The 56,959-nt window shown below is 68.5% G+C and carries 51 protein-coding genes and 1 pseudogene (1 of these 52 cut by a window edge); 21 read left to right on the top strand and 31 right to left on the bottom strand.

From position 1 onward, the window contains the following. Positions 1-290: the start of an ArsR/SmtB family transcription factor gene (locus ACFYRH_RS22645; RefSeq protein ID WP_387778495.1), read on the bottom strand. It extends 682 nt beyond the left edge of the window; only the first 290 of its 972 coding nucleotides appear in the window; it begins with the start codon at positions 288-290; its stop codon lies beyond the left edge, outside the window. A 59-nt stretch (positions 291-349) separates the two neighbouring features. Here ACFYRH_RS22645 and ACFYRH_RS22640 point away from each other — a divergent pair, with 59 nt between their 5' ends. The 3 genes from ACFYRH_RS22640 to ACFYRH_RS22630 are packed head-to-tail and all read left to right on the top strand — an operon-like array spanning position 350 to position 3,001. After that, complete coding sequence (locus tag ACFYRH_RS22640) at positions 350-1,597, top strand: MFS transporter (protein ID WP_387778492.1); 1,248 nt, start codon at positions 350-352, stop codon at positions 1,595-1,597. Then, positions 1,536-2,351 carry an ATP-binding cassette domain-containing protein gene (locus tag ACFYRH_RS22635; RefSeq protein ID WP_387778489.1) on the top strand — a complete coding sequence of 272 codons (816 nt, stop codon included), beginning with the start codon at positions 1,536-1,538 and terminating at the stop codon, positions 2,349-2,351. The genes ACFYRH_RS22640 and ACFYRH_RS22635 overlap by 62 nt, the downstream gene beginning before the upstream one ends. Next, complete coding sequence (locus ACFYRH_RS22630) at positions 2,348-3,001, top strand: hypothetical protein (protein ID WP_387778486.1); 654 nt, start codon at positions 2,348-2,350, stop codon at positions 2,999-3,001. The genes ACFYRH_RS22635 and ACFYRH_RS22630 overlap by 4 nt, the downstream gene beginning before the upstream one ends. Here the strand turns inward: ACFYRH_RS22630 and ACFYRH_RS22625 are convergent, their stop codons facing one another. Both ACFYRH_RS22625 and ACFYRH_RS22620 read right to left on the bottom strand, forming a co-directional pair. Next, entirely contained in the window at positions 3,002-4,048 is a 1,047-nt protein-coding gene (locus ACFYRH_RS22625) for a LacI family DNA-binding transcriptional regulator (protein WP_387778484.1), read from the bottom strand. 22 nt (positions 4,049-4,070) lie between these two features. Then, the gene (locus tag ACFYRH_RS22620; RefSeq protein WP_387778481.1) at positions 4,071-6,452 is read right to left on the bottom strand and encodes a glycoside hydrolase family 3 N-terminal domain-containing protein; all 2,382 of its coding nucleotides are present in this window, start codon (positions 6,450-6,452) and stop codon (positions 4,071-4,073) included. Positions 6,453-6,719: 267 nt separating this feature from the next. Between ACFYRH_RS22620 and ACFYRH_RS22615 the strand changes: the two genes are divergently transcribed. The 3 genes from ACFYRH_RS22615 to ACFYRH_RS22605 all read left to right on the top strand — a co-directional run bounded on the left by ACFYRH_RS22615 (position 6,720) and on the right by ACFYRH_RS22605 (position 10,083). Further along, a complete protein-coding gene (locus ACFYRH_RS22615; RefSeq protein ID WP_387778478.1) occupies positions 6,720-8,075 on the top strand; it encodes an extracellular solute-binding protein in 1,356 nt (451 codons plus the stop codon). A 162-nt stretch (positions 8,076-8,237) separates the two neighbouring features. After that, positions 8,238-9,176 carry a carbohydrate ABC transporter permease gene (locus ACFYRH_RS22610; RefSeq protein ID WP_387778475.1) on the top strand — a complete coding sequence of 313 codons (939 nt, stop codon included), beginning with the start codon at positions 8,238-8,240 and terminating at the stop codon, positions 9,174-9,176. A gap of 1 nt (position 9,177) precedes the next feature. Then, positions 9,178-10,083, top strand: a complete 906-nt coding sequence (locus tag ACFYRH_RS22605; RefSeq protein WP_387778472.1) for a carbohydrate ABC transporter permease — start codon at positions 9,178-9,180, stop codon at positions 10,081-10,083. Here ACFYRH_RS22605 and ACFYRH_RS22600 read toward each other — a convergent pair. Continuing rightward, positions 10,073-10,432 (bottom strand): DoxX family protein, encoded by a 360-nt coding sequence (locus tag ACFYRH_RS22600; RefSeq protein WP_387778469.1) that lies wholly within the window; start codon positions 10,430-10,432, stop codon positions 10,073-10,075. The genes ACFYRH_RS22605 and ACFYRH_RS22600 overlap by 11 nt on opposite strands. A 75-nt stretch (positions 10,433-10,507) precedes the next feature. Between ACFYRH_RS22600 and ACFYRH_RS22595 the strand changes: the two genes are divergently transcribed. Then, positions 10,508-11,062 carry a TetR/AcrR family transcriptional regulator gene (locus tag ACFYRH_RS22595; RefSeq protein ID WP_387778466.1) on the top strand — a complete coding sequence of 185 codons (555 nt, stop codon included), beginning with the start codon at positions 10,508-10,510 and terminating at the stop codon, positions 11,060-11,062. On the opposite strand, the gene ACFYRH_RS22590 is transcribed toward ACFYRH_RS22595, so the two are convergent. Genes ACFYRH_RS22590 through ACFYRH_RS22580 form a run of 3 tightly spaced genes read right to left on the bottom strand, consistent with a single transcriptional unit; the run spans position 10,978 to position 13,663 of the window. Further along, positions 10,978-11,781, bottom strand: coding sequence for an FAD:protein FMN transferase (locus tag ACFYRH_RS22590; RefSeq protein ID WP_387778463.1), 804 nt, complete (start codon positions 11,779-11,781; stop codon positions 10,978-10,980). The genes ACFYRH_RS22595 and ACFYRH_RS22590 overlap by 85 nt on opposite strands. Beyond that, positions 11,778-12,275: an FMN-binding protein gene (locus ACFYRH_RS22585; RefSeq protein ID WP_387778460.1), complete on the bottom strand. Its 498-nt coding sequence runs from the start codon at positions 12,273-12,275 to the stop codon at positions 11,778-11,780. The genes ACFYRH_RS22590 and ACFYRH_RS22585 overlap by 4 nt, the downstream gene beginning before the upstream one ends. Before the next feature lie 5 nt (positions 12,276-12,280). Further along, entirely contained in the window at positions 12,281-13,663 is a 1,383-nt protein-coding gene (locus ACFYRH_RS22580) for a ferric reductase-like transmembrane domain-containing protein (protein WP_387778457.1), read from the bottom strand. Between the two features lie 212 nt (positions 13,664-13,875). Between ACFYRH_RS22580 and ACFYRH_RS22575 the strand changes: the two genes are divergently transcribed. Continuing rightward, a complete protein-coding gene (locus ACFYRH_RS22575) occupies positions 13,876-16,167 on the top strand; it encodes a HelD family protein (protein ID WP_387778454.1) in 2,292 nt (763 codons plus the stop codon). Here ACFYRH_RS22575 and ACFYRH_RS22570 read toward each other — a convergent pair. Together ACFYRH_RS22570 and ACFYRH_RS22565 are read right to left on the bottom strand one after the other, a co-directional pair. Then, positions 16,136-16,537, bottom strand: coding sequence for a cupin domain-containing protein (locus ACFYRH_RS22570; protein WP_387778451.1), 402 nt, complete (start codon positions 16,535-16,537; stop codon positions 16,136-16,138). The two genes, ACFYRH_RS22575 and ACFYRH_RS22570, sit on opposite strands and share 32 nt — an antisense overlap. Positions 16,538-16,541: 4 nt before the next feature. Beyond that, entirely contained in the window at positions 16,542-17,408 is an 867-nt protein-coding gene (locus ACFYRH_RS22565; RefSeq protein WP_387778448.1) for a helix-turn-helix transcriptional regulator, read from the bottom strand. A 101-nt stretch (positions 17,409-17,509) separates the two neighbouring features. On the opposite strand from ACFYRH_RS22565, the gene ACFYRH_RS22560 reads away from it, so the two are divergent. The 4 genes from ACFYRH_RS22560 (at position 17,510) to ACFYRH_RS22545 (ending at position 24,904) form a co-directional block, all read left to right on the top strand. Next, complete coding sequence (locus ACFYRH_RS22560) at positions 17,510-18,547, top strand: zinc-dependent alcohol dehydrogenase family protein (protein WP_387778445.1); 1,038 nt, start codon at positions 17,510-17,512, stop codon at positions 18,545-18,547. A gap of 115 nt (positions 18,548-18,662) precedes the next feature. Beyond that, entirely contained in the window at positions 18,663-21,095 is a 2,433-nt protein-coding gene (locus tag ACFYRH_RS22555; protein ID WP_387778442.1) for a transglycosylase domain-containing protein, read from the top strand. An 89-nt stretch (positions 21,096-21,184) separates the two neighbouring features. After that, complete coding sequence (locus ACFYRH_RS22550; RefSeq protein WP_387778439.1) at positions 21,185-23,578, top strand: WD40/YVTN/BNR-like repeat-containing protein; 2,394 nt, start codon at positions 21,185-21,187, stop codon at positions 23,576-23,578. A gap of 63 nt (positions 23,579-23,641) precedes the next feature. Then, on the top strand, positions 23,642-24,904 hold the full coding sequence (locus ACFYRH_RS22545) for an aminotransferase class I/II-fold pyridoxal phosphate-dependent enzyme (RefSeq protein WP_387778436.1): 1,263 nt from the start codon (positions 23,642-23,644) through the stop codon (positions 24,902-24,904). Here ACFYRH_RS22545 and ACFYRH_RS22540 read toward each other — a convergent pair. Further along, complete coding sequence (locus ACFYRH_RS22540) at positions 24,895-25,407, bottom strand: PaaI family thioesterase (RefSeq protein WP_387778433.1); 513 nt, start codon at positions 25,405-25,407, stop codon at positions 24,895-24,897. The two genes, ACFYRH_RS22545 and ACFYRH_RS22540, sit on opposite strands and share 10 nt — an antisense overlap. Before the next feature lie 65 nt (positions 25,408-25,472). Between ACFYRH_RS22540 and ACFYRH_RS22535 the strand changes: the two genes are divergently transcribed. Continuing rightward, positions 25,473-25,961: a winged helix-turn-helix transcriptional regulator gene (locus ACFYRH_RS22535; protein ID WP_387778430.1), complete on the top strand. Its 489-nt coding sequence runs from the start codon at positions 25,473-25,475 to the stop codon at positions 25,959-25,961. A 47-nt stretch (positions 25,962-26,008) separates the two neighbouring features. Here ACFYRH_RS22535 and ACFYRH_RS22530 read toward each other — a convergent pair whose 3' ends face one another. Further along, positions 26,009-26,584 carry a hypothetical protein gene (locus ACFYRH_RS22530; RefSeq protein ID WP_387780687.1) on the bottom strand — a complete coding sequence of 192 codons (576 nt, stop codon included), beginning with the start codon at positions 26,582-26,584 and terminating at the stop codon, positions 26,009-26,011. On the opposite strand from ACFYRH_RS22530, the gene ACFYRH_RS22525 reads away from it, so the two are divergent. Next, the gene (locus tag ACFYRH_RS22525; protein ID WP_387780651.1) at positions 26,511-26,717 is read left to right on the top strand and encodes an excalibur calcium-binding domain-containing protein; all 207 of its coding nucleotides are present in this window, start codon (positions 26,511-26,513) and stop codon (positions 26,715-26,717) included. The genes ACFYRH_RS22530 and ACFYRH_RS22525 overlap by 74 nt on opposite strands. Here the strand turns inward: ACFYRH_RS22525 and ACFYRH_RS22520 are convergent. Continuing rightward, entirely contained in the window at positions 26,672-27,553 is an 882-nt protein-coding gene (locus ACFYRH_RS22520) for a hypothetical protein (RefSeq protein ID WP_387778427.1), read from the bottom strand. The two genes, ACFYRH_RS22525 and ACFYRH_RS22520, sit on opposite strands and share 46 nt — an antisense overlap. Positions 27,554-27,618: 65 nt before the next feature. After that, positions 27,619-28,980, bottom strand: coding sequence for an NAD-dependent succinate-semialdehyde dehydrogenase (locus ACFYRH_RS22515; protein WP_387778424.1), 1,362 nt, complete (start codon positions 28,978-28,980; stop codon positions 27,619-27,621). Positions 28,981-29,144: 164 nt separating this feature from the next. Here ACFYRH_RS22515 and ACFYRH_RS22510 point away from each other — a divergent pair, with 164 nt between their 5' ends. Continuing rightward, positions 29,145-31,208 carry a M6 family metalloprotease domain-containing protein gene (locus ACFYRH_RS22510; RefSeq protein ID WP_387778422.1) on the top strand — a complete coding sequence of 688 codons (2,064 nt, stop codon included), beginning with the start codon at positions 29,145-29,147 and terminating at the stop codon, positions 31,206-31,208. Here the strand turns inward: ACFYRH_RS22510 and ACFYRH_RS22505 are convergent. Then, the gene (locus tag ACFYRH_RS22505; RefSeq protein WP_387778419.1) at positions 31,173-31,814 is read right to left on the bottom strand and encodes a histone deacetylase; all 642 of its coding nucleotides are present in this window, start codon (positions 31,812-31,814) and stop codon (positions 31,173-31,175) included. The two genes, ACFYRH_RS22510 and ACFYRH_RS22505, sit on opposite strands and share 36 nt — an antisense overlap. Positions 31,815-31,959: 145 nt before the next feature. On the opposite strand from ACFYRH_RS22505, the gene ACFYRH_RS22500 reads away from it, so the two are divergent. Further along, complete coding sequence (locus tag ACFYRH_RS22500; RefSeq protein WP_387778416.1) at positions 31,960-33,993, top strand: phosphocholine-specific phospholipase C; 2,034 nt, start codon at positions 31,960-31,962, stop codon at positions 33,991-33,993. On the opposite strand, the gene ACFYRH_RS22495 is transcribed toward ACFYRH_RS22500, so the two are convergent. The 6 genes from ACFYRH_RS22495 to ACFYRH_RS22470 all read right to left on the bottom strand — a co-directional run bounded on the left by ACFYRH_RS22495 (position 33,986) and on the right by ACFYRH_RS22470 (position 42,730). After that, positions 33,986-34,873 (bottom strand): ABC transporter ATP-binding protein, encoded by an 888-nt coding sequence (locus ACFYRH_RS22495; RefSeq protein WP_387778413.1) that lies wholly within the window; start codon positions 34,871-34,873, stop codon positions 33,986-33,988. The two genes, ACFYRH_RS22500 and ACFYRH_RS22495, sit on opposite strands and share 8 nt — an antisense overlap. Continuing rightward, positions 34,870-35,679: an ABC transporter ATP-binding protein gene (locus ACFYRH_RS22490; RefSeq protein ID WP_387778411.1), complete on the bottom strand. Its 810-nt coding sequence runs from the start codon at positions 35,677-35,679 to the stop codon at positions 34,870-34,872. Before ACFYRH_RS22490 ends, ACFYRH_RS22495 begins: the two co-directional genes overlap by 4 nt. Continuing rightward, positions 35,672-36,547, bottom strand: coding sequence for an ABC transporter permease (locus ACFYRH_RS22485; RefSeq protein ID WP_387778408.1), 876 nt, complete (start codon positions 36,545-36,547; stop codon positions 35,672-35,674). Before ACFYRH_RS22485 ends, ACFYRH_RS22490 begins: the two co-directional genes overlap by 8 nt. 5 nt (positions 36,548-36,552) lie before the next feature. After that, on the bottom strand, positions 36,553-37,647 hold the full coding sequence (locus tag ACFYRH_RS22480; protein ID WP_387778405.1) for an ABC transporter permease: 1,095 nt from the start codon (positions 37,645-37,647) through the stop codon (positions 36,553-36,555). Next, positions 37,644-39,485 carry an ABC transporter substrate-binding protein gene (locus tag ACFYRH_RS22475; protein WP_387778402.1) on the bottom strand — a complete coding sequence of 614 codons (1,842 nt, stop codon included), beginning with the start codon at positions 39,483-39,485 and terminating at the stop codon, positions 37,644-37,646. Before ACFYRH_RS22475 ends, ACFYRH_RS22480 begins: the two co-directional genes overlap by 4 nt. Positions 39,486-39,745: 260 nt before the next feature. Beyond that, positions 39,746-42,730: a sacsin N-terminal ATP-binding-like domain-containing protein gene (locus ACFYRH_RS22470; RefSeq protein WP_387778399.1), complete on the bottom strand. Its 2,985-nt coding sequence runs from the start codon at positions 42,728-42,730 to the stop codon at positions 39,746-39,748. Between the two features lie 34 nt (positions 42,731-42,764). On the opposite strand from ACFYRH_RS22470, the gene ACFYRH_RS22465 reads away from it, so the two are divergent. Next, positions 42,765-43,559: an SGNH/GDSL hydrolase family protein gene (locus tag ACFYRH_RS22465; RefSeq protein WP_387778396.1), complete on the top strand. Its 795-nt coding sequence runs from the start codon at positions 42,765-42,767 to the stop codon at positions 43,557-43,559. Then, complete coding sequence (locus tag ACFYRH_RS22460; RefSeq protein WP_387778393.1) at positions 43,556-44,134, top strand: GNAT family N-acetyltransferase; 579 nt, start codon at positions 43,556-43,558, stop codon at positions 44,132-44,134. The genes ACFYRH_RS22465 and ACFYRH_RS22460 overlap by 4 nt, the downstream gene beginning before the upstream one ends. On the opposite strand, the gene ACFYRH_RS22455 is transcribed toward ACFYRH_RS22460, so the two are convergent. Then, positions 44,116-44,916, bottom strand: a complete 801-nt coding sequence (locus ACFYRH_RS22455) for a GNAT family N-acetyltransferase (protein WP_387778390.1) — start codon at positions 44,914-44,916, stop codon at positions 44,116-44,118. The genes ACFYRH_RS22460 and ACFYRH_RS22455 overlap by 19 nt on opposite strands. A 42-nt stretch (positions 44,917-44,958) precedes the next feature. Between ACFYRH_RS22455 and ACFYRH_RS22450 the strand changes: the two genes are divergently transcribed. Continuing rightward, entirely contained in the window at positions 44,959-45,738 is a 780-nt protein-coding gene (locus tag ACFYRH_RS22450; protein ID WP_387778387.1) for a GNAT family N-acetyltransferase, read from the top strand. Between the two features lie 168 nt (positions 45,739-45,906). Here ACFYRH_RS22450 and ACFYRH_RS22445 read toward each other — a convergent pair whose 3' ends face one another. Continuing rightward, positions 45,907-46,401 (bottom strand): MarR family winged helix-turn-helix transcriptional regulator, encoded by a 495-nt coding sequence (locus tag ACFYRH_RS22445; protein WP_387778384.1) that lies wholly within the window; start codon positions 46,399-46,401, stop codon positions 45,907-45,909. A 66-nt stretch (positions 46,402-46,467) separates the two neighbouring features. Between ACFYRH_RS22445 and ACFYRH_RS22440 the strand changes: the two genes are divergently transcribed. Continuing rightward, entirely contained in the window at positions 46,468-47,211 is a 744-nt protein-coding gene (locus ACFYRH_RS22440) for a hypothetical protein (RefSeq protein WP_387778381.1), read from the top strand. On the opposite strand, the gene ACFYRH_RS22435 is transcribed toward ACFYRH_RS22440, so the two are convergent. The 7 genes from ACFYRH_RS22435 to ACFYRH_RS22405 form a co-directional block, all read right to left on the bottom strand. Next, positions 47,201-47,917 (bottom strand): YqjF family protein, encoded by a 717-nt coding sequence (locus ACFYRH_RS22435; protein WP_387778378.1) that lies wholly within the window; start codon positions 47,915-47,917, stop codon positions 47,201-47,203. The genes ACFYRH_RS22440 and ACFYRH_RS22435 overlap by 11 nt on opposite strands. A gap of 2 nt (positions 47,918-47,919) precedes the next feature. Next, positions 47,920-48,240, bottom strand: a complete 321-nt coding sequence (locus tag ACFYRH_RS22430; RefSeq protein WP_387778375.1) for a hypothetical protein — start codon at positions 48,238-48,240, stop codon at positions 47,920-47,922. A gap of 56 nt (positions 48,241-48,296) precedes the next feature. Beyond that, positions 48,297-49,457 carry a xylose isomerase gene (gene xylA, locus ACFYRH_RS22425; RefSeq protein ID WP_387778372.1) on the bottom strand — a complete coding sequence of 387 codons (1,161 nt, stop codon included), beginning with the start codon at positions 49,455-49,457 and terminating at the stop codon, positions 48,297-48,299. Continuing rightward, on the bottom strand, positions 49,454-50,617 hold the full coding sequence (locus ACFYRH_RS22420) for a Gfo/Idh/MocA family protein (RefSeq protein WP_387778369.1): 1,164 nt from the start codon (positions 50,615-50,617) through the stop codon (positions 49,454-49,456). The genes xylA and ACFYRH_RS22420 overlap by 4 nt, the downstream gene beginning before the upstream one ends. Beyond that, a complete protein-coding gene (locus ACFYRH_RS22415; protein ID WP_387778366.1) occupies positions 50,614-51,879 on the bottom strand; it encodes an ROK family protein in 1,266 nt (421 codons plus the stop codon). Before ACFYRH_RS22415 ends, ACFYRH_RS22420 begins: the two co-directional genes overlap by 4 nt. A gap of 87 nt (positions 51,880-51,966) precedes the next feature. Then, positions 51,967-52,677, bottom strand: coding sequence for a hypothetical protein (locus ACFYRH_RS22410; RefSeq protein ID WP_387778363.1), 711 nt, complete (start codon positions 52,675-52,677; stop codon positions 51,967-51,969). Positions 52,678-52,804: 127 nt separating this feature from the next. Then, entirely contained in the window at positions 52,805-53,602 is a 798-nt protein-coding gene (locus ACFYRH_RS22405; protein ID WP_387778360.1) for a dienelactone hydrolase family protein, read from the bottom strand. Positions 53,603-53,772: 170 nt separating this feature from the next. On the opposite strand from ACFYRH_RS22405, the gene ACFYRH_RS22400 reads away from it, so the two are divergent. Next, complete coding sequence (locus ACFYRH_RS22400; RefSeq protein WP_387778357.1) at positions 53,773-54,504, top strand: hypothetical protein; 732 nt, start codon at positions 53,773-53,775, stop codon at positions 54,502-54,504. Between the two features lies 1 nt (position 54,505). Here the strand turns inward: ACFYRH_RS22400 and ACFYRH_RS22395 are convergent, their stop codons facing one another. Then, positions 54,506-55,882 carry an amidohydrolase gene (locus tag ACFYRH_RS22395; protein ID WP_387778354.1) on the bottom strand — a complete coding sequence of 459 codons (1,377 nt, stop codon included), beginning with the start codon at positions 55,880-55,882 and terminating at the stop codon, positions 54,506-54,508. Next, a pseudogene (locus tag ACFYRH_RS22390) lies at positions 55,876-56,959 on the bottom strand (hypothetical protein); the annotation flags it as partial. The gene ACFYRH_RS22395 and the pseudogene ACFYRH_RS22390, both read right to left, overlap by 7 nt.

The following is a 56,959-nucleotide window of genomic DNA, read 5'->3' as shown; positions in this document are numbered from 1 at the left end:
GAGGTCAGGTACTCCAGCTCCGCATCCAGCGTGAGGTCCGGCTCGAGTGGCGGCACGGTGAGGAAGTCCGCGATCCAGCTCCGCCCGAAGGCGCTGTCCAGCAACGCGGTCCACAGCGGGTTCGCCGCCACCGCGGTCCGGAACGCCGGGACGTGCGTGTCCTTCCACGGCCGGAACCATGGCTCGACCGGTGCACGCAGGAGCTTGAGCGCCGACACGGTCTCGGTGAGTTGCGACGTACCGAACCTGGCGTTCACCAGGGTGTCGGCGTCGACCAGGAACTCGGACAATGTTTCGCCTCCACCCGAAACTGTAGGCGGCCGACGGGCCGCGGTCGATGCTGCTCGGCATGAGTACCTATGGGGCGATCTTCGCCAACCGAGAGTTCCGCAGTCTGTGGATCGGCAGTGCGCTCGGGAACGCGTCGTCGACGATGACGAGCCTGACCCTGGCGATCCTGGTGGATGCGACGACCGGCTCGGCGTTGCTCGCGGCGGCGATCATGTTCGGCCCGTCACTCGCGCAGGTGCTCGGCGTCTCCACGCTGATGTCGGCCGCCGACACCGCGCGGCCCCGGCAGATCCTGACCCTGCTCGCCGTCCTGTCGACCGTTGCGGTCGGCATCCAAGCAGCCGTGGACCTGTCGCCGGGGCTCCGGCTGGTGCTGTCACTCGCGCTCGCCTATGGCCTGTCGATCGGCGGCGGGGTCCGGTGGGGGCTGCTCGGTGAGGTGGTGCACGAGGACCAGTTCGTCCTCGGCCGCTCGGCGATGAACCTGTCCGTCGGCGCGATGCAGATCGCCGGTTTCGGCCTCGCCGGCATCCTGCTCCAGGCGGTCGGCCCGTCGACCGTGCTCTGGATCGCCACCGGCTGCGCGGCCCTCGCCGTGCCGGTTGTCCGCTTCGGTCTGCGGGACCGCGCGCCGCGCCGGGTCGCACGGACCGGAATCGCCGAGACCTGGCGTGGGAACCGCACACTCCTCGCGCAACGCCGCACCCGCCCGCTGCTGGTGGCGCTCACCCTTCCCAACGCCCTGATCGTCGGCTGCGAAGCCCTCTTCGTCCCGTACGCCGGGTCGCGCGCCGGCTGGCTGCTCGCGGCCGGAGCCGCCGGCATGATGACCGGCGATCTCGTCGTCGGGCGTTTCCTCACCCGCAACGGTCGCCGGGTCGCGGCCCGCTGGCTGCGGCTCCTGCTCGCCGTACCGTTCCTCGCCTTCGCCTTCGACCTGCCGCTGGCTGTGCTCTGCGTGCTCGTCGCCGTCGGCTCCAGCGGGTACTCCGCTTCGCTCGCACAGCAGGAGGTGCTCGTCGAACTCACGCCGGTCGAGCTGCGTGGGCAGGTGCTGGGTCTGGAGTCGGCGCTGCGAATGACTCTGTTCGGGATCACCGCCATCGCGGCCGGCGCGGTCGCCGATCTGACCGCGGCGGCTCCGGCGATGACCGGATTCGCCGCGGTCTCGCTGCTGGTGTCGATCGTTCTCACCCGCCCGCTCGCGCGCGTGATGAACCCCGAGGTCTGGATAGGCTCGGCGCATGGAAGTGGTCCGGCTGCAGAGCGTCTCCAAACGGTACGGACGACAGGAGATCCTGAGTGACGTCGACCTGCAGGTGAACGCGGGTGAGCTGCTCGCCTTGGTCGGCGCCAACGGTTCCGGTAAGTCCACGGTGCTCCGGCTGATGGTCGGTCTGTCCCGGCCCTCGGAGGGCACGGTGGAGCGGCACGCGCGCGTGGTCGGCTACGTGCCGGATGTCTTCGCGTCCCACGATCGCCTGTCCGCTTCGGCGTACTTGCGGCACATGGGGCGGATCCGTGGACTCACCACGATGGCGGCCCGAGCACGTACGGACGAACTGCTGGAGCGGCTCGTGTTGTCGGGTGGTGCCGACACCCCGATGCGCAAGCTGTCCAAGGGCAACGCCCAGAAGGTCGCCGTCGCGCAGGCGCTGCTCACGCCACCCGAGCTGCTAGTCCTCGACGAACCGTGGGCCGGTCTGGACACCACTGCCCACGCGACCCTTCGCGAGCTGCTCACCGAGGCCGCCGACCGAGGCGCCGCCGTCGCGTTCACCGAGCACTCCGCCGAGACTGTCCGCTCGACCGCGACCCGAGTCTGCGCGATCGAGCACGGCACGCTCACAACGACCGCCCAGCAACTCGCCCTCACCGAGGTCTCGCTCGTTCCCGGCGCCGAGATCGACTGGACCCGACACCCCGACGTCCTCGAGGTACGGCGGGACGCGGGCAACGTCACGCTCACGCTGCCGACCGGACGCCATGACGAGGCGCTGCTGGTGGCACTCAACCACGGCTGGTCGGTCACCACGGTCCGGCAGGTGAGATCCCGATGACGGCGCACTACCGCTACCTGCTGCACAGTGTCCTGCTCTCGCAGCGCTACCTCCCACCGATGCTGATCTTCTTCGGCGTCATCGCAGTCGGTACGACGTCCGACAACGGGCCGCTGCAGTCGTCGTACGGCTTCTGTGTGCTCGTCATGCTCGTCTGCGCGACGTGGATGACGGTCGCGATCGTCAACCACGAGGACCCGACGCAACGGCAGATCACCGTCGTCACGATCGGCAGCTCACTGCGCGTCCTGGCGATCACGGTCGCCGTCGTCCTCACCTGGTGCCTGCCGCTGCTCGTGTTCGGCCTCGTCTGTCCACTCGTCACCGGGGATCACCACGCCCGGCCCGGCGACGTGCTCGTAGGCGCGGGTGCGCAGCTCGCGGCGGCGATGATCGGGATCGCGATCGGCCTGCTGTGCTCGCGGCTGGTGATCCGGCGGATCGGGGTCGCGATGCTGGCCGCGGCAACGCTGGTGCTGTTCATGCTGGTCCGCTGGGTGTCCCCGATCCGCGCACTGATGAAGGTGCTGTCGAACGAGAAGTCCGCCGGGGTCAACGCCGTACCGACGACGTTGTGGGCCGTGCTGTGCCTGGCTGTCCTGGTCGCGGCCGTGCTGGTGACCCGGAGGGTCGCGGACCGCAGGGAGTGATCAGGAGGCCGCGACCGACCTCAGCTCGTGGGGAGCGGCCGAGCCGCGGACGATCAGTGTCGTCGCCAGCTCGACGTGATGGGACGCGACCGGCTCCCCCGCCGCCAGTTGCAGCGCGGTCCGGAGCGCGACCGCGCCCATCTCGCGCAACGGCTGCCGGACCGTGGTGAGCGGCGGCGACGCCAGCCGGGCGACCTCGGTGTCGTCGAAGCCGACCAGGCTCAGATCCTCCGGCACCCGCAACCCGCGGGCCCGCGCTGCCTCCAGGACGCCGACCGCGACCTCGTCGCTGCCCGCGAAGATCGCGGTCGGACGGTCCGCGAGGTCGAGCATCTTCGACCCGCCGGCCAGCCCGTCGTCGTACAGGAAGTCGCTCAGCCAGACGTACTCCGACGGCACCTCGGCACCGACCGAGTCCATCGCGCTGCGGAAGCCGCTCAACCGGGCCTGGTTGCAGCCTGAGGTGGGCTGACCACCGACGTACCCGATCCGGCGGTGCCCCAGGGACAGCAGGTGCTGGGTGGCGGCCATGCCGCCGGCGAAGTTGGTCGAGCCGACGCTGGTCAGGTCCGGCTCCGGGATGTTCGCCGGGTCGACCACCACCAGCGGCAGCCGGGCGCGGGCGAGCGCGGCCAGGTCGGCGTCGGCGAGCTGGCTGGTCAGGCCGATCGCGGCGTGCCGGCCGTTGCCGATCAGGTCGCGGATCCATCGGGCGGCGCGGCCGCTGCTCGAGGTCTGCGGGTGCGGCGGGTGCGCGTTCAGCACCACGTCGACACCGGCCTGCTGACCAGCCTCGACGACACCTTGGATGACCTGCACCGAGTACGCGTTCAGCACGCCCTGGTAGAACAGCTCGACCGTCTCCCGGGTGACCGGGTCGGGGCGACGTCCGACGTACCCGTGCTTCTCGAGAGTGTCCTGGACCCGCGCCCGGGTCGCCGGCGAGACGTCGCTGCGGCCGTTGAGCACCTTGGAGACCGTGGCGACCGAAACACCGGCCGACCCGGCCACCGTGGCCAGGGTGACACGACCCTTCAACCGCGACATCTCATCACCCTCCTCCGCCGTGCTATCTGATCGAGACCGCGTTGCTGACAGTGTTGCTGACAGTAACCGGCGTGGTGAGCACCCGGTCGTGCCCCACCACCCTCACATCCCCCTTGATCCGCAGCATGGCACGACACGGCAGGTCGAGCGACGACGTGCCCACCATCACTTCGAAGTCCCCGGGCTCGACGATCCGGCGCAGGTCCGGACCGGTGTACGCCGTGCGATCGGCGTGCACCACGAACGTGACGTCAGCCACCTCACCCGGCTCGAGCGGCACCCGTGCGAACCCGGTCAGCAACTTCAACGGCCGCGCGACCTGGGCGACCAGATCGCGCAGGTACAACTGCACGACCTCGGCACCCGCCCGGTCGCCCGTGTTCGTCACCCGCACCGTGGCGGTGAACTCGCCGTCGCTGCCGATCTCCGGCGCGCTCAGCCGGAGATCGGCGACCGTGAAGTCCGTGTACGACGCTCCGTACCCGAACGGATACAACGGCCGCGTCTCGAGCCCGCTGATCCCAGCGCTCTCCACACTCCCGAGCGCCGGCTGCAGATACGTCCCGGGTTGCCCGCCGACGTGCCTCGGGATCTGCACCGGCAGCTTCCCGCTCGGCACGATCCGTCCACTCAGTACGCCGGCGATCGCGCCGGCCCCTTCCTGGCCCGGGAGGAACGCCTGCACCAGCCCGGCCGCCCGATATGCGAACAATCCGAGCGCGTACGGACGCCCGGACACCACCACGACGACGACCGGCTTGCCGGTGTTGAGCAGCGCGTCCAGCAGCTCGCCCTGGACGCCGGGCAGCCGCAGGTCCTCGGCGTCGCAGCCCTCCCCTGACGTCCCGTGACCGAACAGTCCCGAGAGGTCACCGACGAACGCCACACACACGTCCGCGTCCTCGGCGGCCGCGACGGCGTCGGCGAACCCGGACCGGTCGTCGCCCATCACCTCGCAACCCTTCACGTACGAGAGCTCGGCACCGGTCAGTTCGTTGCGTAGGGCATCGAGCGGCGAGGCGATCTCGATCCCCAGGCCGCGGTCGGGATAGCGCGGCAGCACATGGTTCGGGAACGCGTAACAACCCATCAGTGTCCGTGGGTCGTCCGCACACGGCCCGACCACAGCGACCTTCCCGCTGTTCGCCAGCGGCAGCACGGTGCCGGCATCCAGCAGTACGACGGACTTCTCCGCCAACTCGCGCGCGAGATCCCGGTTCGCCGCGGAATCCAGGTCGACGCCGGGGGTGACCGAGCCCGCAGGTGTCCAGTCCTCGTCGAGCAGGCCAAGCTCCACCTTCTGCAGCAGGACCCGTCGCGCCGCGCGGTCGACCAGCTCCTCCGACACCTCGCCGGCCTTCACCTTGTCCAGCAGAGCGGCGTACCCGATCGTGTCCGGTAGCTCGACGTCGGTGCCTGCGGTCAGGGCGAGGGCACCCGCGTCCGCGGTGTCCGCCGCAACGCGGTGCATCGACGCGAGGAACGGCACCGCCCAGTAGTCCGAGACGACCGTGCCCTCGAAACCCCATTGTTCCCGCAGTACTTCGGTGAACAGCCACGGATCCGCACTCGCGGGCAGTCCGTCGAGGTCGGCGTACGAGCTCATCACCGAACCGGCGCCGGCCGTCGCGATCGCGGTCTCGAACGTGGGCAGGATGACGTCCAGCAGTTCGCGCTTGCCCATCGACACCGGACCGTGGTTGCGCCCGGCGCGCGAAGCGGAGTACCCGGCGAAATGTTTCAGCGTCGCCAGCACGCCCGCGCTCTGCAGCCCACGCACGTACGCCGATCCCAAGATCCCCACCAGATAAGGGTCTTCGCCGATCGTCTCCTCCACGCGACCCCACCGGTAGTCACGGACGACGTCGAGGACGGGCGACAGTCCCTGGTGCACGCCGACGGCCGCCATGTCCCGCCCGATCGCCGCCGCCATCCGCTCGACCAGCTCCGGGTCGAACGTCGCACCCCACGCGATCGACGCCGGGTAAACGGTTGCGCCGTACGTCGTGAAGCCGGTCAGGCACTCCTCGTGCACCAGCGCGGGTACACCCAGCCGGGAGTCCTTCAGCACCACCTCGTGCTGCCGGACCACCTCGGCGATGCCCTGCTCGACCGTCTGCGGATAGCTGCCCCAGACCCGGGTCAGGTGCCCCAGACCCTCGCGACTGGCGTCCTCGAGCGACACCGCGTCGCCGGCCGAGAAGACGTCCTCCATCGGCGCGACGTTGATCGTCTCGTCCGGCGACTGCTCGGCCACCTCGGTGTCGGCCATGTCGTTGCCGGCCCAGCGACTGCCGAGCTGGGCGATCTTCTCCTCCAGCGTCATCGCCAGCAGCAGCAGCGTGACCCGCTCCGCGGCCGGCAGCTCGGGATCGCGCCAGGGCCGGTCAGTCGAGATGGACAAGAAAATCTCCCTTTGATCCGCATTCGTTTCGGCGATCAATTATCGAAAAGTTTTCGAAACTCTCCGGCCGGACCCGCCGATCGTGTCGGCTGCCGTTATTCGCCTGTAACAGCAGGGATTACGAGACCCAACTGTGACCCGGAAGTGGGCTTAGTTCAAGTCTTGACAGCACAATCACCGAAATCTATGTTTCGAAAACAAGTCATATCGGCGGGTGCTTCCGCAACCTGCGGGGCAGCACGGAGTACGGAGATCACAGTGGATCCGATGACGACATCCCGACGTAGCTTCCTCGGCCTGGTAGGCGGCGGCGCGCTCGCGGCCGGGCTCGCCGCGTGCGGCAGTTCCGGGCCGACCAGCACGCCGGGTTCCACGGCCGGCGGATCGGCGGCGGCCGGCAGCGGTACGACGTACTGGTTCCTCACCGGTCAGCCGCAGCAGGGCATCCGGGAAGCGCAGGTCAAGCGGTTCAACGACGCGAACCCGAACACCAAGATCAAGACGACCGAGTTCCAGAACGACGCCTTCAAGGCCAAGATCAAGACCGCGATCGGGGCAGGCCAGGGCCCGACGCTGATCTGGGGCTGGGGCGGCGGTGGCCTGAAGTCCTACGTCGAGGCCAACCAGGTCGAGGACCTGACCGACTGGCTCAACAAGGAGCACGCCGACCTGAAGAACTCGATCTTCCCGTCCGCCTTCACGGCCGCGACCGTGAACGGCAAGATCTACGCGGTGCCGGGCGAGACCGTGACGCCGATCGTGCTGTTCTACGACAAGCGCTCGTTCGAGAAGGTCGGTGTCGAGCCGCCGAAGTCGTGGCAGGACATCATGGACCTGGTGCCGAAGTTCAACGAGAAGGGCATCGCGCCGTTCTCGCTCGGCGGGCAGTCGCGCTGGACCAACATGATGTGGCTGGAGTTCCTGTTCGACCGGATCGGCGGCAGCGAGGTCTTCCAGAACATCTACGACGGCAAGAAGGACGGCTGGTCCGACCCGTCGGCGCTGAAGGCGCTCGAGGAGATGCAGAACCTGATCAAGGCGAACGGCTTCATCAAGGGCTTCTCGTCGATCACCGCCGACTCCAACGCCGACCAGGCGCTGCTGTTCACCGGCAAGGCCGCGATGATGCTGCACGGCGCCTGGACCTACGGCAACATGAAGTCCTCCGGTGGCGACTTCGTGACCGGCGGGCACCTCGGCTACATGAACTTCCCGGTGTACGAGGGCGGCAAGGGCGACCCGACCGACACCGTCGGCAACCCCGGCCAGTACATGTCGATCTCCTCCAAGGCGAGCCAGGGCGACAAGGACACCGCGAAGAAGTTCATCGCGAACAACACCCTCGACGACGCCACGGTGGACGCCTGGGTGAAGTCCGGCAACATCCCGGTCGTGAAGAGCGCCAAGGACAAGCTCTCGTCGATCACCGACAAGAACGACTCCGAGTGGCTGAACTTCGTCTACGACACGGCGGCGAACGCGAAGAACTTCGCGCAGTCCTGGGACCAGGCGCTCAGCCCGACCCAGGCCGAGACGCTGCTCGACAACATCGCCAAGCTGTTCCAGCTGTCGATCTCCCCGCAGCAGTTCGCCACCAACATGAACGCGGTGATCGGCCAGTGACGAAGGTTTCACCGAAGCACCGCCACCAAGGCGGGGAGGCCCCATGACCGCGTTGAATGCCGCGACTCCGTCGCGGCGGTCATGGGGCTGTAACTCCCGGCCTTCCCTCGTCGCTCCAGTCGCTGCGCTCCCTGCGCTCCTCAGTCCAGGCCGGGAGGCCCCATGACCGCGACCGCTCCGCCCACCACGCGTTCGCCGGTGCTGCCGACCCGCGAAAGGCCGACGTCCGGTGTCGGGCGGAGCGGTCGAGTCACCTGGATGGTGCTGCCCGCGCTGGCGATGTTCGTCCTGTTCGGGGTCATCCCGCTGATCGGTGTGCTCGTCCTGAGCTTCACCCAGTGGGACGGTCTCGGCCCGATCCATCCGGCCGGGATCGGCAACTGGCGCACGGTGCTGTCCGATCCGCAGTTGCCGCACAGCATCCTGGTGACCTTCGAGATCATGATCCTCTCGTGGGCGGTGCAGACCCCGATCAGCCTGCTGCTCGGCACGTTCCTGGCCGGGCGGCAGCGCTACCGCGCGTTCCTCGCGGTGCTGTACTTCATCCCGCTGCTGCTCAGCTCGGCCGCGATCGCGATCACCTACAAGGCGCTGCTCGACCCGAACTTCGGACTCGGGCCCGGGCTGCACATCGGCTTCCTCACCCAGGACTGGCTCGGTAACAGCACCCTCGCGGTCGGCGTGGTGATCTTCATCGTCTCCTGGCAGTTCATCCCGTTCCACTCGCTGATCTACCAGGGCGGCGTCCGGCAGATCCCGACCACGATGTACGAGGCGGCCTCGATCGACGGGGCCGGCCGGATCCGGCAGTTCTTCAGCATCACCGTGCCGCAGCTGAAGTACACGATCATCACGTCGTCGACACTGATGGTCGTCGGTTCGCTGACGTTCTTCGATCTGATCTTCGTCCTCACCGCGGGCGGTCCCGGCGACGCCACCCGGGTGCTCGCCCTCGATATGTACAAGCGGGGCTTCATGTCCAACCAGATGGGGCCGGCGAGTGTGATCGCCACCATCATCGTGCTGATCGGTCTGGCGCTCGCGCTGCTGCTGCGCCGGCTCGGTGGCAGTACGACCGCCAGCCAGCAGGAAGGTGCCTGACATGGCCACAGGTTCGAACACGGTGGCCACCAGCGGCGCCGGTACGGCGACCCGCCGGCGCAGCGGCGGTCCGGTCCAGGCCCACAAACTCCTGCAGCTGAACTGGTTCGGCGGTCTGGCCGGCTGGATCTGGCTGGGCGTCGTGCTGATCCCGCTGTACTGGATCGTCGTCACCAGCTTCAAGGACCAGAGCGCGTACTTCAGTCAGAACCCGTTCGCGCTCCCGTCCGCGCCGACGACGGCGAACTACAAGCTGGTCATCGAGTCCGACTTCCCGCGGTACTTCGTGAACAGCGTGATCGTCACGATCGGCACGATCATCCCGGCCGTGGCGATCTCGTTCATGGCGGCGTACGCGATCATCCGCGGCGCCGGCAGCAAGTTCCTGGCCGGCGTGAACGGGATGTTCCTGATGGGGCTCGCGATCCCGCTGCAGGCCACGATCATCCCGGTCTACCTGCTGATCATCCGGATGCGCCTGTACGACAGTCTGCTGGCCCTGATCCTGCCGTCGGTCGCGTTCTCGATCCCGCTGTCCGTGCTGGTGCTGTCGAACTTCGTCCGCGACGTACCGAAGGAACTCTTCGAGTCGATGCGGGTGGACGGCGCCACCGAGTGGGACATGCTCCGCAAACTGGCGCTGCCGTTGACCCGGCCCGCGCTGGTGACGGTCAGCATCTACAACGGCCTCGCGGTGTGGAACGGGTTCCTGCTGCCACTGATCCTGACCCAGAGCCCGGACAAGCGCACGCTGCCGCTGGCGCTCTGGACCTTCCAGGGCCAGTACAGCGTGAACGTCCCGGCGGTCCTCGCGTCCGTCGTCCTCACCACGCTGCCGATCGTCATCCTGTACGCCGTGGGTCGCCGGCAACTGCTGAGCGGTCTGACCGCGGGGTTCAGCCGCTGAGCCTTCGACTTCGGGGACGGATCGCCCACGACGCGAGCGCCAGCGCGGCGAACGCGAGCGGGGCGATCATCCCGGAGTACCGGTGCGCGGCGGCGTTCGACGCCGCCGCGCCGATCATGTTGATCAGCACCCCGGCGTACGCCCACTCCTTCAGCCGCGGCAGCCCCGGCGCGATCACGATCACCGCCGCGATCAGCTTCGCGGTCCCGAGGATCGTGGCCAGGTAGCTCGGATACCCGAGGTCGATCAGCATCGGGTAGAACGGCGGCATCCGGAACAGGTCCATCGTGCCGCCGACGGCACACTCCCCGACCACGATCGCGGTCGTCGTCCAGTACGTCGTTCTCATCTGACTCACCAGCTATCGAAACGGTCCCGTACTCTTCCGCTAACGGTACGATAGCGTTTCGATGGAGGTGGATCAATGGTCTCTCGTGGCGACGGCGCGCGGCAGCGGATGCTGACCGCCGCCCTCGACGTCCTCGACGACGCCGGCCTGGCCGGCTTCACGATGGAGGCAGTCGCGCGCCGAGCCGGCGCCAGCAAAGCAACCCTCTACCGCCGCTGGCCCACCACCGGTGCCCTCCTGGTGGACGCGATGGACGCGACCTACCAACCGCTTCCGATCCCCGACACCGGCTCGGTCACCAAGGACGCCACCGCGATCCTGACCGCGTTCGTCACGCTCCTCGAACGAACGCGTTTCCCCCGGCTACTGGCCGCCTTCATCGACGCCGCCGAACGCGACCCCGCACTCGCGAAACTCCACCAGGACCTGACGAAACGCCGCCGCGAGCCGATGCTGATCGCCCTAGAACGTGGCCGGGATCGCGGCGAACTACCACCCGACACCGATCCGGAACTCACCACCGACCTCCTGACCAGCCCCTTCTTCTACCGCCACTTCGTCGCCCACCGCCCCATTCCGCGCACCATGGTCGACGAGGTCATCGCGCGGGTCCTGTCCCCGAAGACCTGACGCGTCCTGTCGGCCAGGATGACCAGGCCGGCGCGGTTGGGGCGTGACCGGAGCCATGCCGGCCCGTCGGGGCCCAGGGCGAAGGCTGCGGTGGCGTCCATGTCGGCCTGGGTCAGGGAGTGGTGGAGGACGGTGACCGAGGCCAGGGCGGTTGGGGTCGTGCCGGTGCGCGCATCGGTCAGGTGGGCACCGCGGCGGTAGAGGCCGGAGGTTGCGATCGCGCCGTTGCGGATCGGTACGACGGCCGCCACCTGCTGCGGGTCGAACGGATCCTCGATGCCGACCCGCCAGGCCGGCCCGTCCGGCGTGGACACTCGGCAGGTCATGTCGCCGCCGGCCGACACGCAGTAGTCCGTGGCGACGAGTTCGTCGAGGGGTTGTGCAGCGCGTTCGACCGCCCAGCCCTTCACCACGCCACTCGGGTCGAGAACCGCGGAGCGACGTACGTCGAAGGCGCCGTCGGACTCGATGCGGGCCCGCTCGCCGAGCGCGAGTACCTCGGCGACCTCGGGTGGGCAGTCGGCGACGGTCAGCTCGCCGCGGTTCAGGCGGGAGATGCAGGAGTCCGGACGATAGGTGCTGAACACGCGATCCGCCGTACGCAGGATGTCGAGGGCCGCGGCCCAGGCGCGTACCGCGGCCTCGTCGTCGGTGTGGCGGCCGCGCAGCGCCAGGCTGATCGGCATACCCATGACGTGTTCGACGTATCGGGTGGTCATTTCGACTGGTCCAGGGCGCTCTGCAGTGAGCGGATGTAGCCGTCGCTGGTGACGGTCGCGCCGCTGACCATGTCGATCTGGGCACTCTGCGCCTGCATGGTCTCGTCGATCAGGATCGGCAGCGCGTAGTCGTTGATCTCGGCGTCGCGGCGGTTCCCGTTCGGGTACTGCACGACGTCGACCGCGGTGATCTTGCCAGCCTGCACGGTGAGCTGCACCTGGACCGGTCCCCACTGAGTCTGCGCCACCTGACCCGTAACGGTCGCGGATGACTTCGCCGACGACGGGGCGGACGAGGGAGCCGACGAGGGCACGGTGGACGGTGTCGTCGATGGTCTGGTGGATGGTGTGGTGGATGGCGTGGGCACGGGGTTGGTGCCCATGGTGCCGCCGGACAGCGGTGTTCCTTCGGGGCCTGAGGTCGAGGTGTGGTACCCGAACATGAGGACGACGGCCGACGCCGTACCGAGGAACCAGAGGACGATACGTTTCACAGCGGTCACCACTTGAAGGATTCGAGATGGAGCCGTTCGGTCGGCAGACCGGCGGCAGTGAGGGTGGCCCGGACCAGTTGGGTCCACGCCCCGGGTCCGCACAGGTAGACGTCGCGGTCGGCGATGTCCGGGATCCAGTGCAGCAATGCGTGCAGGTCGTCGAGTTCGCCGACGCCGGCGCCGAACCACGAGTCCGGGCTGCGCCGCGGACCGGGCAACGTCAGCAAAGACAGGCCACGGTCCCGCCACAATGCCTGGAACTCGTCGTGGAACAACGGCTTGTCGGCGTACCGCTGGACGAGCACCGCGTCACCCGGCTCGTAGCTGAGCCCCTCGGCAAGCGCGCGCAGCGGAGTGACGCCGACCCCGGCTCCGATCAAGGCGATCTTGTGCCGAGTACGAGCCCGCGGACTCATCCGTCCGAACGGTCCCTCGACGAGCACGCGCGTACCGGGCCGTACCGAGCCGAGGGCCGCGCTCCCGTCACCGGCGTACTGCACGGTGATCCTCAGGCCGCGACCGTCCGGTGCGGCCGACAGCGAGTACGGGTTGGCCCGGGTCCACCCTGGCCGACCGAGGAAGCGCCACGAGAAGAACTGACCCGCCTCGGCCCGCAGGCTTTCCAGTCGCCGACCAGCGACGTACACCGACACGATCTGGTCACTCTCCGGTACGACGGCTGTGACGCGAAGCCGGTGTCGCGCGTTGCGCCAGACCGGCAGCCCGATCCGGTAGACCAGGACGGTCGCGGCGGCGACCGCCCACGCCGTCCACCAGAACACCGTCCGGCCGGTCGACGACAGGAACTCCTGTCCGGTCCAGAGCTGATGCGGCAGCGCGAGCCCGACGCCGAGGTAGGCGTACAGGTGCAGCAGGTGCCACGACTCGTAGCGGATCCGCCGGCGGGCGGCGCGGATGCTGGTCAGCACACTCAGGCAGAGACCGATGGTGCCACCAACGGCCAGCAGCATGCCCGGGTAATTGACAGTCAGGTCCCACAGCGTCGCGGGCGTCTTGCGCAACTCCCCCGCCGCGTAACCCCAGGTGATCGTGACGAGGTGCGCGAGCATCAGGTTGAACGAGGTGAACCCGGTGACGCGGTGGATCCGCGCCAGGTAATCCTGGCCGAACGCCGCTTCCAGCAGCGGTACACGGGCCATCAGCACGACCTGCGCCAGCAACAGCACCGCCGCGGCCAGGCCGGTCAGGCGCCCGAGCGACGTGAGGCCCGTGGCCCAGCCGCCGAGCTCCTGGACGCCGCCGTCGACGACCCACCAGAAGGTGACGAGCAGCAGGCTCAGCCAGAGGACCGCCATGGCCCCGAGCCGTACGGCGCTGTCGTTGCGGGCCTGTCGGCCTGACAGCACGGCAACGGGCGAACCGGTCATGGGCGACTCCTCACTGGGGTGGGCTCACCTCAGTGTCGAGTCGCGCGCTGAGCGGATCCTTCGGCTTTCCTGGCAGCCTGCTGTGAAGCGGGTGTTTGCGGAGAAGCCATTGCCGCCGAACCCCGGAAAAGGTACCGTGGGGTATTTGTGCGGGAAATGAAAAGAAGCCCTCTCCGGGGCCTCTGAATTCAGAATATCAAATCATTCGGGGTTTGTGCAAGAACGGGATCGGGGGCAGCGTGCTGGAACAGGAGATCGCCGCGGAACAAGGCGATGTGACGGCGATGTACGAGCGGCTGGACGTGCTGCGGGACAGGGCCCGCGGGGAACTCGGCCGCGTGCAGCTGGAGGAAACCACCGGGACGGACCAGGCCCGGACCGAACGCGAATCGTTCACGGATCTGTTTTCCGGACGGTTCTCACAACTGTCGTCGGTGGAACGCGGATTGTGTTTCGGGCGGATCGACGAGACCGCCGGCGAGCGGTTCCACATCGGCCGGATCGGATTGTTCGACGACGACTACAACCCTTTGCTGATCGACTGGCGGACGCCGGTCGCGCAGGTCTTCTACCGCGCCACCGCGGCCGAGCCGCTCGGCGTCAAACGCAGGCGGCACATCCGCTTGCACGGCCGGACGGTCGTCGGCGTGGACGACGACGTACTCGATCTCGATGCGCTGGGCGACGGCGAACGCAGCACGCTGATCGGCGAGGCCGCGCTGCTGTCGTCGCTCGGCGCGAGCCGCACCGGCCGGATGAACGAGATCGTCGCGACGATCCAGACCGAGCAGGACGAAATCATCCGGTCCGGCCTGCCTGGCGTGCTCGTCGTCCAGGGCGGTCCGGGGACCGGAAAGACCGTGGTCGCGCTGCACAGGGCGGCGTACCTGCTCTACACGTACCGCGAGCAGCTCGGGCGGAGCGGCGTACTGGTCGTCGGGCCGAACACCACGTTCCTGCGCTACATCGACCAGGTGCTCCCCTCGCTCGGTGAGAACGACGTAGTGCTCGCGACGGTCGGCGAGCTCTTCCCCGGCGTTTCCGGGACCGCGCCGGAGTCGGCCGCGGCGGCACGGATCAAGGGCGAGTCCGCGATGGCGGGCGTGATCGAGCGGGCGATCGCCGGCTTCCGGGTGATTCCGAACGAGCCGATCCGGCTCAAGGTCAACCAGGAGGAGCTGGTCCTACGACCAGACGCGATCCGCAAGGCGCAGCAGGACGCGCTCGCGACGCGGAGCCGGCACAACCGCGCGCGGCCGTTGTTCGTCCGGCGGATCCTCAAGACGCTGACCAACCAGATCGTCGACCGGATCGGCCGGCAGTACGTCGGGGACGCGGACATCGAGGACATCCAGCAGGAGCTGTTCGAGGACGACCGGGTCCTGGAGCTGCTCGACCGGTTGTGGCCCGAGCTCACGCCGCAGTTGCTGGTCTCGCTGCTGCTGTCGTCAGACGATCGGCTCGCCGCGGCCGCGCCGTACCTGACCGTTGCCGAGCGTTCCGCGGTACTGCGATCTGTGTCGGCCGAGTGGACCCAGCCGGACGTGGCGCTGCTCGACGAAGCAGCCGAACTGCTCGGCGAGACCTCGGAAGTCGTTGCCGGACGCAAACGCCGCGCCGCGGAGGAGGACGCGGCCGCGGAGGCCGGGCGGGAGTACGCGCGCGGCGTCGTGGACATCGAGCTGACCGCCGAGCGGATCACGATCGAGCCGTGGGAGATCGAGCAGTTCAAGGACCTGATCGCCCAGCGCACCCGGCAGTTCGAGCGGCCGTCGATTCCGTCCGAGCGCGCGGCGTACGACCGCGACTGGGTGTTCGGGCACGTCATCGTCGACGAGGCCCAGGAACTGTCCGCGATGGATTGGCGGATGCTGATGCGCCGCTGCCCGCGCCGGTCGATGACGCTGGTCGGCGACATCGCGCAGACCGGCTCGGCCGCCGGCGTCCGCTCGTGGGCCGAGCTCCTCGACCACTACGCACCCCGCCGCTGGCGGACCGCCGAACTCACCGTCAACTACCGCACCCCGGCAGAGATCATGACCGTCGCCGCGGGCGTCCTCGCCGCGATCGACCCCACCCTGCAACCACCGACGTCGGTCCGCGAGACCGGCGCCCAGCCCTACATCGACCCGGTCCCCGCCGCCGCGCTCGCCGACGCCGTCCGCACCGCGATCAAATCCGAACAGGACGCACTCGGCGACGGCCGCCTCGCCGTCATCGTCCCCGCCTCCCGGTACGACGAGTTCGCCGCCGTACTCCCCGACGTCACCCGCACCCACGACCCATCCGTCCTCGACGGCACGGTCGCCCTCCTCGACGTACCCCAGTCCAAAGGGCTCGAGTTCGACGCCGTCCTGATCGCCGACCCCACCGGCATCACCACAGACTCCGACCGAGGCCTCTCCGACCTCTACGTAGCCATCACCCGAGCCACCAAACGCCTAACCATCCTGGGAAACCTCCCGGAGGCTCTCACGCAGGGACGACGTACTCCGCCTCGGTGACGTGGGGGCCCCATTCGGTTTCGGGGGTGTCCTCGGTGGGGCCTTCCCAGATGGCGGTGTGGGTCATGAAGGTTTCAGGGCAGGCGCCATGCCAGTGCCATTCGCCCGGTGGCGTGTAGATCACGTCGCCGGGGCGGATGACGGTGACGTCGCCGCCGCGGGACTGGACCAGGCCGACGCCTTCGGTGACGTGCAGGGTCTGGCCGTTCGCGTGCCGGTGCCAGGCCGTGTGTGCGCCGGGGGCGAAGCGGACGGTGTTCACGCGGACGCGGGACGGGGCCTCGCCGCGGATGATCACGTCGAACCAGACGTCACCGGTGAACCACTCCGCCGGGCCCTTGGCGGTCGGCGGTTTGGGAAGAATCTGCACGGAGTTATTCCTTGTCTTGGGCAACTGTTTCTTGGGTGGCCGACCAGCTGGCCAGGAGTTTCAGGGAGTCGGCGGTGGGGCTGCCGGCCGGGGCGGTGTAGACGAGCAGAGTGAGGCCGGGGTCGGAAGGGAACTCCATCGCCTCGAAGTCGATCTCGAGGTCGCCGACGACCGGGTGGTGCAGCTTCTTGCGGCCGGAGCGGTGGAAGCGGACGTTGTGGTCCGCCCAGCGGGTCCGGAAGGTCTCGCTGCGGGTGGACAGCTCGCCGATCAGGTTGCTGAGCGCCTTGTCGTGCGGGTTCTTCCCGGCCTGCAGACGCAGTACGGCGGCGATGTCGTCGGCGGCTCGCTCCCAGTCCACGAAGAACTCCTGCGCGGCCGGGTCGAGGAACGTGAACCGGGCCGTGTTCGGCGGCCGATGCGGATCGGCGAACAGCGACGCCCACAGCGCCCGCGACATCCGGTTCGCCGCGAGAATGTCGAACTGCGCGTTGCGGATCCACGCGGGTGCATCGGTGATCGCGTCCAGGACCTGCTGCAACGCGGGACGGATCCCCTTGGTCGCCGGCCGCCGCCGGACCGGGGTGGCGTCGGACTCGCGGGCGAGCGCGAACAGGTGATCGCGTTCGGCGTCGTCGAGCTGCAGCGCCCGCGCGAGCGCCTCCAGGACGCTCTCCGACGCGCCGGCGAGGTTCCCGCGCTCCATCCGGACGTAGTAGTCCACCGAGACACCCGCGAGCAGGGCGACCTCCTCGCGCCGCAGGCCTTTCACGCGGCGATTGCCGCCGTACACCGGCAGCCCTGCCTGCTCGGGAGTCAGCCGCGCACGCCGGGAGCTGAGGAATTCCTTGATCTCGGCCCGATGGTCCATGCCTTCCACACTACGGACGGTCGTGGTGATCAGGGAGGCACTGGCATTACCTGGAACGACAGGCACTGCCACGCCCACCCGCAGCAGTCTTCACTGGGGCCATGCGAGCGACTTACATCTACGGCGCCGGAGACGTGCGCGTGATCGACGTACCGGATCCGGTGATCCAGCAACCAACGGACGCCGTGGTGCGGGTGGTCCGATCCTGCATCTGCGGCAGCGACCTGCATCCCTACCACAACCTGCCCAACACGCCCGAGGGCAAGACGATCGGCCACGAGTTCGTGGGCGTCGTCGAGGACATCGGTCGCGACGTGACGACCCTGCGGAAGGGCGACTTCGTGATCGCGCCGTTCGCGTGGTCCGACGGAACCTGCGACTTCTGCCAGGAGGGCCTGCAGACGTCCTGCCGGCACGGCGGCTTCTGGAATGCGAACGGTGTCGACGGCGGCCAGGCCGAAGCGGTCCGGGTACCGCTGGCGGACGGGACCCTCGTGAAGGTTCCCGGCGGCGAGGACCCCGCACTGGTGCCGTCACTGCTGACGTTGTCCGACGTCTACGGCACCGGGTACCACGCGGCGCTCAAGGGCCGCGTGTCGGCCAGGACCACGGTAACCGTGATCGGTGACGGCGCGGTCGGGCTGCTCGCCGTCCTCGCGGCCAAGCAGTTCGGTGCCGAGCGCATCGTGCTGATGGGCCGGCACAAGGACCGCACCGATCTCGGTGTCGAGTTCGGAGCCACGGACGTGGTCGCAGAGCGCGGGGCCGAGGGAATCGCCAAGGTCCGGGAGCTGACGGGCGGCGACGGGACGCATGTCGTCCTCGAGGCGGTCGGCCACCTACCGGCGTACGAGCAGGCGCTCGGGGTCGTGCGCCCCGGCGGCGTGATCAGTCGCGTCGGAGTCCCGCAGTACGACGAGGCGCCGATCGGCTTCACGACGCTCTTCCTGCCGAACATCACCCTGACCGGGGGCCCGGCGCCGGCCCGCGCGTACATCGAACGGCTGCTGCCGGGCGTCCTGGACGGAACCGTCGACCCTGGCAAGGTCTTCGACCGGACCGTCGACTTCGACGGCATCCCGGAGGGGTACCGCGCGATGGACACGCGCGAGGCGCTGAAAGTCCTGATTCGGCCCTGACCGTAGGGCGGGGCGTGAGGATACGGTCACTCGTAGTGAGATCTGTAGCCAAATGTGTAAATTCCGTAACGAGGAGACTCCCGGAAAGCCCTCACCTCACGTAATCTGCCCAACCATGCACAGAGGCGAACGGCGGGCCAAGCGGCCCAACGTCGTGTGGTCGGTGTTCGTGTTCCTGACGGTCAGCGCGCTGGCCGGAGCACTGACCGCCGGGCTGGCCCTCCCGTTCGCCGGTCTGGCCGGCGTCACCGCGGCGACAGCGCACGACACGGTCCAGTACCTGCCCCAGGACCTCGAGACGGCGCCGGTGGCCGAGAAGAGCGTCATCCAGGACTCCGAGGGCCGGACGATCGCGACGCTCTACCAGCAGAACCGGACCCCGGTGACGCTGAAGCAGATCAGCCCGCTGATGCTGAAGGCAATCGTCGCGATCGAGGACGACCGCTTCTACCAGCACGGCGCATTGGATGCCAAGGGCACCCTGCGCGCGCTGCTCCGCAACCAGTCCGCCGGAGGGGTGCAGCAGGGCGGCTCGAGCATCACCCAGCAGTACGTGAAGCTCAGCCTGATCAACAAGGCCCGTACGCCGCAGGAGGTCAAGCAGGCGACCGCCGAGACCTACGAGCGGAAGATCGCCGAGGTCCGCTACGCGATCGCGGTCGAGAAGGAGCTCAGCAAGAACGAGATCCTGAACCGCTACCTGAACCTGGCCTTCTTCGGAGACCGCTCGTACGGCGTCGACGCCGCGGCCCAGCACTACTTCGGCGTCCACGCCGCGAAGCTGAACCTCCCGCAGGCCGCGATGCTCGCCGGCCTGGTGAAGAACCCGACCGGCTACGACCCGATCGACAACCCGAAGCGGGCCAAGGCGCGCCGCGACGTCGTCCTGCGGCGGATGCAGGAACTGAACGTCATCACCGCCAAGCAGGCCGCGGACGCGCTGAAGACGCCGGTGATCGACCCGAAGAAGGTCCGCGTCATCCCCAGCGGCTGCGCGAACTCGAAGTACCCGTTCTTCTGTGAGTACGTCGTCTCGAAGCTGAAGGCGAACCCGGCATTCGGGAAGACGCCGGAGGAACGCGAGAACTACATCGAGACGTCCGGTCTGGTGATCAAGACCTCGCTCGACCAGCGCGTCCAGGCGGCCGCGCAGGCCTCGATCGCGCAGCACACCAAGGCCGGTGACCAGGCGGTCGCCGCGGTCACGATGGTCGAGCCCGGCACCGGTCTGGTGAAGGCGATGGCGCAGAGCCGCGGGTACGGCAGCAAGAAGGGGCAGACGGCGTACAACTACAACGTCGAGAAGTCCTACGCCGGCGGGTACGGCGGGTTCCAGAACGGGTCGACGATGAAGGCGTTCACGATCGCCGCCGCGATCGGGAAGGGCGTGCCGACGACGTACCGGATCAACTCGCCGCAGCGGATCGACCTGAGCGGCAAGGTGTTCAGCACGTGCAGCGGCACCACCTCCGCGGACGAATACACGCCGAAGAACTCGACCAAGACGATCGCCGACCCGTCGATGGTCGACGCGGCCCGCGCCTCGACCAACACCTACTTCCTGCAGCTGTCCGAGCAGATCGGTCTGTGTCCGATCGCGACGATCGCCTCCAAGCTCGGCATGTACGACGCGCAGACGATGAAGCCGCTCCAGCAGGTGGTCTCGTTCACGCTCGGCTCGGTCGGCCAGATCACGCCGCTGATGCTGTCCAACGCGTACGCGACGTTCGCGGCGCGCGGGATGTACTGCAGCCCACAGATCATCCTCTCGATCACCTCGCTGAAGACCGGCAAGTCGACCCCGACCCCGGGCCCGAACTGCCACCGGGTGCTGTCGCCGGGAGTCGCGGACGGCGTGAACTTCGTGCTGCAGCAGGTGATGGCGAAGGGCGGGACTGGCGCCAAGCTGAAGTTCGGCAAGAGCGACCTGGCCGGCAAGACCGGTACGATCCAGAACAACCACGCGGTCTGGTTCTCCGGCTACTCGTCCAAGCTGGCCGCCGCCTCGGTGGTCGCTGACGCCGATCCCAAGTACGAGGACCTCGCGAACCTGACGCTGAACGGCAAGAAGATCGGCGACGCTTCCGGTTCCGGGACGGCCGGTCCGGTCTGGGAGACCGCGATGCAGCTCGCGCTGCAAGGGATTCCGACCAGCAAGTTCGTCAAGCCGGACGACAAGATCATCCGCGGCAATGTGAAGGATCTGCCGTACCTGAAGGGCATGACGCCCGCGGACGCGGGCGCGAAGCTGCTGTCGATGGGCTTCAAGGTCCAGATGGACCACGGGCCCCAGGTCGACTCGGACGCCCCGGCGGGCACGGTCGCGTGGACGAACCCGCGGCAGGAGGACGGCGCACCGGCCGGCGCGACGATCCTGCTGTACATCTCGAACGGCAGCAGGGCGAAGCCGACCATCCCGCCGACGCCACCGGTCACTCCGCCGGTGAGCCCACCGCCGCCCGGCACGCCGCCGACCATCAAGCCGCCGCCGGGCTTCCCGACCTGTGGACCCTGGGACCCCAAATACCCCAAGTGCAAGGGCAACTGACCCTGTTCCTGCAAACGGTCGGTTGAGGTTATCCACAGGTTCGATCTCGACGCCCCACCAGGGGGTTGACTCTCCGTAAACTCCCAGCCATGAAGCGCCTGGGGCTCCGCATCATCACCACCTGCCTACTCATCGGCCTGGCCGGATGCACGTCGTCGTTCAAGTCCGACCCACCCGCATCCGGCCGGGCGACGGTGAAGCCCGTCGACTTCACCCAACCGACGGCCCCGCAAGCCGCCGAGAAGACTGCTCCCGCAGGTGATCGGACCAATCAGGCCCTGCAGGCGGTCGCGGCCCGCGGCGAGCGCGTGGTCGCCGCCGGTTTCGAGGAATCGGACAACCTCAGCAGAGCCCTGTTCCTCAGCAGCGACGACGCCGGCAGGACCTGGACCCGCGGACAGCTGGACAAGGAGTCGGTGGCACGGTCCCATCCCTTCGAAGGCGTGACGGACATGGCCGCGGGTCCGGCAGGATTCGTTGCCATCGGCGACGGACCGAGCACCGTCCTGTGGCACAGTCCCGACGGGACGACGTGGAAACACCTGGCCGACGACCCCAAGGTGGTCCGGACGACGGACTACCTCAGGGCGGTCACCGCCACCTCGACCGGCTTCGCGATCGTCGGCGGCAGCACCGTCGGCGGCAATCACCTCGTCTACTGGCAGTCCACGGACGGCGTCACCTGGCACCGCACGGAAGGCCCGTCGATCGGCCTGAAGCAGACCGTGCCGGGCGAAGTGACCGGCGACGAGATCGTTGCCTCCGGCAAGACCGTGGTGATCGCCGGGAACCTGTCCACCCCTGACGACGCTCACCAGACCGATCGCCTGCAGTACTGGTACTCGACCGACAACGGTCAGCACTTCCGGACCGCGGCGGTGCGCGGCGAGGTCGCCAAGGACTACAGCGTCTACAACAACGCGCTCGCGGTCGGCGACGGGAAGTTCGTGGCGCTCGTCCAGGGCGGCGGCTTCGACGAGGTGAACAACTCGTGGGACACGCTGGTGGTCGAGGGCGGTCCCACCGGAGCCTCCTGGCAGGTGGCGGCCACCCCGTGGACGCTCGGCTCGGCGTACGAGGACATCCCCGGCACGCTGGTCAAGGCCGGGAAGGACTGGGTGGCCACCGCACAGGTCTCCACCACCACGATCGACACCACGGTCGCCGTCGGTCCGACCTGGGCACAGCTCGCCGACGGCACCGACACGAACAGCCAGCGCGCTCGCGGCACCCAACTCGTCACCGACTCGGTCGCCGTCGGCAGCGACGCGATCATGGTCGGCTCGAACGACCGCAGCGGTTCGACCGAGCCGGCGATCTGGCGGTACGCCGAGGCACGCGTGACCCCGGTCGCACTGGCCCCCGAACTGTCCGGCGGCCGTCCGTCGTCGCACGTGGGCACAGTCTTGCGGGCCGGCAAGGCGCTGGTCGCGGTGGGCGACGTGTCGAATGACCCGACCGGCTGGACGCGCACCGGCTCGGACTGGCAGGCCACCACGCTGCCCGGGCGGAAGGTCGGCGTACGCAACTTCGTCCAGAATGCTGTCGCAACCACGGACGGACGCGTGGCGGCTGTCGGCGAGAAGAACCTGGCGATCGGCCGCCGGGCCGCGGTCTGGGTCCGGGGCACGGACGGCCGCTGGACCGAGGCCGACTCACCGGTGTTCGGCGTCGGCGCGCGCTCGCCGTACGGCGGGCCGAGCGCCGCCGCGATCGCGGTCGGTCCGTCGGGATGGGTGGTGGTCGGCGGGCGTCAGGACGGCAACGGGCACACCGATGCGTGGTCGGCGTACTCCAAGGACGGCCGGAGCTGGGTCGAAGGGGTCGGCGGCAAGGTACTGCCGGCCACCTCCGGCGACCAGCAGACGCGCCGTACCCGCAGCCAGAACCTGCGGTCGTTGGGCTCGGGTGAGGCCGGGATGTCGACGGTGCTCGCGGTCGGCTCGCGCTTCGTCGCCGGTGGCGACCGCGGCGACGGGACCCCGGCGGTGTGGTTGTCGGCGAACGGCACCGACTGGACGACGGTGGTCGACCTGCCGCTCGCGAAGCGGGTTTCCTCGGCGAGTGTCCGGGGTCTCGAACGCATCGGGAACACAGTGGTCGCGTTCGGCGAGTACGACCGCACGGACGACGACACCGAGGGCGGCTGGGTCACGTGGACCTCGAAGGACGGCGGTCTGACCTGGACGAACCAGATCGCCGCACCCAGCCGGGCCTTCGCCGGTGAGCTGGTCCCCGTTCCGAACGGGCTGATCGCACTCGGTACCACGGGGACCGACGACGAGGTCGACGCGGCCGCCTGGTTCAGTCGCGACGGGCGGGGATGGAAGGCGATTGCGGTTCCGGGGGATCGGGCGAAGGGTCCCGGGCGGCAGGGGCTGGTGTCGGGGATCGTCGAGGACGGGAAGGTGCTGGTGGCCGCGTTCGACGTGCCGCCGACCGGGGGTGGGTATTACACGCTCGAGATGGACCTCCCGAAGTAGGGCGTGGTGGAGGTCACTAGGCTTGGGGCCGAATCCCCCGGTACTTGTGAAAGGACTCCCCCCGTGAGTGTCGATGAGCTGACTGGCCAGGTCGAGCGTGCGCGCCAGGACTACGAGGCGCTGGTGGCCAAGGGTCTCAAGCTGGATCTGACGCGCGGGAAGCCGTCGCCGAAGCAGCTCGACGCGGCCAACGGTGTGCTCGGGCTGAGCGGGGAGCCGGTCGCCGCGGACGGGACCGACCTGCGGAACTACGGCGGCCTGCTGGGGCTGCCCGAGGTACGGGCGATCTTCGCGGCGGACCTCCAGGTGCCGGTCGACCAGCTGCTCGCCGCCGGGAACTCGAGCCTCGAACTGATGCACGACGCGGTCGTCTTCGCGCTGCTCGGGAAGGTGCCGGGCGCGGAGACCCGCTGGGCCGATGTCGAGGGGCTCGCGTTCCTCTGCCCGGTCCCGGGCTACGACCGGCACTTCGGGATCTGCGAGCGGTACGGGATCAAGATGATCCCGGTGCCGATGACGCCCGAGGGCCCGGACATGGATGTCGTCGAGCGGCTGGTCGCCGAGGACGCCGCGATCAAGGGCATCTGGTGCGTCCCGAAGTACAGCAACCCGGACGGCACGGTGTACTCCGACGAGACGGTCCGCCGGCTGGCCGCGATGGAGACCGCGGCGCCGGACTTCCGGATCTTCTGGGACAACGCGTACGCCGTGCACCACCTGACCGACTCCCCCGCGCAGCTGGCCGACATCCTCGCGCTGTGCGCCGAGAACGGGCACCCGGACCGCGCGTTCGTGTTCGGGTCGAGCTCGAAGATCACCTTCGCCGGCGCCGGCGTCGCGTTCTTCGGGTCGTCCCCGGACAACATCAAGTGGTGGCTGAGCCACACGACCAAGCGCAGCATCGGCCCGGACAAGATCAACCAGCTGCGGCACGTGCAGTTCCTCCGCGACGCGGACGGCCTGCACGAGCACATGCGGACGCTGGCCGACCTGATCCGGCCGAAGTTCGACGCGGTCGACAAGATCCTCACCGCCGAGCTCGGCGGCACCGGGTTCGCGTCCTGGACCGCCCCGGCCGGTGGCTACTTCGTCAGCCTGGAAGTCCCGGAGGGTTGCGCCCGCGAGGTGGTCGCGAAGGCGAAGGCGGCCGGTATCGCGATCACGCCGGCCGGCGCCACCCACCCGTACGGCGACGACCCGAAGGACCAGGTGATCCGGATCGCCCCGACGTACCCGGAGCTGCCGGAGGTCGAGGCCGCGATCACCGGTCTGGCCACCTGCGTGCGGCTGGTGGCGGGCGAGAAGGCGCTCGCCGATCAGGCCTGAGGCAGCTCGAAGATCAGGCAGGTCGACGTCGCGTGGGCGAGCAGCTTGCCGCGTTCGTCGTACAGGTGTGACTCCGCGACCGCCGTACGACGACCGCGGCTGATGATGCCGCCCTCGCAGCGGAGGACGCCGGAGTCGACCGTGACCGGGCGGACGAACCGGGTCATCAGGTCGAGGGAGGTGTAGCCGACGCCGGCCGGCAACGTCGAATGGACGGTGCAGCCGGCGGCGGTGTCCAGCAGCGTGGCGATCACGCCGCCGTGCACCGAGCCGAGCGGGTTGTAGTGGAACTCGGCCGCCGGCATCGACACGGTGACCTTGCCCTCCTCGGCCTCGAACCCGGTCGCGCCGACCAGTTGCAGGATCGGCGGCGCCGGCAGCCGACCGTCCTGCATCGCCTGCAGCGTCTCCAGCCCGGAGAGGCGACCGATCTGCACCGCCACCTCGGCCGGGTCGGTCCAGGTGAACGTCCGGCTGCGAGCCGTCTGCTGAGTCTCCGTCATGGACCGAGCCTCACACCGCACAGCTGGGTCTGTCAACGAGACCTAGAGCGCATTAGGCTGGCCGGATGAGTACGACGACGTACAACGCGCTCGACTGGTCGGTGGCGAACTGCCCGATCGGGCGCACCATGGAGATCCTCGGCGAGCGCTGGACCGTGGTCGTGCTGCGCGAGGTGTTCAACGGCATCCGCCGGTTCGACGACCTCCGGGTCCGGACCGACATCCCCCGCCAGGTGCTGTCCAACCGGCTCGCCACACTCGTCGAGCACGGGATCCTGCGCCGGACGCCGTACCGCGAACCGGGCGCGCGCCGGCGCTACGAGTACCGCCTGACCGAGCAGGGCCTCGATCTGTACCCGATCCTGATCGCGATCCGGGACTGGGGCGACAAGTACCTCACAGGCCCCGAGGGGTCGCCGCTCACCATCGCGCACCGCGACTGCGGCGCGGCCGTGCACACCGAACTCCGGTGCGAAGCAGGCCACTCGGTGACGTCTCCGCGGGACGCCGTACCGCGTCCTGGCCCCGGGGCTCGGCGGCGGACAAACGTATGAAATACAAGGGATTCGGCGGGTAGCTGCTTCTTCCCGGCGGGTAGTCGCTAGGCTGCCTCGGGGAGGAATTCAGTGAGGCAGTTCAATGCACCACCGGAGTGGCCCGCACCGCCGCGACCGGACTGGCGTCCACCGCGACGATGGCAGCCGCCGGAGTCCTGGGGACCACCACCGGCACGTTGGCCGTTCTGGGTGGACAAGCACGGCAAACCGGTCCGCGGACCGATCGGCAGGTACGGCGGACCCCGCCGGACGACCGCACTGGCGGCCATCGTGATCCCGGTCGCGCTGATGACACTGGTACTCGCGTACCCGTTCAGCGGCGGCGAGTCCACGAGCACGGCGCCGGTGCTCGCACCGTCTTCACGACCGACGATGCCACGGGCGACACACACCCCAGCACCGGTCAGCGAGACTCCGGCGGAGGTGACAGAGCAAACGTCGACTCCGGTGAAGACCACTCCAAAACCTTCGCCGACTGCTACCGCCACACCGTCGGCCCGCACGCCGACACCGACGCCGACTTCATCTCCGCAGTCGCCGGAGGCTGTGACCACGACACCGACCTCCGCACCACCGCCGACCCTGACCACGACGCCGACGACGACCCCGACGTCCGCCACGGTGGTGTATCGGAACTGCGACGAGGTCCGTGCCGCCGGCAAGGCACCGCTACGCCGTGGCGATCCCGGGTACTCCCGGGCGCTCGATCACAACGGTGACGGCGTGGCCTGCGGTGACCGCGGCAATTCCTGACGGATCCCGTCGGTCCACAGCTCCTGTGTCTGGCTGACCCAGAAGGCCGCGAACAGCACGATCAGCGTGCCCTCGATCCACAGCACGGCGTGCTCCCAGCCGAATGCCTTCTTCCACACGACCATGAACAACGGCACCGCGACCATCGCCACCGCGATCACGGAGTACCGATTGGCCGGTGAGTGCGGGACGGCGTGCTTGCGTTGCTTACGCCGGTACTGTTCCGCGTTCAGCAGCACGACCGCGACGATGCAGACGAACATCACGATCGCGGACGCGTAGTGCGCGTTGCCGATGAACCCGGACCGGTCGGCGAGGAACCAGGCCAGTCCGCCGCCGAAGATCAGCACCGCGACCCCGAGGCCCAGCACGTACATCGGGGTCCATCCGGCCGGCTGCCGCCTGCGGTCCCGGACGATGAAGAACGCGGTCAGCAGCAGGCACGGTACGCCGACCACGAACACCGCGAGCATGTTGTTCGAGACGTTCGGCGCCGCGTCGCCGAGCGCGACCCGCACCGAGTGGCAGGCGCCTTGGCCGGGTGTCGGGACCAGTGCGACCACCAGCGCGAGGATTCCGGCGACGTTCAGCAGGATGTCCTCGGACTCGGTGTTGCCCTTCAGCACCACCATGCAGACGCCGATGGTGATCAGGCCGCCGACGAAGATCGCGCGGACCGGCGTGTAGTAGTACGCGCTGATCGAGGTCTGCAGGCAGTGTGGGTCGGTCTTCGACCACTCGATCACCAGGGCGGCGCCGAGCAGGACGATCATCGCCACCATCGCCATCCGCAGGTAGCGGTAGGTCTTGATGGAGTAGCCACCGGGCACGGTCATCGTCGGCCCCCTCGGCACGAGCTCGGATGTGCCGTCAGTATGCGCCGTTCCGGAGCGCACGACGATCAGCGGAGCCGGATGGATTTCTTGTTCATGAACTCCTCGATACCGGCCGGGCCGAGTTCGCGGCCGAGGCCGGAGCGTTTGATGCCGCCGAACGGCAGGTCGGCCTGCGAGCCGCCGGCGCGGTTCAGGTAGACCATGCCGGCGTCGATCCGGTCCGCGACGCGGCGGTTGCGATCGGGGTCGGTGCCCCACACGGACGCGCCGAGCCCGAACGGCGTGTCGTTCGCGAGCCGGACCGCGTCGTCCTCGTCGACGGCTTCGAACACGATCACGACCGGTCCGAAAATCTCCTCGTAGTACGCGTCCATCTCCGGAGTGACGTCGGTGAGGACCGTCGCCTCGAGGTATGCGCCCGGGCCGATCCTGCGGCCGCCGGTGCGCAGCGTCGCCCCCTGCGCGACCGCCTTCTCGACCTGCCCGGCGACCTCGTCGGCGGCCGCGATCGAAGCTAGCGGCGGGAGCTTCGTCGCTGGGTCGGAGGGGTCGCCCGGGGCGTAGTACTCCGCGACGCGTTGGGTCAGGCGGTCGACGTACTCGTCGTAGAGGTCGGCGAGCACGATCATGCGTTTCGGTGCGTTGCAGGACTGGCCGCAGTTCCGCATCCGCGCGGTCGCCGTGGCGTTGACCGTCTCGTCCAGGTCGTCGGTGCCGAGGATCACCAGCGGATCGGACCCGCCGAGTTCGAGCACGGTCTTCTTCAGGTGCTTCCCGGCCTCGGCGGCGACCGCGACACCGGCCTGTTCACTGCCGGTCAGCGAGACGCCGGCGATCCGCGGGTCGGCGAGGATCGCCGGGATCTGCCGGCTCGACGCGAACGTGTTCACGTACACGTCGTCCGGTACGCCGGCCGCGTGCAGGATCTCCTCGATGGCACGCGCGGACCGCGGGCAGATCGAAGCGTGCTTCAACAGGATCGTGTTCCCCAGCACGAGGTTCGGCGCGACGAACCTCGCCACCTGGTAGCACGGGAAGTTCCACGGCATGATCCCGAGGAGCGCGCCGATCGGGCCCTTGCTGATGACGGCTTGTCCACCCTTGATGTCGAGCGGCTCGTCCGCGAGCAACGCCGGCCCGTGCTCCGCGTAGTACCGGAAGATGTCGACGACGATGCCGATCTCGCCGAGCCCCTCGCTGACCCGCTTCCCCATCTCCAGCGTCATGATCCCCGCGAGCTCGTCCGCCCGCTCCGCGAACAATTCCGCCGCCCGCGCGACGATCGCCCCCCGCTCCCCCACCCCGCGCCTGCGCCACCCCGGGTACGCCACATGCACCCGCCCGACCGCCGCCCGAACCTCCTCCTCCGTCGAATTCGCCACTTCCTCCACCAAAACACCCGTCGCCGGGTCGGTCACCGAGTACATGAGCCCTCCATCCCTTGCAGCCGCTAATCCACCATACTGTATACAGTGACCCGATCTGTTGTGGTACGGCCGTCTCACCAGGCATGCTCGAAGGGCCCGTTGTCCCGCCCCCGCTGAGGATCGGATGCCCGCCCGTGTCTGAGCAACGGAAGTTTCGTCGTGTTGTGCGGCTGGTTGCCGTGCTGGCCGCTGTGTCGGTGCCTTCGGTGGCGCTCGCCTCGCCGAGTGCCACCGCTCCCCCGGATCCCGTGAACGCCTGGCAGTACCCGCACTGGCCGCAGAAGCAGCCATGGCAGGAGTCGGGGCCGGACAAGCGAGTCGCGACCACTGTCTCCCAGGGACTGCCGGGCCCGATCGACCCGCAGAACTGGGAGAACCCGGATCACATGACGTGGAGCGACTACGTCAAACCGCCGGGCACGAACTGGGCCGACCCGGCCGTGAAGGGATCGGAGCGGACCTTCAAGGGTGCGCTCGTGCTACTCGACTACCCGAACCAGGATTTCGTCATCACCCAGCCCAAGGGGTCGACCGCCTTCGGCAATCCGAGTGCCGCGGCGAACGGCGTACCGCGGGATCAGGTCGCGCAGTTCTACAAGAACTTCCTCAACACCCCGGAGCCGCTGAACCACGGCCACACACTGCACGAGTACTGGATGGAGGACTCCGCCGGCCGGTACGGCGTCGACCTGACCGCGTTCGGCCCGTACCGGATGCCGGGCAAGTCGCACGAGTACGGCATGGAGTTCCAGGGCGGCGCGAGCTGTCCGGCCGGCGACACCTGCACGAAGGACATCCGCACCGACGGTCGTGCGGCGTGGGTCGCCGACCAGGGTCCCGAAGTACCCGCCGGCTATGACTTCGTGTTCTTCCTCAGCGCCGGCCAGGACGAGTCCTCGACCTGGCAGGAGTTCGGGATGATGAAGTTCCCGACCAAGCAGGACGTCACCGACGACTTCGGTCCGCCGGATCCGGCGCTGCCCAACTGGTCGCAGACCCGGTACGTCGACTGGACGTCCTGGGCGGCCGGCGCGTCGATCTGGCCGAACGCCGGCGGCGGATCGTCCACGCAGGCGGAGAGCTCGGGTATGGCCGTGTTCGCGCACGAGTTCAGCCACATCCTCGGCATCGGCGACAACTACAACAACCCGTACGGCGTCCCGCCCCGGCGCGCCTACACGGGGATCTGGGAGATGCTCAGCCGGGGCAGCTTCAACGGCCCCGGCGGTCCACACAGCCGCTGGATGATCCCGGCGACCGGCGGCGCGTCGATGGGCGCGCAACACATGCTCCGCAACAAACTCAAGCTGAAGATGGTCGACGAGCAGAACGTACTCCGGCTCTCGCGCGAAGCCCTCGCGAGCTCCGGCGTCGTGATCGCGAACGTGAAGGCGCGCAGCGTCGAGCCCGGGGCGAAGGAGCTGTCCGGGATCAACATCGAGCTCGGTGGCGCCGGTGATCTCGACGCGCCGTGTGACGCGACCAAGGATCCGCTCTGCGACGGCCGCGGGTACCAGAACTACACGGTCGAGGTGGTGGACCGGATGGGTACCGACTCGTTCACGCCCGACAACGGCGTACTGCTGGCGAAGACGAAGAACCAGGACCGCGCACCGTTCGAGTGGGTGGTCGACGCGAACCCGCAGGACATCAACATGACCGACTACGTGCTGCCCGACGGTACGAAGGTCCCGATCACCATCGGCGACTACCGCCAACTGTCCGACGCGCTGTTCCACGCCGGCACCGACTCGGGCAGCGAGTACGAGTACACCGACACCGCGAACCGCCTGCACTTCTACATCACCAACGTGCACCGCGACGCGCAGGGCGTGCTGTCCTACACCGTCGCGATCCGCTCCCTCGACGGCGCGGGCCCGCAGAAACGCGGCGTACGCCTCCTCCCGACGGTCGCGAAGCCGGACGGCGCGGTCCAGACCTGCGACTTCCGGCTCACCAACACCGGCAAGTCCGGTACGTCGTCAACGCAGCCCGAGGACGTCACGCCGTACGTGAAGGGCGACGTCTACCGCCTGACCGCCAAGTCCGACGGCTGGCCGATCGCCCTCCCGAACGCCCTCGCCACCGCGGACGCCGGCCAGCAGATCACGGTCCCGGTCCATACGAAGGCAGGCACCGGCCCGATCGGAAAGATCACCCTCACCGCGACCTCGGAAAGCGATCCCACGAAGTCATCCACCGCCACCTGCACCGCCGTCAAGCGCTGACCGCAACGCGCCGGGCGTCCACCCGAGCCGGACGCCCGGCGCCGCGTGCAGGTAGTCGACAACGCGGTCGACGGTCCATCCGTGCGCTTCGACCAGTCCGGTCGCGATCCAGCGCAGGTACGACGCTGTTGGTGCGACCGGGTCCAGGTCGGCGACCGTTCCATGGGTGATCGTGTACATCGGGAGGTCGTCGTGGGTGCCGAGGCGGACGACGGTTTCGTAGCGGCCGGGGCCCAGCGAGTGGAGTTCGGTGACGTTCGGGAGGAGCGCCGCGAGCTCGAGGGCGTACGTGCCGCCGGGGTCGCGCCACATCTCTTGCGCGGCGACGTCGGCGAGCTGCTCGGATGTCAGGAGATACGCGCGTCCGGCGAGCTCACTCGCTGCGGCCGGGTCGTAGAAGGCGGAGCCACCGCCCCACACCTTCGACGCGCCGCCGAAGACCAGACCTCCCGCAACGGTGACGGGTGCGGTCCGCGCGGGTGGGTTCGGATTGCGGCAGCCGGGATACACCCGCGCGCCACCCTGAGGTCGTCCGCCGGACAAGTAGCAGCGGAATCGTTCGAGTGCCAGGTTGGAGCCGTAGGCGACATACCAGACGTGATCCACTCACACCTCCGGCGTTCAGAATAGTTTGAAACTCACGGAAAATGAACAACACAGTTCATCTTCCGTCGGTTAATCGTTCAGACTAGGGTGCCTGCGATGCAGTGCTGGTGTTTCAGACTCCACCCGCCCCGAGAAGGAGACCCGCATGCCAGACATCAACCGCCGGAGATTCCTGCAGCTGGCCGGAGCATCGGCCGGGTTCGCCGCGATGACGAACAGTATCGAGCAGGCCGCCGCGATCCCGGCCCATCGCAGGTTCGGGTCCATCCAGGACGTCGAGCACATCGTGGTCCTGATGCAGGAGAACCGCTCGTTCGACCACTACTTCGGCACGCTGAGCGGCGTCCGCGGGTACGGCGACCCGCGGCCGGTGAACCTGCCGAGCGGCAAGCCGACGTTCTACCAGAAGGATGCCCTTGGCAAGGAGATCCTGCCGTTCCGGCCGGACGCCGACAACCTCGGCCTGCAGTTCATCCAGGACCTCGCGCACAGCTGGCCGGACGCGCACGCCGCGCACAACGACGGCAAGTACGACCAGTGGATCCCGGCGAAGACGTCGACCACGATGGCGTACCTGACCCGCGAGGACATCCCGTTCCACTACGCGCTCGCCGACAAGTTCACGCTCTGCGACGCGTATCACTGCTCGTTCATGGGCTCCACCGACCCGAACCGCTACTACCTGTGGACCGGCTACACGGGTAACGACGGCACCGGCGGTGGCCCGGTCCTCGGCAACGACGAGGCCGGCTACGGCTGGACGACGTACCCCGAGCGGCTGGAGAAGGCCGGGGTGTCGTGGAAGATCTATCAGGACATCGGTGACGGCCTGGACGGCGACCACGGCTGGGGCTGGATCGACGACGCGTACCGCGGCAACTACGGCGACAACTCGCTGCTCTACTTCAACACCTACCGGAACGCGCAGCCCGGGAACCCCTTGTACGACAAGGCCCGCACCGGCACGAACGCGAAGGCCGGCGAGAGCCTGTTCGCGCAGCTCGCGGCCGACGTGAAGACCAACCGGCTGCCGGAGATCTCCTGGATCGCGGCGCCGGAAGCGTTCACCGAGCACCCGAATTGGCCGGCCAACTACGGCGCCTGGTACATCTCCCAGGTCCTCGACGCGCTCACCGCGAACCCCGAGGTGTGGAGCAGGACGGCGCTGTTCATCACGTACGACGAGAACGACGGCTTCTTCGACCACGTCGTCCCGCCGTACCCGCCGATGGATGCGAACCAGGGCCTGTCGACCGTCGACGCCGGCCCCGATCTCTACACCGGCGCGAAGGCCGCACACGGTCCGTACGGGCTCGGCCAGCGGGTCCCGATGCTCGTGGTCTCGCCGTGGAGCACCGGCGGGTACACCTGCTCCGAGGTCTTCGACCACACGTCGATCATCCGCTTCATGGAGAGCCGCTTCGGCGTGCATGAGCCGAACATCTCGCCGTGGCGCCGGGCGATCTGCGGCGATCTCTCCTCCGCATTCGACTTCGGTACGTCGGCCACGCAGCCCGCGAAGCTCCCGGACACCAGCGCCTACCAGCCGCCGGACAACAAGCGGCACCCGGACTACGTGCCGACGCCGCCCGCGGTGGGCGCACTCCCCGGGCAGGAGCGCGGCCGGCGCCGTACCCGGCCGTTGCCGTACGCACCGGTCGTCGACGGTGCAGTTGCCGACGGCAAGTACAAGCTGACGTTCGGCTCCGGGCCGCGAGCCGGCGCGCAGTTCCTGATCACGTCCGCGAACCGCACCGACGGCCCGTGGACATACACCACCGAGGCCGGCAAAACCGTCGCCGACAGCTGGAACCCGGTCTACTCGGCCGGCGTCACCGACCTCACCGTGCACGGCCCGAACGGCTTCCTGCGCACCTTCAAGGGCAAGCCCGCCACCGGCCTGGAGATCACCGCCCGCGAGAACGCGACCACCGGCAACGTCGACCTCACCTTCACCTCCGACGCCGCCCGCCGGGTCACGATCGCCAACTCGTACGGCGGATCGCCCAAGACGCTCGACGTCGGCAGGGGGACCACGAAGTACACCGTCGGCACCACGAACCGCTGGTACGACGTCTCGATCACGACCACCGCCGACTCGACGTACCTGCGCCGCTTCGCCGGCCACATCGAGAACGGCACCTCCGGCCTGAGCGACCCGGGTATCAGAACTAGATGATTGGGACCTCCGGTTTCGTCGTGTCGGCGGGCGTGTTGTCGTCGACCTGGTCGAGTTCGTCCACGGCGATCCGGCTGGTCCAGCGTTGGTCCGGGTCGGGCGAGGGGATCGAGTCGAGCAGCAGCTTGGTGTAGGCGTGCGACGGTTCGTGCATCACCGTCGCCACCGGGCCGCGTTCGACGATCTTGCCCTTGGTGATCACCATCACCTCGCCGCCGAGGTAGTACACCGTCGACAGGTCGTGGGTGATGAACAGCGTCGTCATCCCGTGCTCGCGCTGGAAGTCCAGCAGGATGTCCAGGAAGTGCTTGCGCACCTGGGCGTCCAGCATCGACACCGGCTCGTCCGCGATGATGAACGACGGCCGCAGCATGTGCACGCGGGCGAGCATGATGCGCTGCCGCTGACCACCGGAGAGCTGGTGCGGGTAGCGCCCCAGCACGTTCTCCGGCTCCAGCCGGACCGCCCGCAGCGACTCCTCGATCAGCGCGAGTCCCTTCTCGCGGGTGTCGGCCAGCTTGAACTTCTTCACCGCTTTCCAGAGCGCGCGGTCCACCCGGTAGAACGGGTTGAAGATCGCGTACGGGTCCTGGAACACCGGCTGGACGTCGCGCCGGTACGCGTCGTACTCGGCCCGGCTCAGCTTGAAGATGTCCTTGCCGCCGTACAGCACCGTTCCGGCCGTGGGCTTCTGCAGGCCGAGCACGTTGCGGGCGATCGTGCTCTTCCCGCTGCCGCTCTGGCCGACCAGGCTGACGATCTGCGGCGGCGACGCGGCCAGGCTGAAGCTCACGTCGTCCACCGCGGTCACGTAGCCGTCGGCCACCCCGCGGGCATGGAACCGTTGCTGTACGCCCCTGAGTTCGAGCTCCGACTTCATGACGCCCTCCGTCCGACCTGCGGGATCGACTCGATCAGCTGCCGGGTGTACGGGTCCCGCGGGTCCTTGAAGACCTGCCGTACGTCGCCCACCTCGACGAGCCGTCCCTCGTACATGACTGCGACCCGGTCCACCAGCTGCGCGTGCACGCCCATGTCGTGCGAGATCACCATCAGCGTGACGCCGAAGTCGGTCCGCAGATCCGCCAGCGACTGCAGGATCACCCGCTGGATCGTCACGTCCAGCGCGGTGGTCGGCTCGTCGGCGATCACCAGGTCCGGCTCGAGCGCGACCGCGATCGCCATCAGCACCCGCTGCTTCATCCCGCCGGACAGCTCGTGCGGGTACATCCGCGCGACCCGCGGCTCCAGCCCGACCTGCCCGAGCAGCCTCGGCACCATCTCGCCCACCGATTCCTTGCGGCCGGGCGCGTGCTCGAGGATCACGTCCTTGAACTGGTCCTCGACCCGCATCACCGGGTTCAGCGAGCTCATCGAGCCCTGTGGGAGGTACGAGAGCGCGCTCCAGCGCAGGACCCGCAACTCCTCGCCGTTGACCTTGAGCAGGTCGACGGGCGATCGGCCGGACGGGTGGAACATCACCGAGCCACCGGTCACCTTGCCCGGCGCCTTCAGCAGCCGCAGCAGCGCGACCGCGAGGGTGCTCTTCCCGCTGCCGGACTCGCCCGCGATCCCGAGGATCTCGCCGCGGCGCACGTCGAGGTCGATCCCGCGGACCGCCTTCACGTCGCCGCGGTTCGTCGAGTACGAGACCTCGAGCCCCTTGACCTCGAGAACGTTATTCACCGGCCACTCCCCTCAGCCGCGGGTTGTAGACCTCTTCCAACCCGATGTTCACCATGTTCAGCGCCGCGAACAGCAACGTCAGCAGCGCGATCGGGACCACGAACATCGGCCAGGCGCCGAGTGTCAGCGCGCCGGTGCCGATCGCGTTGAAGATGATCTGCCCGAGGTCGATCACGCCGCCCGGGCCGAGACCGATGATCTCCAGACCGACCAAGCCGAAGATCGCACCGAGTGCCGACGACGCGAAACCGACGCCGATGAACGGCAGCAGGTTCGGTAGCAGCTCGGTGACGATGATCTCCAGGTCACGGGCCTTGCTGACCCGCGCCAGATCGACGTACGGGCGTGTTCGCAGGCTCAGTACCTGGGATCTGATCGTCTTCGCGGCGAACGGCCAGGAGAAGATCGAGATCATCACGCCGACCTGGAACAGGCTGACGTTCTTCGCGTACGCCGACAGCGCGATCAGCAACGGGAACGTCGGGATCACCAGCAGGATGCCGGTGAACGTCGAGAGCACGTTGTCGATCCAGCCGCCCTTGTACCCGGCGACGAACGCGACGATCACACCGGCGACCGTCGAGATCACGCCGGCGATCGCACCGATCTGCAGCGAGACCGACAGCGCCTTCACCACCATCGCGAACACGTCCCGGCCGAACTGGTCGGTGCCGAGCAGGTGTTTCGGTCCCGGCACCAGCCACTTCTCGTACGCCGCCAGCTCGATCGGGTCCTGGCCACCACCGACGGCCTTGGTGATCAAAGGGCTGAGCAGCGCGAGCAGCACCAGCAGCCCGAGGATGGTCAGCCCGGTCGCCAGCCGCCGGCTGTTCCGGATCGTCCGCAGTACCGCGGTCAGGAGTCTCATCGTCATCACTTCCAGTACTTGACCCGCGGGTCGAGCAGCGGGAGCAGGAGGTCGAGGAGCAGGACGGCGGTGAGCACCGAGAAGATCGCGATGTCGGTGACCCCGAGGATCGTGTTGAAGTCGAGCTGCTGGATCGCCGTGACCAGCGTCGTGCCGAGTCCGGGGTAGTTGAACAGCTGCTCGACCAGGACGTTGCCGTTGAAGATGAAGCCCAGCGAGATGCCGAACGCGGTGATCTGCGGCAGGTAGCAGTTCCGCAGCGCGTACCGGGTCAGGATCCGCGAGTTCTTCAGTCCCTTCGCCTCGGCGTACACCAGGTAGTCCTCGCCGAGGATCGGGATCATCAGCATCCGGGTCGACAGGATCCAGCTGAACGTCCCGATGATCACGATCGACAACCCCGGCAGCAGTCCGTACTTCAGCACACTGCCGATGAAGGCCAGACTGATCCCGGGATTGATGTTGGAGTCGTACGCCGATCTCGCAGGCAACAGTCCCATCGAGTACGCGAAGACGTACACCAGGATCAGCGCGACGAAGAAGTACGGCACGTGCGACAGCGCGATCGACAGGTTGGTGGCGATCGCGGAGCCGAGCTTGCCGCGCCGCCAGCCGGCGATCGCGCCGATCACCACGCCGAGGATCCAGGCCAGGACCGCGGAGATCCCGAGCAGACCGATTGTCCAGGGCAACGACCGCAGGATCACCGTCTGCGCCGGCGTCGGGTAGTTGATCAGGCTCGGCCCGAGATCGCCGTGCAGGATCAGCTTCTCCATGTACTTGAAGTACTGGGTCAGCAGGTTCCCGTCGAGCCCGAACTCGTGCCGGTACCGGGCGATCAGCTCGGCACTGGCCTGCGCGTTGTAGACGTAGTTCTGCTGCAGCGTCTGGATCAGCGTCTGGACCGGGTCACCGGGCATCATCCGGAAGAAGAAGAACGCGATCGTCAGCGCGCCCCACAACTCCACCAGGTAGAGCCCGAACCTCCGGATGGCGTACGCCGCCAGCGGATGCCGCGACAGCCAGGCCCGCACCCCCGAAGCGGGTGCGGAGTCCTGGCTCTTGTCGGTGACTACCGCGGGCGGGGCTTCCGCCGTCACGCCGGTCCCTTCTGCCCGGTGGCACTGATCTTGCCGAGCACGAAGATGAAGTGCGGCCACCAGTTCAGCGGCACCTCGTACAGGTTGTCGTCGGTCGGCCAGTCCTTCCAGAACGCCGTGTTGAAGTACGACGGGTAGCCGGTCTGGATCGACGCGAGCAACGGGATCTGCTGGAAGTAGATCTCCAGTGCCTTGTCGAGCAACGGCTTGGCGTCCGGCGAGTCCGGGTTGAGTACGCCCAGCTGCTCGATGATCTTGTCGAACTCCGGGTTGCGGAACCGCATCTTGTTCTTGCCGGCCGAGTTCTTGCCGACCGGCTGGTACTTGTCGCTGGTCCAGTCGGTGTACAGCTGCACCGGGTCGATCGCGAAGCCGGCCCAGTTGGAGTCGATGTCGTACTGCCCGCGCTGGAACTTGTCGTCGTGGACACTGCCGGACAGGCTGCGCAGGGTGGCCGGTACGCCGACCTTCGCGAGCTGGATCTTCAGAACGTTGGCGATCGCGTACTCGGCGCCGTCGACCGGCGACGCCGTGATGATCTCGAGGTTGATCTCCTTGCCCTTGTAGACCCGCTTGCCGGCCGCGTTCTTCGGCGCGATCTCGTCCAGCATCTGCGTGGCCTTGTCCGGGTTGAACTCGAACTTGTACTTGTTCGCGAGGTCGTCGTTCTTCCACTTGTCGTTGGTCGGGTAGTCCGCCCACGGGTACTGCGCGGGCGGTACCTTGACCGGCCAGATCGAGTTGCCGATCTTCTCCCGGTCGATGCAGTAGTTGATCGCCCAGCGCATCTTCGGTTCCGACATCACCCCGCGGCTCGGGTCGCAGTTCAGCCAGAACACCCGCGGGTTCGGGTCGTGGAACTGCGTGGTCACGAGGTTCGGGTAGCCGGTGTTCCGCAGCTGCTTGGCGTGCTGCTCGTCGACCGAGCCGACGTCGAACTCGGCCCGCTCGAACGCCAGCGACGCCTGGTCGAGCTGCTTCGACGTGCTCTGGAACACGACGTACTGCGGCTTGACGTCGAGCTTGTCCTTGTTCCAGTAGTTCGGGTCCTTCTCCCAGACGAACATCTTCTGGTTCCGGATCGCCTGCTTCAGCTTGTACGGACCGCTGCGGACCGGCGGGTTGTCCTTGTACTTCGTCGGGTCCTGCGACTTCCAGATGTGCTCGGGCATGATGTTGTTCGGCGCACCGGAGATCGCGGCGATGAAGTTGTAGTGGAAGCGTGGCGCCGGCTTCAGGAACGTGACCACCGCGGTGTGCGGGTCGGGCACGGCGATGGACTTGACGAACTCCTTCAGGTCACCACCGCCGCCGAAGAGGTCCGGGCGGTCCTTCAGCAGCATCACCGTGAACTTGAAGTCGTTCGCGCCCAGCGGCTGGCCGTCGTTCCAGTGGGCCTTCGGGTCGAACTTCAGCGTCAGCTCGGTGAAGGCGTCGTTGTACTTGTACTCCGTCGCCAGCCACGGCGTGAGCTTGCCGGTGGCGAAGCTGAGGAAGAACAGCGGTTCGGTGCTCAGCTCCACGCCGGCGCCGGACGGTGACCCGTTCGGGATCATCCCGTTGAAGCTGTCGAAGACCGTGTACTCGACCTGGCCGACGATCACCGTCTGGTCCCGGGGAACCGGGATGTTGGCCTTGCCGATCTGGATCGACTTGGTGGCGACCGGCTTGTTGTTGCCGGCCGGCTTGTCGGAGTACGACGAGCCACCGCCGGAGCAGGCCGCCAGGAACGCCGTGGCCGCCGCGGCCGCGCCTCCTCCGAGCATGTGTCGTCGACTCAATTGGTACCGAATGACATCCTCGACGTCTTCGAACTGTGGGCGCGGTGCTTCGTTCATGACGAATGTCACCTCCGTTTCCGTTGCGCGGGCGGGCTGATCACCGACCGAGAGGTGCCACGGACTATAAGTAGGCCTGACAACGTTGGCAAGAGTTCATTGCCACGTTGGAACTTTGACGTCATATCCGCAGATCAGTCGATATACCAACCTTTGACAACGTTGGCTCGCTCTCCGTGACGCCGTACGCGGAAACGCTTCCAAGTACGGTTACAGGGTGTGTATCTTCGGGCCCCGCAAGGCCTCGCGGCCGGATCCGGTCAGTCGTAGACGGCGTCGAGCAGAAGTTCCACACTTCGGTCCGGTTCGTTGAGAACCGCACGGATCACATGCCGCCGGTCCCAGCGCCCGGCGGCCCAGGCGAGGGCCTTGGCGAGACCGTCGAAGGTCGCGGCGTGCGGGGCCCCGTCGGTGTCGACCCACCAGTCGACCTCGACGCCGTCGACGGTGAGCTCCTCGTGCTCCCACCACACCGGAGGCACCTCCGGTACGAGCTCCCGGACCAGCGCCGGTACGTCGGCCTCGGCACCGGTCCCGTCGATTTTGCCCTCGGCAACCTCTTGCGCCATGGGGACGTCGAACAGGTCACTCAGCCCGTCCGCGGCCGCTCCGGACCCGATCACGAACCCACCGAGATCCGTCCGCTGGATCCACATCGGACCGTCGACGACGACCGCCCGGTCGACGTCCGTCACCCGGGTCACGCCGTCGGTCCCGAGCACGCGGACCTGGGCCGGTGCGTCGCCGGGAAACAGTGCGAGAGTGCCGAGCCGGTTCCAGAGCCGCAGGATCGAGGCCTCGTCGACCTCGCGGTCCGGATCGGACAACCGGTCCAATACCAGACCGATACCATCAGCGTCGAGATCGCCGACATCGCGAACCAGCCCGGCCGCGGTCCGGACCTCGGGATCGAGGCCGGCGGTCCAGTCGGGTGCTTCGTCGAGGAAGCTCGCGAGGACCGGCTCGGCGTCCGGATCCGCCCGTCCGGCGAGCGGCTCGCCGTCGTCCAGCACGACGTGCTCCCGGATCCACCAGGCGGCGTACGACGGGACACCGAGCGGCCGGTCATCGGGTCCGACGACCCGGACCTGAGTGACCAGCGCGCGTCGCAGATCCGGCGAAGAGCCCAGTAGTTCCAGGACTTTCGGCCAGCTGTCGTCGGTGATCCAGTCGAGGTCGCGGATCGCGATCAGCTCACCGACGGTCGCGCCGTACCGCGATCCGTCGGGCGCGACGTCGTACGCCCAGTCCTCGATCGCGTCGAGGTCCTGAAGGGCTTCGGGGAGTTGGTCGAGGGCGACGTCGGAGGCGGTGACGACGCCGAGCGTGGCGAGTACGCCGACGGCCTCGAGCGCCGGCCGGCCGTAGCGGTCGAGGACCTCGGCCGCGACGGGCGCTACCTCGTCGGCGTCGAGGACGGTCTGGGCATCGGAACCCTCGACCACCAAGGCGTTCGCGGGCACGAGGTCGCCGCTGGCGTCGCGGAGCACGAGGTCGTTCAACCACCACAGACCGTCGGCCTGGGAAGGGTCGGCGGCGACGAGACTGAGGACGGCGTGGGCGATCGCGTCCGGGTCGTCGGCGTCGGCGGAGTGCTCGACAGCAGTGCGGACCGCGCTGTCTTCGAGGAGCGATCGTGGAGTCGCGGGGATGGCGCCGAGTCGTTCCAGGGCGGGGTCCACGGCGCCGGGATGGACGACGCGGACGCCGTACTCGCCGAAGGCTGCGAGGGTGTCGACCGGGAGCTCCGGTCCCGGAAGGAGGACACCGCGGACGCCACGGACGAGCCGGCCGTCGGCGAGTGGGACCGGGAGGGTGCCGAGCGATTCCCTGATCAGTGGGTCGGTCACCATCGTCGACAGCGAGGCGTAGAGGGTTCGCCACCAGCCCGGTGACTCCTCACCGCCGAGCTGATCCACGACATCGGAGAGATCGAGACGCCTTACCTGCAACGCATCCAGCGCGAGCCGGTCTTCGCGACGCGCTCGGATCAGACCCGGAACGATCGGCGCGAGTACCTCGTTGAACGCGTCGTCCGCACCCTCGACCAGGACCGCGTCCCGTGGGCGCAGAAGTTCTCCGTCGGCCACCGCCCGCAGCAACGCGACCTCCGGCAGTCGGCGCAGGATCTCCTCCCGCAACACCCGGTCGAGACCACCCGCCGCGAGACCGGTCGGCACCAAGCGCAGTACGTCGTCGCCTTCCTCGGCCCGCACGCGCAACAGCTCGCCGTACGCCGTCGCTGCCTCCCGCACGAGGCGATCGGTCAACGGTCCTTTGGCGACGTGGCGACGTGTCGAATCGAGTGGGAATGTTGCCAGCAGCAACGCTTCGAGCGAGAGCGGTTCGTCGGTCGGGGTCGGTGCCTGCACAACGCCTGGCAGCGCCTGGATTGCTTGCCGAGGTAGTGCCCAGACCACCGACCAGGTCGGACGGGAGCGCTCCTCGATCGGTCGATCCGCCAGCAGTTGCTCGCGTTCGGCAGGGTCGAAGACGCCTTCGGTGCGGTGGATGTGCCAGCGGGACTCGGCGTCTTCGAGAACTCGGCGGGATTCGTCGGTCTCGATCTCGATGCGGACCAAACCCGGAAGCGCCAGCAGCAGCGCGTCGTCGGCCTCGGCGAGCAGGCGGCGTACGAGAGCGACTGCGGCCTCGTCGCGGAGCGGGAGCAGGACGGCGGTGTCGTAACCGGCCGGCGGCTCGCCGTCGGCCTCGAACGGGAGGCGAAGGACGGGCACCTGACCGTCGCGACGGCGCAGCTCGGTGTCGAGCTCAGGCGTGAGCCCCGCGATCCCGTCAGCGGTGTCCGCCTTCGAGAACCGCACACCACCGCTGCGCGACAGGACAACCGGCTCGTCCGTCACCGCGAGCACCGCCGAGAAGCCGACCCCGAACCGCCCGACGGGAGGGACATCCTCCCCACGCGGGCCGGGGCCGGCGTCGCGTTTCGCCGAGGCGCGGAGCGTCGCGAGGGACTGGACGCCCTCGGCGGTCAGCGGGGCGCCGGTGTTCGCGACCACGAGGGTGTTGTCGCGGAACTCGAACAGCACGCGTCCCGGCGTACCCGCTCGCGCCGCCGCGTCGGCCGCGTTCTGCGCCAGCTCGATGACGAGGCGGTCGACGTACCCGCCGAGCGCCAGTTCCTCCTCGGCGTTGGCGTCCTCCCGGAACCGCACGGGGGCGGCCGCCCAACCAGCCAGCACTCGCTCGCGAATTCCCGCCGTACCGAAGATGTCCTCACTCACCGGGGCAGTATCTCGTACCGGATATCGTGGGGCGGTGATCGCTTCCGGCAGTCGGTATGTCGCTCTGGGCAGCTCGTTCGCGGCCGGTCCCGGGATCAGCCCGATCGTGGATCCACCGGCCGGACGGTCGGGCGCCAACTACGCGCACCTGGTCGCCGCCGAGCTCGGCCTCGACCTCACCGACGTCACGTACTCCGGTGCCACCACCGCGCACGTGCTCGACACCGCGCAGGACGACGCGCCGCCGCAGCTCGACGCGCTCACCCCGGACACCGCGCTGGTCACGATCACCGCCGGCGGCAACGACCTCGAGTACATCGGGACGTTCCTGCGCGGGAGTTTCCTCAACACGATCGCCAAGCCCGCCACGATCTTCGGGCGCCGGGTCGCGAACCGGATCCGCGCGCGGGTCAGTTACCTCAAGGACGACGCGTCGTACCAGGCCGTCGCCGATTCGCTGACGACTGTGGTCGAGCGGACTCGCGAGCGCTCGCCCGAGGCACGGATCCTGCTCGTCGACTATCTCAGTCTCGTCGGGCCGGCCACCCGCCCGCGGCTCGACGTACCGCTGAACGAGGAGCAGCTGCCGAGCGTCGCGATGATGGCCGACGGGCTGGCAGGCGCGTTCGCGAAGGCGGCCGCGGCGGGTGGAGCCGAGCTGGTGGCGGCGTCGGCGGCGAGTCTGGAGCACGCGATCGGTTCGGCCGAGCCATGGACGACCGGGTTCACGATGCTGCCGCCCAACCTCGGCGGTTTCGTCCCGTACCACCCGAACGCCGCCGGCATGCGCGCCGTCGCCGACCTGATCCTCGAGGTCCTCCGGCGATGAAGGTCCGCGAGGCGACCACCGCGGACGTCGACGCGATCGTCGGCACGTTCTGCCGGGCGCTGGCCGACTACCCGATGACACGGGCCTGCCTCGACCCGGACGGGTACGCCGAGCGGCTCGCGGCGTACCACCGGCTGTTCGTCACCGCCGTCGGGTTGCCACACGGGCGGGTCTGGGTGACGGACGACGTGACCGCGGTGGCCGTCTGGACGACTCCGGCCACCCCGCCGGATGCCTTCGCGCCGCACGCCGATGCGTTCCAGCAGATCTCCGGGGCGCGCGCCGCGCTCGCCGCCGAGTACGGGCAGGCGACCGCGATCTTCCGTCCCCGTCGGCCACTGTGGTTCCTGGGCCTCGCCGCGGTCGACCCGGACCATCAGCGCCAGGGCCTCGGCCGCGCCGTCATCACCCCCGGGCTGACTGCCGCGGACGCCGAGCGCTCCCCCGCGTTCCTCGAAACCCAGGACCCCGCGAACGTCAGGTTCTACGAGTCCCTGGGCTTCACCGTGATCGCCGAACTGGAACTCCCCCACAACGGCCCCATGCACTACGCCCTCTACCGACCGCCCGCCTGAGACACGGTGTGGACGTACGGCGTGGTGGTGGTGACTGCCACGAAGCCCAGGCGCTGGAGGATCGGGGAGCTGTCGTCGGAGGCGTCGACGTGGAGGTACTTGTAGCCGAGCTCGACGGCGCGGGCGGCGCGGACCGCGACGAGAGCCTTGTAGATGCCTCGGCCGCGCCACTCCGCCAGGGTCGAGCCGCCCCACAGGCCGGTGAACTCGGTGCCCTTCTTGTAGACGGCCCACGCCGCGGACACCACCTGCTCGTCGGCCTCCGCGACGAACACGTCGGCGCCGCCCGCATGCCGGCGTACCAGGTCGTCGGTGAGCCAGGACCAGTCGTCGTTCCACACCGTCGACTCCATCGCGGCGATCCGCTCGAAGTCTGCCCGATCGTGCACCAACCGGATCGCGATGCCGTCGACCGACTCGCGACCGCGCAGCCGCTCGACGATGTCGGCGCTCTCCGCGACCAGGACCGTCTCCTGCTCCTCGGGCTCGAACCCGGCGGCCCGCAGCCGCTCCGGCAGGTCGGCGGGCTGGTCATGCCCCCGCAACTTCCACTCGACCGACTGCCCCTTGGCGGCGAAGTAGTCACGCTGGCGAGCGATCAAGGCGTCGACTTCGGCACTGTCCAGACCGTCGAGCGTGCGATAGCTGACGAACCCGCGGTTCGGGTACTCGACCCGAATCACCGGCCCATCGGTACTGGTCGGCACGTCCGCACTCTCACTCGTCCCCCGCAACTGCCCGTCGTACGCAGCGAGCAAGGCACTCTTCAAAGCATCATTCACAGGAGGACTCTGACACGCCGCAGGACCAAGTAGGGTGCCGAGATGAGCGGTGCGACTGGGGGCCAGGCTGTCTGGGACGCAGCGGTGGTCGGCTGGCGCCGGTTGGCGCAACGGCCGTCGGCAGACGGAGTATTCAGCTGGGAACGGTACGACGAGGCCGACTGCTTCTGGTGGGCCGGTCGGCCGGGCAAGATCGCGCACCAGCTGTTCCTGAGCACGCCGTCGAGGGAGGCAATGACTCGATTGGTGCGCCTCGCCGTGGACTCCTCTCATGACGGAGACATCTCCGTCCGGATTCTCGATCGGGAGGATCTCGCGGCGGCACTCGACGAATTCAACCCGACCTCGACGAACACCGCGCCACTGATGCTCTGCGAGCTCGCCACTCGTCCGGTGTCGCCGCCGTCGACGTTCACCACCGCGATCATCGGCGACTCCGAGGAGCGGGCCCGGCTGCTGCGCATGGTCGGCGGCGTGTACGACGACACGGACGGCCTCACCGGCTTCTTTCACGGCGCCGGTGCCGCCGACATCGTCGGAGCCTTCGACGGCGATCGTCTGGTCTCGTCGGCGACCATCGTGAGAGCTGGGGACACGGCGAACCTCTGGTCGGTCGCAACCGCCGAGGAACAGCGTGGCCGGGGTGCGGCGTCGGCTGTCGTCACGGCGGCGCTGGATCATGCGGTTGCGCTCGGGTGCTCGCTGGCGGGCCTCGGGACGTCGGACGAGCTCGTGCGCTGGTACAGCCGGTTCGGGTTCACCGAGGTCGGACGCGAGCGCAGCGCGCTGATCAGCCAGCCGGTCAGCCGCCAGTTACGGTGATCGCGGCGGCCTGCCGGCTCGCTCAGGCCGTGCTTGTTGTCTCGGTTGTCGTTGGCGAAGTGGCTCAGCGAGACCATCAGGTTCAGAGGTTCCATCGGTCCGTCCTCCAGGTCCGGGGTGCTTCTACCTGGACGTCGGAGCTGGGTCGTGAACCTTGACATGCCTTGGCTAGGAATCGTGTTCGGTGACCTTCACCAGCTGTCGGAGGAGGTCGTCGAGGCGGGTGCGATCCGCGGTTGGCAGTTGGTGGATCAAGTCCTCCTCGACCCGCTGGATGTCGCCGATCCCCCGCTCCCAGAGCTCGTTCCCCGCAGGCGTGAGCGTCGCGAACACCTTGCGGCGGTCGTCGCGGTCATGCGAACGCTCGACGTACCCACGTCGCTCGAGCGCATCGAGCCGATTGGTCATCGCGGCCGCGGACATGGTGAGGCGCTGCGCCAGCTCGCCGGGCGTCGCGCGGTACGGCGTACCGCCGCGGCGGAGCATGTGCAGCGTCTTGAACTCCCACAACTGCAGCCCGTACGCCGCGAGCACCGCCTCGCGCCGACGCTCGAGATACCGGGTCAGGACCTGCAGGCGGACCGTGATGCCCTCGACATCACGGTCCAGGTCATCCAGCTGCCCCGCCCACAGATCGACGTGCTCGTCCACGAAATCCTTCACCCACCCGACCTTTCAGCGACTGAAGGTTAGTTGTCAAATATTTCGATGTCGAAATACCTTCGCCTCATGACTCACATCGCAGCCACCGAGATCGCCACCGCCGCCCTCCACCTGATGCGCGCCGGCCAGTGGTCAACCGCGACCAACCTCCTCAACGCCGCCACGACCGACGACGCCACCGAACGCGCCACCCTCGCGCTCGCACTCGCCGAGGTGACCGTCGACCAGGACTTCGGCCGGCAGACCGACCACGCGTCCGCCGCCCTCACCGCCGCAGGCGCACTCCTCGACGGATCCTGGGATCTCGCGCTGCTCACGTTGCGGAAGGACTACGCGACCGCCCTCTTCCAAGCAGGCGAGTCAGACCTGCGCACGCGCGCGCTCGCGCTCATCGAGGAAGCTCCTGACGACGCTCACCGGGGCGCGGCGTACTTCTGGGCCGGCACGATCGCCGACAACGTGTACGAACAGCCGACCGAGGCCGTCGACCACTACACTGCCGCGTTGGAACTCGGCGAGAAGACCGACGACAAGTTGCTGATCGCCCAAGCGCTCCGCCACCTCGGCTACCACGCCCACGCCGCCAGGGACCTCGCGCTCGCGCGGACCCAGTGGGAGCGGTCGGCCGAACTCCTGCAGGAAGTCGGACACCTCCGCCCCACCCTCGCCCAGCAGACCATGCTCGCGACCCTGCTCCGTGACGAAGGCGACGCCGAAGGATCCCGCGCGCTAGCGACCGAGATCAACCGCTGGGCACGTCAGCTGGACGTCCCGTTCATCATCCAGGAGACCGCCGACCTCATGGCCTGAGCGGTACGCCGAACTCCGCGGGCAGCCCGGCGCTGAACGCGACATGATCCGGCGCGCGCCCGGGTGGAACGAGGCCCACGGACCGCAGCAGACCATCGGCATCCAGCGCCGTGAGGTTCGCGTGATGAAGGATCCACGGTGGATGGTGGTTCGGCAGGTACCAGGTCCGGCCGCCGCGCTCGACGTGCAGACCCCACCGCGCGGTCAGGAAGTCCTCCAGCGGGCCGGCCCGCAGGGGTTCGCCCATCTCCACGCCGACAAGCGACTGAGCGCCGGACCCGCGGACGGTGGAGGTGTACGTGTGGTGGCTGCCGTTGCGTTCATGACCCATCCGCGCCCACCGGTACGGCAGGCCGAAGACACTCCGCGCGGCCGCCACCACGGCCAGCCGGTTGGCGTCCAGACTCAGGAACACGACACCACGCCGGCCGCTCTCGTCGACGGAGTACAACCGGATGTTCGTCTCCAGGAACGTGCCGAAGTACGGCACGGCCGGGCCGTGCGGCGGTCCGGTTCCGACCATCCGGAACGGAATCAGGCCGAAGTACGTGCGTCCTTCGAACGTGTCCGGTCGCGTGCCCGGCGGGAAGAACCGCGCGACCGCCGACGGATCGATCGCCCAGTGCAGGAACGTCAGATCAAGCCACTGCTGCCGCAGGATCCGCGGCCGCCGCAGCTCCGGCGCTTCCGGCCAGATGGCGTCCAAGATCAGTCCGCGGTCGGTCGGACCTCGCAGGTCGGCTTACCGCCGTTCAGGTCACACACGAGGTACGCCGTCCCCGCGTCGGCCGCCGGCTTCCACGGCATCACCGCCTCGCCGGACAGCAACGCGTCCAGTGTCTGCAACTCGGCGTCCCGCTGCTCGGCGTGATGCCGGTACCCCGCCGCGCCGAGCGCCAGCGCGATGGCCATCCCCAGCAGGTTCACCTCGGTGGGCGCCTCCGGAACCGTGGCACCCTCCACCGTCTCCAGCTTGATCCCGCGCTCCGGAACCTCCACGACCCGCGCGACATACCGCTCAGCAGTCATGCTCCTGAGCGTAGCCCCAGGGATCCCCGAACCGGCAGATCCCTGGGGCGTGCCCGCTAGCGGACGCCGAGGAGGTGTTCCATGGCGAGTTGGTCGAGCTTCTCGAAGGCGAGGCCGCGGGCGCCGAGGGCGTCCGGGTCGTACTTCGCGTTGCGGAGGTCGTCGAGCGACTCCCCCGCGGCCAGCGTGGGCTCGGCCAGTTCCGCGACGCGGGCGGCGGCCAGCGCCTCGGCAACCTCGGGGTCGGCCCGGAACGCCTGCACCTTGTCGCGCAGGATCAGGTAGTTCCGCATGCAGGCGCGGGCGGTCTCCCAGACACCGTCCTCGTCCTCGGTGCGCGGCGGTTTGTAGTCGAAGTGGATGTGGCCGTCGTACGCCGGGTAGCTCCCAGAGCCCTGCAGTACGTCGACCGTCCAGAACGCCTCGCGCAGGTTCCCGGCCCCGAAGCGCAGGTCCTGGTCGAACCGCGGACCGTGCTGCCCGTTGAGGTCGATGTGGTACAGCTTCCCGTGCCACAACGCCTGCGCGATCCCGTGCGCGTAGTTCAGGCTCGCCATCTGCTCGTGCCCGACCTCGGGGTTGATGCCGACCAGCTCCGGGTCCGCGAGATCGTTGATGAAGGCAATCGCATGCCCGATCGACGGCAGCAGGATGTCGCCGCGCGGCTCGTTCGGCTTCGGCTCGATCGCGAACCGGATGTCGTACCCCTGCTCGCGCACGTACGCACACAGCAGGTCCATCGACTCCTTGTACCGGTCGAGCGCGGCCCGCACGTCCTTCGACCCGCCGGACTCAGCGCCCTCACGCCCGCCCCAGAGCACGTACGTCGTCGCGCCCAGCTCGGCCGCGAGGTCGACGTTCCGCAACACCTTCGCCAGCGCGTACCGGCGTACCTGACGGTCGTTGGCGGTCAGGCCGCCGTCCTTGAAGACCGGGTGTGCGAACAGGTTGGTCGTCATCATCTCGACGGCCATGCCGGTGTCGGCCAGCGCCTTGGTGAACCGCTCGAGGGTCTGCGCGCGGGTGCTGTCGTCCGGGACCACGTCGTCGTCGTGGAAGGTGACCGCGGCGGCGCCGAGTTCGGCGAGCTTCTCGACCGTGTGCACCGGGTCCAGCGCGGGGCGGACCGCCGTACCGAACACGTCGACGCCCTGCCAGCCGACCGTCCAGAGGCCGAAGGAGAACTTGTCGTCCTTCGTCGGGGTGTAGTCGTTCATTGCGCAATCTCCTGCCATTGTCGGGATGCCGAGCTGGCCTCGACCGCGGCCAGCACGCGCTGAACCTGCAGACCGTCGGCGAACGACGGTCGCGGCTCGGTACCTTCGGCGATCGCGGTGACCAGGTCGACGGCCTGGTGGGTGAACCCGTGCTCGTAGCCGAGCAGGTGCCCCGGCGGCCACCACGCGGCGACGTACGGGTGCACGGGTTCGGTGGCGAGGATGCGGCGGAAGCCCGCCGTCCTCGAGTCTTCGGTGGCGTCGTAGAAGTGCAGCAGGTTCATGTCCTCGAAGTCGAACGCCAGACTGCCGAGGCTCCCGTTGATCTCGATCCGGATGCCGTTCTTCCGGCCGGTCGCGAACCTGGTGGCCTCGAACACGCCGAGTGCCCCGGACCGGAACGTGGCCAGGAAGACCGCCGCGTCGTCCACGGTCACGGGTCCGCGTTCGGTACCCGCGGTGCCGGCCAGCCCGGAATGCTCGGCCGCCACCGGCCGCTCCTTCACGAACGTCTCCAGCCGGGCGCTGACTTCACCGATGGTGTCACCGGTGATGTACTGCGTCATGTCGATGATGTGCGCGCCGATGTCACCGAGCGCACCGGAACCGGCCTTCGCCTTGTCCAGCCGCCAGGACAGCGGCGCCTCCGGGTCGGCGATCCAGTCCTGCAGGTACTGCGCCCGCACATGCCGGATCGTCCCGAGCTTGCCGTCGGCAACGAGCTGCCGGGCCAGCGCGATCGCCGGCACCCGGCGGTAGGTGAACCCGACCATCGACCGGATCCCCCTGGCGGCGGCCGCCTCCGCCGCGGCCGTCATCGCCTCGGCTTCCTCGACCGTGTTGGCCAGCGGCTTCTCGCACAGCACGTGCTTGCCGGCCTCCAGCGCGGCGATCGCGATCTCGGCGTGGCTGTCGCCCGGCGTGCAGACGTCGACCAGCTGGACGTCGTCGCGGGTGAGCAGCTTGCGCCAGTCGGTCTCGGCCTCCTTCCAGCCGAGCTTGACCCGGGCCGCCTCGACGGCTTCGGCGTTGCGGCCGCACAGGACGTTCATCTGCGGCTCGAGCGGCAGGTCGAAGAAGCGCGGCGCGCTCCGCCAGGCCTGCGAATGGGCCGCTCCCATGAACGCGTAGCCGATCAGGCCGATGCCAAGGTTCGTCATGACTCTCCTCTGCTCATCTCAGTCGGGTCGGCGAAGACCTGGTCGACGGCGATCTGCGCGCCGCCGCGGACCGCGGCCGCGAAGCCGAGCCCCGAGCGGACCACCCGGCAGCCGCCGCCGTCCGGCGCGAGCACGCGCTCGCGCATCGCCTGTTCCAGCGGTTCTTGCAGCCACGGCCCGAGCACGGCGAAGTACCCGCCGAGGACGAGCACGTCCGGGTTCAGGATGTTCACGAGGATCGCTCCGCCGATCCCCAGCCAGCTGCCGACGTCCTGCAGCGCGGCCAGCGTCCGCGCGTCCCCCGCCTCGGCCCGCCGGACGATCTCGGCCAGCCGGCGTTCCACATCGAGCGCGGGATCCCGGGCCGGGTCGTCGTTGTCCGTTGCCTTACGCAACAGTGCGCTCAGGCCGACGACGGTCTCCCAGCAGCCGGTCCGCCCACAGCCGCAGATCTGCCCGGGCGGCGCGACCGGCATGTGCCCGACCTCGCCGCTGTACCCGTGCCCGCCACGCAGCAGATGCCCGCCGGAGACCACACCACCACCGACACCGACGGCGCCGGTCAGCAGCACGAGGTCGTGCAGGGGCTCGTCCCCGGTCCGCCGAAGTTCGGCGTACGCCGCCAGCGTCGCCAGGTTCGCCTCGTTGTCCACGTGCAGTGGGTACGTCGGTGCGCCCAGCCGGCTCCGCATCTCCTCGGCGACGGACAACTCGCTCCACCCGAGGTTCGGCGCGAGCTTCAGTTCGCCGGTCTCCACCTGGACGAGTCCCGGGAGGGCGAGCGTGACGCCGGCCACCCGTCCACCGCGGGCCTCGACGGCCGTGACGGCTTCCTGGACCAGGACGGTGAGGCGGTCCAGCGTCGTACCGGGGTCGAGGTGGGCGACGTCGACGGGGACGCGCTTCTCGAGGACGACCTCGCCGGCCAGGTCGAGCGCGACGACCGCGAGGTACTCGACGTTGATCTCGGCGCCGATGCCGCAGACGCCGGTGCCGTCGAGTTCGACGAGCTGTCCCGGGCGCCCCAGCGCGCCGCTGGAGTCCGCGCTGCCTTCGCGCAGCAGGCCGCGTTCGACGAGCTCGGCGACCAGGCTGCTGACGGTCGCCTTGTTGAGCCCGGTGTCGTCGGCGATCCGGGCGCGGGACCGCGGACCGAGGTCGCGGACGTGCCGCAGGACGACGGAGAGGTTGTTGCGCCGAAGCGAGACGTGGTCGGCGGCAACACCCCTGCCCCCGGGGCGACGACCGTCGGTCAACGTCATCCGGCACCCTTCTCGCGACTTTGTCTGTTGATCCAACAAACTAAGTTCGAGCGCGTGCGTCGTCAACCCTTTGCGGGAACCTAAGGGCTAGAACAGCTCCATGCTGTCGGACGTCGCGGTGATCACCGGGTTGTCGAAGTACAGGCGACAGGCGATGGCGTGACCGGAGCAGGTCAGCAGCGCGGGCCCGGCCGCGTCGACGACGCGGTAGGCGACCGGATGCTCACAGCGCTCGACCTCGCCCTCGTTCTCCAGGCCGCAACCGAGCACGTGGCAGGTGACGGTGTCGCCGACGTTCATCAGCGTCAGGCCGTGCTCGGGGCAGACGCCCCAGCCGACACCGCAGGCCTGGCCCTCGTTCGCGGCCAGCCGGACGAGCTTGCCGGCCGTGACCTCGAGCTTGCTCGCCAGGTCGCGGAAGGTGGTGGCGGCCTGGTCGAGGTCGCGCCGGAAGCGCCGGAGCTCAACGGACTCGGGCATGTTCTGGGTCGCCGCCTGCAGGTCCTCGGCGAGTGTCATCGCCGCGACCGCGATTTCGTCGACCCGGACCGGGGTGTTGAACTGGCGCAGCGCCGTACCGTTCTGGACCCGCGGCCGGTCACGTACCTCGGACAGCCACTGCGAATGCGGCGCCTCGGTCTGCTGGTCGACCCGCAGTTCCGCGATCTGCTGCCCGGACTGCCACTCGGACGACGCCGCGATGTCAGTGGACGGTTGCGGAGCGTGACCGTTGTGCCCGTTCGCGTTCTCGCCGCCGTTCGCCGGCTTTCGGTTGTCCTGTGCGGTCCGCCCGTTCATACAGCCTCACTCGTCCGGTGCCTGGGCACCCGCCATTACGCGTCCCCTGTAGTGCCCCCGGTGGAAGATCGTGCCATGCGCGCGGCACTCGCGACCAGAGGGAAAACAAAAGGGATTCCGAGAGTCGTCAGTCCGTTGCTGTGAGGTGTGTCCGGAGGAATTCGACCGCCCGGGAACGGGCGTGGAACGCCGAGTTCGGCGGATCCTCGCGCAGGTCCCGGGTGAGGACCGCATGCGCGCCGCGGGTATATCCGTCCGGGTTACCAGGCCCGGAATCGAGCTCGATCACCTCGAACGCGTCGCCGAGGTGTGTACGCAGAGTGCTGAAACGCTCCGCCGGCGCCATCCGGTCCTGACTGAACCGCATACCGAGAACGCACAGTCCATCGGTCCTGGTGCGATCCTTGATCACCTCGAGTTCCCGCTCCGACAGACCGGGATCCTGCCGCCGCTTCTTGCTCACCGGGAACGGCGTCGACGGCTGGCTCAGGACCGGCGCCTTCACCACGTCCTCGACCGCGGTCGCGAGCGCGAACCCACCGGTGAAGCACATCCCGATCACGCCGACGCCGAGCCCCGGCGTACGTGCCGCCAGGTCGACAGCCACGGCCCGCAGGTACTTCGTGATCGGGCGCTCGGCGTCGACCGCGAAGCAGCGGAACTCCTTCGACACGCACAGCCGGGCGAGGGTGCCGAGCACGTAGCCGTTGGTTTCCGCGCGTCCCGGCGTACCGAATGGTGACGGGATGACCACCGTGAAGCCTTCGCGGACCAGGTGTTCGCCGAAGGCGGCCACCTCCGGCGTCAGGCCGGGGATCTCGGGGATCAGCACCACGCCCGGCCCGGCGCCCTTCTCGAAGCAGTCGTAGGTCAGGCCGCCCCCGGTGAACGGCGCGCGCCGCCAGGAAGCCAGGTCCACAGTCATGCGGAGCAGCTTAGAGTGCCCGAGCAGTCACAGACTGCCGCCCGGGATCTTCACGAAATGATCTCAGTCAACCGTCCGTCAGATCTCTATTGCATTACGGACAGTTGACGGTCGCGGAGCGTGACGATGTAGGGTCCACGCGAATTTCCGTTCATTCCTGGGGGATCATCATGCGACCGAATCGGCGTCATGTCCTGATGGCAGGGGCCGCGGCGACCGTCGCAGCCGTCGCGACCAGTGAGGCTTCGGTGGCGCAGACGGCCGTGGCTTCGGACCCGTACGGGTCCGGCGCGCTCGGGGACTGGACGGTCCTCAGCCACGCGATCGCCCCCGAGGCGACGATCACGTACGTCCGCGACAACGACGGCGTGTACATGTTCGGCGACAGCATCGCGGTGCAGGACGCCAAGGCGCTCGCCTCGCAGCTGATCGCGCGCAGTGGCAAGACCATCGCGGTCCACAACTGGTCCGGCCGGCCCACCGCCCCGGCAGTCGACGCCTTGCAGAGCTGGGCGACGCAGTACGGAATGCCGCGCCGGATCCTGATGGCGACCGGGACGAACGACATCTTCAACCCGCCCGCGTTCGGCCCACAGGTGGACCGGACGATGCGGATCGTCGGCTCGAAACGAACCGTGGTCTGGGTCAACGTGCAGTGCGCGCGGACCGCCAAGTCCGCGGCGGTGCAGCTGGCGGATCAGCGGAACAGCGCGTGGATCAACTCGCAACTGTCCGATGCGGCGAAGAAGTACCCGAACCTGAGAGTCGTCCATTGGGCGGAGTCGCTGGCGGCGTCGCCGACCCACCTCACGACGTACCTGCGGGAAGGTGTGCACACGTCGGTCCCGGCCGGTCAGACCGCGCGCAACAATCTGATCCTGCAGGCGTTGCTGGGTTACTGAGTCAGGGCTCGTAGTGCTGAACGGCTCCCCCGGTTGAGAGATCGACGAGGGCGTGGGCCAGTTCGCGCGCGTCGGCGAGGACTTCGTCGCGATCCATCGTCAGTAGCTGCCGGTCCCGTACGACGACTTGGCCCGCGACGAGGACCGTGACGACGTCGGACGCGCGCACGGAGTACACCAGGGCGGCCCGCGGGTCGTGGATCGGCTGGTTGTGCGGACCGGAGAGGTCGACGAGCGCGATGTCGGCCTGACGGCCCGGCTCGAGGACGCCGACGTCGTTGCCGAGACCCGCCGCTGTCGCACTGCCGCGAGTGGCGAGCCGCAGGGTGTCGGACAGGGTCATCCACGCCGCGTCGTGCTCGCGTTGCTTCTGGGTGAGGGCGACCATGCGGATCGCTTCCCAGACGTCGAGGGTGTTGTGGACGGCGGCTCCGTCGGTCCCGATCCCGACGGGAACACCGGCCGACCGGAGGCCCTTGATCGGGGTCACCTCCCCCATCGCGAGCTTGAGGTAGACCTTCGGACTCGAGGCGACGGCGACGCGATCGGCGTACCGCTCGAGGATCGGGAGATCGGACGCGCGGATCCCGCATCCGTGGGCGATCAGGACGCCGGCGTCGAGTACTCCGGTCCGCTCGAGCACCTGCATCGGCGTGACCCCGTGCTTGTCGAGCGACGCCTGCGTTTGGTCGTCGGTCTCGGCGGCGTGCAGGTGGATCCGCATTCCGTCGGCGCGCGCGAGTTCCGCCGTACGGCTCAGGTCGTCGTCGGTCACCGTGTACGTGGCGTGTGGTCCGAGGCTGGCGGTGACGCGGGGGTGGAGGTGGTTGAGCTCGCGGGTGGTCTCGACTGCCGCGTCGATCGCGTCCTGGCCGGCTGAGGAGAAGAACGTCGGGGCGAGGTCGGCGCGGATCCCGGACTCGATCGCCGCCGCGGCGATCTGGTCGGCGTGGAAGTAGTGGTCGACGAACGTGGTCACGCCGGCCAGCAACATCTCCGCACACGCCAGCCGCGCACCGACTCGCACCCGGTCGGGTGTCAGGTTCACCTCCATCGGCCAGATGCGCTGGTTGAACCAGTCCTCGATCGACAGATCCTCGGCGGCGCCACGCATCATCACCATCGGGCTGTGCGTATGCGAGTTGATCAACCCTGGCACCGCAAGCAGTCCGGTCCCGTCGATCACGTCACCATCGAAAACGCGATCGCCACCAGCACCGCCATCACCGCCGCCGCCGCCATCGCGATCGCCCGCCGCACTGGCCGTCGGAGCGATCGTCGTGATCCGGTCGCCCTCGATGTGGATGTCCTGGGCCTCCTCGACCCGGCACTCCCCCACCTCGGGAACAACGAGCACCGCGACATTGCGAATCAGCATTGACCCTCCCGACGATTGCGCAGACCCACGTCAGTCTTGTCGATCTTGTCGATCGCCGGGTTCACGCGGTGTGTGCCGGTGGGGTCGACGTGGAACGTGAAGTTGTGGGGTGTGGTCCATTGGAGGGTTTGGCGGTCGAGGCGGTGGACGGTCCATCCGCGGGCGTGGGTTTTGACGCGGTGGGCGTAGCGGCTGAGTGGGGCGAGGTTTGTGGTGTTGGTTTGGTGGGGTGGGCCGAGTGGGTCGTAGGGCTGGATGTGGTCGAGGTCGATGGTGGTGCGGGATTCGCGGGTGCCGTAGGGGAAGAGTTCGACGGGGTGGAGGAGTTTGATGTGTTCGCGGATCTTGGTGGGGATTTCGTAGGCGTCGGCGCTGATTGCCTTGTTGAGGTCGATGACGGGTTTGACGGTGTAGGGGCCGTGGCCGATGAGTTCGGTGAGCTGTTCAGCGAGGAGCGGACCGATGGTTTCGGCACGCACAACCCCGGCGCCGGTCGCCAGGGTGTGGTCGGTGAGATGCACAAAGACCTCGGTCTGCCCGGGCCGCAACTGTCCACCGCCGTGGGGTTTGGTGTGGGCGGCGTGCCTGATTTGGGCGAGACGTATGTCGAGAGCGCGGCGGGCAGCAGGATCCATCGCCCAGCCGTCGTCTGCGGGGTCATCGGAGTGAGCCGCGGTTTCGGGCTCGAACGGTTCGATGATTTGCCTGCAGGGATCGTCGAGTGGATCCGGCAGGTTGCTGAAGCTCGGGTGGGGTGCGTCGCGATCGGCGTCGTCGCCGTCGCCCGGTTCCACGCACCCGGTGTTCCACTCAGCCAGCAGATCGTCGTCATCGACGCCGAAGCCTGTCCCCCGCATACACACCGCCCAAGCAACATCAGCTCCACCAGGAGCGCTCGTCCTGGCGGGGATGGGGCCCTCGGCGGGCGTTGGTGTTTCGGCGGATGGGGGTGTTTGGGTGGGTGGATGGTGGGGGTTGTTGCGGGCTTGGGTGAGGAGTTGTTCGGTGTAGCGGGGGTCGGCGAGGATGCCGATGGCGTCGGCGCGGCGGTGTTGGAGCGGGCGGGTGTCGCCGATG

The sequence above is a fragment of the Kribbella sp. NPDC004875 genome, assembly GCF_042873375.1.
Taxonomy (GTDB): domain Bacteria; phylum Actinomycetota; class Actinomycetes; order Propionibacteriales; family Kribbellaceae; genus Kribbella.
This window is presented reverse-complemented; position numbering and strand designations above follow the sequence as displayed.

Bases quoted from the DNA above. Each gene is read 5' to 3' on its own strand.
- ACFYRH_RS22580 (WP_387778457.1), bottom strand. From the start codon at position 13,663: ATGACCGGTTCGCCCGTTGCCGTGCTGTCAGGCCGACAGGCCCGCAAC.
- ACFYRH_RS22450 (WP_387778387.1), top strand. From the start codon at position 44,959: ATGAGCGGTGCGACTGGGGGCCAGGCTGTCTGGGACGCAGCGGTGGTC.
- ACFYRH_RS22565 (WP_387778448.1), bottom strand. From the start codon at position 17,408: ATGGACCATCGGGCCGAGATCAAGGAATTCCTCAGCTCCCGGCGTGCG.
- ACFYRH_RS22475 (WP_387778402.1), bottom strand. From the start codon at position 39,485: ATGAACGAAGCACCGCGCCCACAGTTCGAAGACGTCGAGGATGTCATT.
- xylA (WP_387778372.1), bottom strand. From the start codon at position 49,457: ATGAACGACTACACCCCGACGAAGGACGACAAGTTCTCCTTCGGCCTC.
- ACFYRH_RS22415 (WP_387778366.1), bottom strand. From the start codon at position 51,879: ATGACGTTGACCGACGGTCGTCGCCCCGGGGGCAGGGGTGTTGCCGCC.
- ACFYRH_RS22605 (WP_387778472.1), top strand. From the start codon at position 9,178: ATGGCCACAGGTTCGAACACGGTGGCCACCAGCGGCGCCGGTACGGCG.
- ACFYRH_RS22520 (WP_387778427.1), bottom strand. From the start codon at position 27,553: ATGACCGTGCCCGGTGGCTACTCCATCAAGACCTACCGCTACCTGCGG.
- ACFYRH_RS22615 (WP_387778478.1), top strand. From the start codon at position 6,720: ATGACGACATCCCGACGTAGCTTCCTCGGCCTGGTAGGCGGCGGCGCG.
- ACFYRH_RS22640 (WP_387778492.1), top strand. From the start codon at position 350: ATGAGTACCTATGGGGCGATCTTCGCCAACCGAGAGTTCCGCAGTCTG.
- ACFYRH_RS22430 (WP_387778375.1), bottom strand. From the start codon at position 48,240: ATGACTGCTGAGCGGTATGTCGCGCGGGTCGTGGAGGTTCCGGAGCGC.
- ACFYRH_RS22600 (WP_387778469.1), bottom strand. From the start codon at position 10,432: ATGAGAACGACGTACTGGACGACGACCGCGATCGTGGTCGGGGAGTGT.
- ACFYRH_RS22610 (WP_387778475.1), top strand. From the start codon at position 8,238: ATGACCGCGACCGCTCCGCCCACCACGCGTTCGCCGGTGCTGCCGACC.
- ACFYRH_RS22560 (WP_387778445.1), top strand. From the start codon at position 17,510: ATGCGAGCGACTTACATCTACGGCGCCGGAGACGTGCGCGTGATCGAC.
- ACFYRH_RS22500 (WP_387778416.1), top strand. From the start codon at position 31,960: ATGCCAGACATCAACCGCCGGAGATTCCTGCAGCTGGCCGGAGCATCG.
- ACFYRH_RS22595 (WP_387778466.1), top strand. From the start codon at position 10,508: ATGGTCTCTCGTGGCGACGGCGCGCGGCAGCGGATGCTGACCGCCGCC.
- ACFYRH_RS22460 (WP_387778393.1), top strand. From the start codon at position 43,556: ATGAAGGTCCGCGAGGCGACCACCGCGGACGTCGACGCGATCGTCGGC.
- ACFYRH_RS22625 (WP_387778484.1), bottom strand. From the start codon at position 4,048: ATGTCGCGGTTGAAGGGTCGTGTCACCCTGGCCACGGTGGCCGGGTCG.
- ACFYRH_RS22590 (WP_387778463.1), bottom strand. From the start codon at position 11,781: ATGACCACCCGATACGTCGAACACGTCATGGGTATGCCGATCAGCCTG.
- ACFYRH_RS22555 (WP_387778442.1), top strand. From the start codon at position 18,663: ATGCACAGAGGCGAACGGCGGGCCAAGCGGCCCAACGTCGTGTGGTCG.
- ACFYRH_RS22400 (WP_387778357.1), top strand. From the start codon at position 53,773: ATGCGACCGAATCGGCGTCATGTCCTGATGGCAGGGGCCGCGGCGACC.
- ACFYRH_RS22630 (WP_387778486.1), top strand. From the start codon at position 2,348: ATGACGGCGCACTACCGCTACCTGCTGCACAGTGTCCTGCTCTCGCAG.
- ACFYRH_RS22515 (WP_387778424.1), bottom strand. From the start codon at position 28,980: ATGTACTCGGTGACCGACCCGGCGACGGGTGTTTTGGTGGAGGAAGTG.
- ACFYRH_RS22395 (WP_387778354.1), bottom strand. From the start codon at position 55,882: ATGCTGATTCGCAATGTCGCGGTGCTCGTTGTTCCCGAGGTGGGGGAG.
- ACFYRH_RS22405 (WP_387778360.1), bottom strand. From the start codon at position 53,602: ATGACTGTGGACCTGGCTTCCTGGCGGCGCGCGCCGTTCACCGGGGGC.
- ACFYRH_RS22550 (WP_387778439.1), top strand. From the start codon at position 21,185: ATGAAGCGCCTGGGGCTCCGCATCATCACCACCTGCCTACTCATCGGC.
- ACFYRH_RS22635 (WP_387778489.1), top strand. From the start codon at position 1,536: ATGGAAGTGGTCCGGCTGCAGAGCGTCTCCAAACGGTACGGACGACAG.
- ACFYRH_RS22410 (WP_387778363.1), bottom strand. From the start codon at position 52,677: ATGAACGGGCGGACCGCACAGGACAACCGAAAGCCGGCGAACGGCGGC.
- ACFYRH_RS22495 (WP_387778413.1), bottom strand. From the start codon at position 34,873: ATGAAGTCGGAGCTCGAACTCAGGGGCGTACAGCAACGGTTCCATGCC.
- ACFYRH_RS22485 (WP_387778408.1), bottom strand. From the start codon at position 36,547: ATGAGACTCCTGACCGCGGTACTGCGGACGATCCGGAACAGCCGGCGG.
- ACFYRH_RS22440 (WP_387778381.1), top strand. From the start codon at position 46,468: ATGACTCACATCGCAGCCACCGAGATCGCCACCGCCGCCCTCCACCTG.
- ACFYRH_RS22540 (WP_387778433.1), bottom strand. From the start codon at position 25,407: ATGACGGAGACTCAGCAGACGGCTCGCAGCCGGACGTTCACCTGGACC.
- ACFYRH_RS22535 (WP_387778430.1), top strand. From the start codon at position 25,473: ATGAGTACGACGACGTACAACGCGCTCGACTGGTCGGTGGCGAACTGC.
- ACFYRH_RS22420 (WP_387778369.1), bottom strand. From the start codon at position 50,617: ATGACGAACCTTGGCATCGGCCTGATCGGCTACGCGTTCATGGGAGCG.